The sequence below is a fragment of the Pseudomonas sp. NPDC007930 genome (genome assembly GCF_042958985.1).
In the GTDB taxonomy this organism is placed as follows: Bacteria; Pseudomonadota; Gammaproteobacteria; order Pseudomonadales; family Pseudomonadaceae; genus Aquipseudomonas.
Window position 1 is genome coordinate 1 of the sequence record NZ_JBIBKC010000010.1, and the last position, 54243, is coordinate 54243.

At 64.0% G+C, this 54243-nt stretch carries 56 protein-coding genes, 1 tRNA gene, 1 pseudogene and 1 riboswitch (1 of these 59 only partly in view); of the genes and pseudogenes, 29 read left to right on the plus strand and 29 right to left on the minus strand.

All coding sequences use genetic code 11. The annotated features are described in order from the left end of the window. A partial coding sequence (locus ACFZCE_RS19110; RefSeq protein ID WP_390941867.1) for a hypothetical protein occupies window positions 1–241 on the plus strand: 241 nt, incomplete at its 5' end. Window positions 242–259: 18 nt separating this feature from the next. Here ACFZCE_RS19110 and ACFZCE_RS19115 read toward each other — a convergent pair. The 3 genes from ACFZCE_RS19115 to ACFZCE_RS19125 all read right to left on the minus strand — a co-directional run bounded on the left by ACFZCE_RS19115 (window position 260) and on the right by ACFZCE_RS19125 (window position 3671). Beyond that, window positions 260–2200, minus strand: coding sequence for an EAL domain-containing protein (locus ACFZCE_RS19115; protein ID WP_390941869.1), 1941 nt, complete (start codon window positions 2198–2200; stop codon window positions 260–262). Window positions 2201–2221: 21 nt separating this feature from the next. Beyond that, on the minus strand, window positions 2222–2941 hold the full coding sequence (gene lapG / locus ACFZCE_RS19120) for a cysteine protease LapG (RefSeq protein ID WP_390941871.1): 720 nt from the start codon (window positions 2939–2941) through the stop codon (window positions 2222–2224). Window positions 2942–3083: 142 nt separating this feature from the next. Then, on the minus strand, window positions 3084–3671 hold the full coding sequence (locus ACFZCE_RS19125) for a UPF0149 family protein (protein WP_390941873.1): 588 nt from the start codon (window positions 3669–3671) through the stop codon (window positions 3084–3086). A 227-nt stretch (window positions 3672–3898) separates the two neighbouring features. Here ACFZCE_RS19125 and recQ point away from each other — a divergent pair, with 227 nt between their 5' ends. The 4 genes from recQ (at window position 3899) to ACFZCE_RS19145 (ending at window position 9466) form a co-directional block, all read left to right on the plus strand. After that, entirely contained in the window at window positions 3899–6034 is a 2136-nt protein-coding gene (gene recQ, locus ACFZCE_RS19130; protein WP_390941875.1) for a DNA helicase RecQ, read from the plus strand. A gap of 117 nt (window positions 6035–6151) precedes the next feature. Then, window positions 6152–6589 carry a transcriptional regulator SlyA gene (gene slyA, locus ACFZCE_RS19135; RefSeq protein WP_390941877.1) on the plus strand — a complete coding sequence of 146 codons (438 nt, stop codon included), beginning with the start codon at window positions 6152–6154 and terminating at the stop codon, window positions 6587–6589. Window positions 6590–6662: 73 nt separating this feature from the next. Further along, entirely contained in the window at window positions 6663–9185 is a 2523-nt protein-coding gene (locus ACFZCE_RS19140; RefSeq protein WP_390941879.1) for a FimV/HubP family polar landmark protein, read from the plus strand. A 2-nt stretch (window positions 9186–9187) separates the two neighbouring features. Then, window positions 9188–9466 (plus strand): SelT/SelW/SelH family protein, encoded by a 279-nt coding sequence (locus ACFZCE_RS19145; RefSeq protein WP_390941881.1) that lies wholly within the window; start codon window positions 9188–9190, stop codon window positions 9464–9466. 132 nt (window positions 9467–9598) lie between these two features. On the opposite strand, the gene ACFZCE_RS19150 is transcribed toward ACFZCE_RS19145, so the two are convergent. The 4 genes from ACFZCE_RS19150 to speB form a co-directional block, all read right to left on the minus strand. After that, window positions 9599–10984: a sodium:solute symporter gene (locus ACFZCE_RS19150; RefSeq protein ID WP_390941882.1), complete on the minus strand. Its 1386-nt coding sequence runs from the start codon at window positions 10982–10984 to the stop codon at window positions 9599–9601. A gap of 78 nt (window positions 10985–11062) precedes the next feature. After that, entirely contained in the window at window positions 11063–12559 is a 1497-nt protein-coding gene (locus tag ACFZCE_RS19155) for a cytosine permease (RefSeq protein ID WP_390941884.1), read from the minus strand. A gap of 48 nt (window positions 12560–12607) precedes the next feature. Beyond that, window positions 12608–13009, minus strand: coding sequence for a nuclear transport factor 2 family protein (locus tag ACFZCE_RS19160; RefSeq protein ID WP_390941886.1), 402 nt, complete (start codon window positions 13007–13009; stop codon window positions 12608–12610). After that, the gene (gene speB / locus ACFZCE_RS19165) at window positions 13009–13959 is read right to left on the minus strand and encodes an agmatinase (RefSeq protein WP_390941888.1); all 951 of its coding nucleotides are present in this window, start codon (window positions 13957–13959) and stop codon (window positions 13009–13011) included. Before speB ends, ACFZCE_RS19160 begins: the two co-directional genes overlap by 1 nt. A gap of 150 nt (window positions 13960–14109) precedes the next feature. On the opposite strand from speB, the gene ACFZCE_RS19170 reads away from it, so the two are divergent. The 3 genes and pseudogenes from ACFZCE_RS19170 to ACFZCE_RS19180 all read left to right on the plus strand — a co-directional run bounded on the left by ACFZCE_RS19170 (window position 14110) and on the right by ACFZCE_RS19180 (window position 16665). Beyond that, entirely contained in the window at window positions 14110–15003 is an 894-nt protein-coding gene (locus tag ACFZCE_RS19170) for a LysR substrate-binding domain-containing protein (protein WP_390941890.1), read from the plus strand. Window positions 15004–15099: 96 nt separating this feature from the next. Next, window positions 15100–15381 (plus strand): annotated as a pseudogene (locus ACFZCE_RS19175) (PAS domain-containing protein); the annotation flags it as partial. Between the two features lie 249 nt (window positions 15382–15630). Further along, a complete protein-coding gene (locus ACFZCE_RS19180) occupies window positions 15631–16665 on the plus strand; it encodes a methyl-accepting chemotaxis protein (protein ID WP_390942166.1) in 1035 nt (344 codons plus the stop codon). A 40-nt stretch (window positions 16666–16705) separates the two neighbouring features. On the opposite strand, the gene ACFZCE_RS19185 is transcribed toward ACFZCE_RS19180, so the two are convergent. Further along, window positions 16706–17167: a redoxin domain-containing protein gene (locus tag ACFZCE_RS19185; protein ID WP_390941892.1), complete on the minus strand. Its 462-nt coding sequence runs from the start codon at window positions 17165–17167 to the stop codon at window positions 16706–16708. A gap of 9 nt (window positions 17168–17176) precedes the next feature. Continuing rightward, entirely contained in the window at window positions 17177–17737 is a 561-nt protein-coding gene (locus ACFZCE_RS19190; RefSeq protein ID WP_390941894.1) for an ACT domain-containing protein, read from the minus strand. Between the two features lie 210 nt (window positions 17738–17947). Between ACFZCE_RS19190 and dapA the strand changes: the two genes are divergently transcribed. The 7 genes from dapA to ACFZCE_RS19225 all read left to right on the plus strand — a co-directional run bounded on the left by dapA (window position 17948) and on the right by ACFZCE_RS19225 (window position 22695). Continuing rightward, window positions 17948–18826 carry a 4-hydroxy-tetrahydrodipicolinate synthase gene (gene dapA / locus ACFZCE_RS19195; RefSeq protein ID WP_390941896.1) on the plus strand — a complete coding sequence of 293 codons (879 nt, stop codon included), beginning with the start codon at window positions 17948–17950 and terminating at the stop codon, window positions 18824–18826. A gap of 17 nt (window positions 18827–18843) precedes the next feature. Further along, the gene (bamC, locus tag ACFZCE_RS19200; RefSeq protein ID WP_390941898.1) at window positions 18844–19965 is read left to right on the plus strand and encodes an outer membrane protein assembly factor BamC; all 1122 of its coding nucleotides are present in this window, start codon (window positions 18844–18846) and stop codon (window positions 19963–19965) included. Then, window positions 19966–20724 carry an MBL fold metallo-hydrolase gene (locus ACFZCE_RS19205; protein WP_390941900.1) on the plus strand — a complete coding sequence of 253 codons (759 nt, stop codon included), beginning with the start codon at window positions 19966–19968 and terminating at the stop codon, window positions 20722–20724. Between the two features lie 25 nt (window positions 20725–20749). Further along, window positions 20750–21460, plus strand: coding sequence for a phosphoribosylaminoimidazolesuccinocarboxamide synthase (gene purC / locus ACFZCE_RS19210; protein ID WP_390941902.1), 711 nt, complete (start codon window positions 20750–20752; stop codon window positions 21458–21460). Between the two features lie 94 nt (window positions 21461–21554). Next, window positions 21555–21644, plus strand: a tRNA-Ser gene (locus ACFZCE_RS19215). Between the two features lie 170 nt (window positions 21645–21814). Further along, window positions 21815–22144: a hypothetical protein gene (locus ACFZCE_RS19220; protein WP_390941904.1), complete on the plus strand. Its 330-nt coding sequence runs from the start codon at window positions 21815–21817 to the stop codon at window positions 22142–22144. Between the two features lie 149 nt (window positions 22145–22293). Continuing rightward, on the plus strand, window positions 22294–22695 hold the full coding sequence (locus ACFZCE_RS19225; RefSeq protein ID WP_390941906.1) for a response regulator: 402 nt from the start codon (window positions 22294–22296) through the stop codon (window positions 22693–22695). Between the two features lie 907 nt (window positions 22696–23602). On the opposite strand, the gene ACFZCE_RS19230 is transcribed toward ACFZCE_RS19225, so the two are convergent. The 3 genes from ACFZCE_RS19230 to ACFZCE_RS19240 all read right to left on the minus strand — a co-directional run bounded on the left by ACFZCE_RS19230 (window position 23603) and on the right by ACFZCE_RS19240 (window position 25013). Continuing rightward, the gene (locus ACFZCE_RS19230) at window positions 23603–23779 is read right to left on the minus strand and encodes a recombinase family protein (RefSeq protein ID WP_390941908.1); all 177 of its coding nucleotides are present in this window, start codon (window positions 23777–23779) and stop codon (window positions 23603–23605) included. Window positions 23780–23967: 188 nt separating this feature from the next. After that, window positions 23968–24120: a hypothetical protein gene (locus ACFZCE_RS19235; protein ID WP_390941911.1), complete on the minus strand. Its 153-nt coding sequence runs from the start codon at window positions 24118–24120 to the stop codon at window positions 23968–23970. Window positions 24121–24155: 35 nt separating this feature from the next. Next, window positions 24156–25013 carry an SDR family oxidoreductase gene (locus ACFZCE_RS19240; protein WP_390941913.1) on the minus strand — a complete coding sequence of 286 codons (858 nt, stop codon included), beginning with the start codon at window positions 25011–25013 and terminating at the stop codon, window positions 24156–24158. A gap of 231 nt (window positions 25014–25244) precedes the next feature. Here ACFZCE_RS19240 and ACFZCE_RS19245 point away from each other — a divergent pair, with 231 nt between their 5' ends. After that, window positions 25245–26384 (plus strand): alcohol dehydrogenase catalytic domain-containing protein, encoded by a 1140-nt coding sequence (locus ACFZCE_RS19245; RefSeq protein ID WP_390941915.1) that lies wholly within the window; start codon window positions 25245–25247, stop codon window positions 26382–26384. Between the two features lie 403 nt (window positions 26385–26787). Further along, window positions 26788–27162, plus strand: coding sequence for a termination factor Rho (locus tag ACFZCE_RS19250; RefSeq protein WP_390941917.1), 375 nt, complete (start codon window positions 26788–26790; stop codon window positions 27160–27162). A gap of 286 nt (window positions 27163–27448) precedes the next feature. Here ACFZCE_RS19250 and ACFZCE_RS19255 read toward each other — a convergent pair whose 3' ends face one another. The 8 genes from ACFZCE_RS19255 to ACFZCE_RS19290 all read right to left on the minus strand — a co-directional run bounded on the left by ACFZCE_RS19255 (window position 27449) and on the right by ACFZCE_RS19290 (window position 35501). After that, on the minus strand, window positions 27449–27814 hold the full coding sequence (locus ACFZCE_RS19255) for a hypothetical protein (RefSeq protein ID WP_390941919.1): 366 nt from the start codon (window positions 27812–27814) through the stop codon (window positions 27449–27451). Window positions 27815–27871: 57 nt separating this feature from the next. Further along, window positions 27872–28432 (minus strand): hypothetical protein, encoded by a 561-nt coding sequence (locus ACFZCE_RS19260; protein WP_390941921.1) that lies wholly within the window; start codon window positions 28430–28432, stop codon window positions 27872–27874. Window positions 28433–28900: 468 nt separating this feature from the next. Beyond that, on the minus strand, window positions 28901–30127 hold the full coding sequence (locus ACFZCE_RS19265) for a hypothetical protein (RefSeq protein ID WP_390941923.1): 1227 nt from the start codon (window positions 30125–30127) through the stop codon (window positions 28901–28903). Between the two features lie 55 nt (window positions 30128–30182). After that, on the minus strand, window positions 30183–31058 hold the full coding sequence (locus ACFZCE_RS19270; RefSeq protein WP_390941925.1) for a WYL domain-containing protein: 876 nt from the start codon (window positions 31056–31058) through the stop codon (window positions 30183–30185). 116 nt (window positions 31059–31174) lie between these two features. After that, window positions 31175–31735 carry an AAA family ATPase gene (locus ACFZCE_RS19275; protein ID WP_390941926.1) on the minus strand — a complete coding sequence of 187 codons (561 nt, stop codon included), beginning with the start codon at window positions 31733–31735 and terminating at the stop codon, window positions 31175–31177. Window position 31736: 1 nt separating this feature from the next. Continuing rightward, a complete protein-coding gene (locus tag ACFZCE_RS19280; protein ID WP_390941928.1) occupies window positions 31737–32963 on the minus strand; it encodes a cobalamin-dependent protein in 1227 nt (408 codons plus the stop codon). Next, on the minus strand, window positions 32960–33199 hold the full coding sequence (locus ACFZCE_RS19285; protein ID WP_390941930.1) for a hypothetical protein: 240 nt from the start codon (window positions 33197–33199) through the stop codon (window positions 32960–32962). The genes ACFZCE_RS19280 and ACFZCE_RS19285 overlap by 4 nt, the downstream gene beginning before the upstream one ends. 103 nt (window positions 33200–33302) lie before the next feature. Further along, window positions 33303–35501 (minus strand): ankyrin repeat domain-containing protein, encoded by a 2199-nt coding sequence (locus tag ACFZCE_RS19290; protein WP_390941932.1) that lies wholly within the window; start codon window positions 35499–35501, stop codon window positions 33303–33305. Window positions 35502–35695: 194 nt separating this feature from the next. Between ACFZCE_RS19290 and ACFZCE_RS19295 the strand changes: the two genes are divergently transcribed. Beyond that, the gene (locus ACFZCE_RS19295; RefSeq protein WP_390941933.1) at window positions 35696–36094 is read left to right on the plus strand and encodes a hypothetical protein; all 399 of its coding nucleotides are present in this window, start codon (window positions 35696–35698) and stop codon (window positions 36092–36094) included. A gap of 10 nt (window positions 36095–36104) precedes the next feature. On the opposite strand, the gene ACFZCE_RS19300 is transcribed toward ACFZCE_RS19295, so the two are convergent. Together ACFZCE_RS19300 and ACFZCE_RS19305 are read right to left on the minus strand one after the other, a co-directional pair. Beyond that, window positions 36105–36758, minus strand: coding sequence for a hypothetical protein (locus ACFZCE_RS19300; protein WP_390941935.1), 654 nt, complete (start codon window positions 36756–36758; stop codon window positions 36105–36107). Then, entirely contained in the window at window positions 36755–37780 is a 1026-nt protein-coding gene (locus ACFZCE_RS19305) for a WYL domain-containing protein (protein ID WP_390941937.1), read from the minus strand. Before ACFZCE_RS19305 ends, ACFZCE_RS19300 begins: the two co-directional genes overlap by 4 nt. 162 nt (window positions 37781–37942) lie before the next feature. On the opposite strand from ACFZCE_RS19305, the gene ACFZCE_RS19310 reads away from it, so the two are divergent. Both ACFZCE_RS19310 and ACFZCE_RS19315 read left to right on the plus strand, forming a co-directional pair. Then, window positions 37943–38431 carry a hypothetical protein gene (locus ACFZCE_RS19310; RefSeq protein WP_390941939.1) on the plus strand — a complete coding sequence of 163 codons (489 nt, stop codon included), beginning with the start codon at window positions 37943–37945 and terminating at the stop codon, window positions 38429–38431. A gap of 532 nt (window positions 38432–38963) precedes the next feature. Beyond that, a complete protein-coding gene (locus ACFZCE_RS19315; RefSeq protein ID WP_390941940.1) occupies window positions 38964–39653 on the plus strand; it encodes an EcsC family protein in 690 nt (229 codons plus the stop codon). 273 nt (window positions 39654–39926) lie between these two features. Here the strand turns inward: ACFZCE_RS19315 and ACFZCE_RS19320 are convergent, their stop codons facing one another. After that, a complete protein-coding gene (locus ACFZCE_RS19320) occupies window positions 39927–40736 on the minus strand; it encodes a shikimate dehydrogenase family protein (protein ID WP_390941942.1) in 810 nt (269 codons plus the stop codon). A 213-nt stretch (window positions 40737–40949) separates the two neighbouring features. On the opposite strand from ACFZCE_RS19320, the gene metE reads away from it, so the two are divergent. Next, entirely contained in the window at window positions 40950–43244 is a 2295-nt protein-coding gene (gene metE / locus ACFZCE_RS19325) for a 5-methyltetrahydropteroyltriglutamate--homocysteine S-methyltransferase (RefSeq protein ID WP_390941944.1), read from the plus strand. Between the two features lie 3 nt (window positions 43245–43247). On the opposite strand, the gene ACFZCE_RS19330 is transcribed toward metE, so the two are convergent. Together ACFZCE_RS19330 and ACFZCE_RS19335 are read right to left on the minus strand one after the other, a co-directional pair. Next, window positions 43248–44000, minus strand: coding sequence for an SDR family oxidoreductase (locus ACFZCE_RS19330; protein ID WP_390941946.1), 753 nt, complete (start codon window positions 43998–44000; stop codon window positions 43248–43250). A 359-nt stretch (window positions 44001–44359) separates the two neighbouring features. Then, on the minus strand, window positions 44360–44947 hold the full coding sequence (locus ACFZCE_RS19335; protein WP_390941948.1) for a helix-turn-helix domain-containing protein: 588 nt from the start codon (window positions 44945–44947) through the stop codon (window positions 44360–44362). 212 nt (window positions 44948–45159) lie between these two features. On the opposite strand from ACFZCE_RS19335, the gene ACFZCE_RS19340 reads away from it, so the two are divergent. From ACFZCE_RS19340 to ACFZCE_RS19365, 6 genes are read left to right on the plus strand one after another with little or no spacing between them, the layout of a single operon-like run. Next, on the plus strand, window positions 45160–46113 hold the full coding sequence (locus ACFZCE_RS19340; protein WP_390941950.1) for a transporter substrate-binding domain-containing protein: 954 nt from the start codon (window positions 45160–45162) through the stop codon (window positions 46111–46113). Window positions 46114–46139: 26 nt separating this feature from the next. Further along, window positions 46140–46925, plus strand: coding sequence for an ATP-binding cassette domain-containing protein (locus tag ACFZCE_RS19345; protein WP_390941952.1), 786 nt, complete (start codon window positions 46140–46142; stop codon window positions 46923–46925). Between the two features lies 1 nt (window position 46926). Next, window positions 46927–47649, plus strand: a complete 723-nt coding sequence (locus tag ACFZCE_RS19350; protein ID WP_390941954.1) for an ABC transporter permease subunit — start codon at window positions 46927–46929, stop codon at window positions 47647–47649. A 1-nt stretch (window position 47650) separates the two neighbouring features. Continuing rightward, entirely contained in the window at window positions 47651–48301 is a 651-nt protein-coding gene (locus ACFZCE_RS19355; RefSeq protein WP_390941956.1) for an ABC transporter permease subunit, read from the plus strand. A gap of 38 nt (window positions 48302–48339) precedes the next feature. Next, window positions 48340–48714, plus strand: a complete 375-nt coding sequence (locus tag ACFZCE_RS19360) for a Rid family hydrolase (RefSeq protein WP_390941958.1) — start codon at window positions 48340–48342, stop codon at window positions 48712–48714. A gap of 4 nt (window positions 48715–48718) precedes the next feature. Next, window positions 48719–49969: a D-amino acid dehydrogenase gene (locus tag ACFZCE_RS19365; protein ID WP_390941960.1), complete on the plus strand. Its 1251-nt coding sequence runs from the start codon at window positions 48719–48721 to the stop codon at window positions 49967–49969. Between the two features lie 68 nt (window positions 49970–50037). Here the strand turns inward: ACFZCE_RS19365 and ACFZCE_RS19370 are convergent, their stop codons facing one another. Further along, window positions 50038–50547 (minus strand): GNAT family N-acetyltransferase, encoded by a 510-nt coding sequence (locus tag ACFZCE_RS19370; protein ID WP_390941962.1) that lies wholly within the window; start codon window positions 50545–50547, stop codon window positions 50038–50040. A gap of 157 nt (window positions 50548–50704) precedes the next feature. Here ACFZCE_RS19370 and ACFZCE_RS19375 point away from each other — a divergent pair, with 157 nt between their 5' ends. Both ACFZCE_RS19375 and ACFZCE_RS19380 read left to right on the plus strand, forming a co-directional pair. Further along, window positions 50705–51208 (plus strand): DUF1993 family protein, encoded by a 504-nt coding sequence (locus ACFZCE_RS19375; RefSeq protein WP_390941964.1) that lies wholly within the window; start codon window positions 50705–50707, stop codon window positions 51206–51208. Between the two features lie 95 nt (window positions 51209–51303). After that, complete coding sequence (locus ACFZCE_RS19380) at window positions 51304–52515, plus strand: DnaJ domain-containing protein (protein ID WP_390941966.1); 1212 nt, start codon at window positions 51304–51306, stop codon at window positions 52513–52515. A gap of 92 nt (window positions 52516–52607) precedes the next feature. On the opposite strand, the gene mntP is transcribed toward ACFZCE_RS19380, so the two are convergent. The 3 genes from mntP to dmeF all read right to left on the minus strand — a co-directional run. Next, entirely contained in the window at window positions 52608–53171 is a 564-nt protein-coding gene (mntP, locus tag ACFZCE_RS19385) for a manganese efflux pump MntP (protein ID WP_390941968.1), read from the minus strand. An 8-nt stretch (window positions 53172–53179) separates the two neighbouring features. Then, a riboswitch (yybP-ykoY riboswitch) is annotated at window positions 53180–53345 on the minus strand. A gap of 66 nt (window positions 53346–53411) precedes the next feature. Further along, entirely contained in the window at window positions 53412–53597 is a 186-nt protein-coding gene (locus ACFZCE_RS19390; protein ID WP_390941970.1) for a DUF1289 domain-containing protein, read from the minus strand. Between the two features lie 28 nt (window positions 53598–53625). Beyond that, window positions 53626–54243, minus strand: the 3' portion of a protein-coding gene (dmeF, locus tag ACFZCE_RS19395; protein ID WP_390941972.1) for a CDF family Co(II)/Ni(II) efflux transporter DmeF. Its footprint extends 303 nt past the window's final position; the window shows 618 of its 921 coding nt (coding positions 304–921); its start codon lies off the right edge, out of view; the stop codon is at window positions 53626–53628.

Below are 54243 nucleotides of genomic sequence, written 5' to 3' on the forward strand. Positions count from 1 at the left end.
GCTTTTAATCAGGTCGGATCACCTTGGCTCGAATGCCGTGCGCCCCCTGTTTGCTGCGCGACAGCGCGGCGCCTTGGCGGCGGGGCGACTCCCACCAGATTGTGTATTGCTGCGTAAATCAGGTAATTACACAAATCTGGTGGGAGGCCGGCTGTGCCGGGCGATAGGCCAGTCAGGCCATGCGCTCGGTAAAACCACCGGGAGAAATCAGGGCTTTTTAACCCCCAATTCAGCGCTCTGACTGCTTAAGCGAACAGCATCACGACACCGCCGGTGGCCCGATGAAGCGGCCCATCGCGCCTTGCATGCCCAGTTCATGCAGCACCTGGAATTCCCCCTCGGTCTCGACCATCTCGGCGATCAGCGGCAGGTCGATGCTGTGGGTGGCGCGCAGCATGGCTTCGATGAACAGGCGTTTGTCTTCGTGCAGGTCGATGCCGCGGATGTAGCTGCCCTCGACCTTCAACCAGGCCAGGCCCAGGCGGGTGAGGTTGCCGATCTGGCTGAACTGCCCACCAAAGTGCTGGATGGCGAAGCGAAAGCCGCGCGCGCGAATGGCCACCGACAGGCTCATCAGCTCGTTGAAATCCGGCAGCTTGCGCTCGTCGGCTTCGAGGGTCAGCCAGCGGCCCAGCGCCTCGCTGCGGGCCAGCCGCTCGAGCAGCGCGTTGCGGTCGGCCGGGTTGCTCAGGGTGTCGCCGGAGAGGCTCAGCGCCAGCGGCCGGGGGGTGCGCGCCAAGTGCTCGAGCACCCGGTCGAGCATCACCAGGTCAAAGCGTGCGCCCCAGCCCAGGCGTTCCACCCATGGCAGAAAGTGCCCGGCCACCACCGGCTGGCCGTGTTCATCCTGCAACCGCGCCAGCACCTTGTGGTGCATCAGCGCGCGGCCGGGGCCGCAGTGCACCACTGGCTGGAACAACAGGTTCAGCTCGCGCTTTTGCAACGCGCGGTCAAGCCAGCCGCGCCAGTCATGCGGGGTGGGGCCGGGCTGCTCTTCGCTGCGCAGCGCCAGTGACCAGGGCACATCCGGGTGGGCCTCGGCCTCCGCCAGCGCGTGGTCCAGGTGGGTCCACAGCGCCTGCGGGTTTTGCCCGGGGTGGTAGGGCACCGCGGCCAGGTAACCCACTGGGCGGCAATCGCTGGCGCCGGTCTGGTACAGCTGCTGCAGCAGGTCGCTGAGGTGGGTGAGCAGGTGGCGGGCGTCGGCGGCGTTCATCATCGGCGCCAGCAGGGCGAACTCACCGCCGCGGTTGCGCGCGGCCTGCCAGTTCGAGCGCAGCGGGTCGCGCAGCTCCAGGCGCAGCAGGTCGGCGCTGGCGCACAGCAAGGCGTCGGTGGCCTGGCCGCCGAGGCGTTGGTTCAGCCCGCCGAGGTCGTTCAGGCGCAGCATCAACAGGTACCCAGGGCTGTTGTGCTCCGAGAGCAGCAGCGCATTGTTCAGTTGGGTTTCCATCAGCCGGCGGTTGCCCAGCCCGGTCAGGCTGTCGCGGAACACCTCCTGCTGCAGTTGGTCGGCCCGCGCCGCCTCGGCGCCGAACAGCCCCTCGAGCTTGCCGACCATCTGGTTCAGCGCCAGCACCACCCGGCGCAGTTCCGGTGTGCGCGGGATCGGCCGCAGCACCTCGAAGTGCCGCTGGCTGATGGCGTCGGCCTGGGCCGCCATGGCGTCGAGCGGGCGCAGTTGCCGGCGCAGCAGCCAGCCGCCCAGCGCGGCGCTGACCAGCCCGCACAGCGCCAGCCAGGCCAAGCTGCCCAGCGCGCTCTTCCACAGCCGCTGCAAGGCAAACCGCGGGTGGCTGACCACCTGCACCTGGGCGGCCTGGGCCCAGCCGCGCATGATCAGCGCATCGCCCTGCTGTGCTGGCAGTGCCACCAACTGAGCGAACCAGGCCGGCACCGGGTTCTCGTCAGCGCCCTGAATGCGCTCGACGATCACCTGGTGGCTGCGCACATCGACCAGGCGGATGCTGGCGTAATAGCCGCTGTCGAAGATCGAGCTGACCATCAGCTCGATCATCGCCGGGTCGTCGATGTGCGGGGTGAGCGACACCCCCAGCGCGGTGGCGGCATCCTGGGCGTGGGAGCGCAACTGGGCGACCATCTGTTCGCGGGAGTTTTCCAGGCCGACGATGAAACTGCCACCGAACGCCAGCAGCAGAAACAGGCAGATCGCCAGGAACAACTGCTTGAGCAATGACATCGGGCTTCCTTTTCGCTGTGCCTAACCTTCGCCGACGGCAAACCCCTCGGCATTCATCTTGTGCAGTACGTCTTGCCAGCGCGACAGCCGCTTGGCATCGCCGCTGGGAACCTGGCCGCCGTCGTTGGCGGCAATGAACACGCCCTCGGCGCTGAAGGCGTACACCGGCAGCAGGTCGTCGCGCTGGCTGGCCGGGAGGATCTCCCCGCGCAGGTTGTCGAGCACCAGCGGGTCGGCGCTTGGCTCGCTGTACCAGGTCAATACCATGTGCGCCTGGTTGCGCTGCTGCAGCGCCTTCACATAGGTGATGCGCAGGTTCTGCGCCGGCACGCCGAGGCGGCGCAGGCTGAAATACTTGGCGATGGCGTAGTCTTCGCAGTCACCGGCGCCCTTGACCAGCGCCTCGACCGGGGTGGCCCAGTAGTCCTCTACGCCCCAGACTTGCTGGTCGCTGCGAAAGGATAGTTGGCGATTGAAGAACCGGTTGACCGCCTCCAGTTGCTGGCGCTCCGGCAGGCTTTGGGAGCGCTCTAGCATCGCTTCCCAGGCGCGCAGGCGTTCGTCGGCGCTGCCCAACTGGCCGTAACGGGCTTCGGCACGGCTGAGCACCGTGTTGAAATTCCAGTCCGGCACCGCCCAGCCGCCCACCGGCAAGGCCAGCAGGATGCACAGCAGCCAGCCGGTTCCGCGAACGGGGAAGGGGTGCGCCGTACAGCGATGATCGGGCAGGGGAAGGGCCATGAATGCCTATCCATCGAGGATCCAATGGGTAGACTTCAGAGCCTGCCTGGGGCGCTAAATTCCGTGGGGCGAAGGGGTTTCGGATGTACGGCGGGGGAGGGCAGCAGGCCCGCTGGGCCGGGGCGGCCAGCGGGCGGTGTGATCAGTGCGGGCGGGGCTTGAGCAGCGCGGGTTTTTCGTCCGGGGCGTGGCTGATCAGGTACAGGCCGGTGAGGATTTCCGGGATCTGCACGACCATCTCGTCGAGCAGGTCGGCGTTGCTGGCGATTTCGGCGAACTCCGGTTGCTCGTCGAACAGCCCCGAGGCGGCCATGATCGGCAACAGTAGCTCGCTCACTTCGTCTTCGGCGCTGTCGAACCAGGCCGCTTCGCGCAGGAACACGCCTTCCATGAAGCCGATGCACCAGCCGCGCAGGTCGCTGTCGTCGGGCTCATCGCCCAGGTCGAGGTCGCAGGGCAGCTCGAATTCCTCATCGCTGGCCAGTTGGCGGGCGATGTGCGCCTTCAGCGCGACCAGGGTGGTTTCGACCTCGACCTGCTGGGCTTCGCCACTGTAGTGCGGCTCTTCGGCGAACAGCGCGTCGATCCACTCGCGCTCCGGCACCGGCTCGGCGCAGATCGACAGGGCGGTCAGGTAGCCGTGGGTGGCGATGTAATCCAGTGCTTCATCGTGCAAGTCGTCGGCGTCGAGAAAAGCCTGCAGGCGGGTAAGTTGCTCGGCAAAGGACATGGGGGTGGCTACCTTGGGGGAATTAACAAGGTTGGATTCTAGGCCTTGTGAGGGGGTTCGCGCCAGCCGCCGGTCAAAACCGCTGCCTCGGCTGGCCTCGGGTTGGGGTACAATGCCGCGTTTGGCTGGGGTGGCGGGCGCCACATGCGGTAACGCATATTTGCGCCGGTTCCGCGTTTTTGGTCCAGCCTGTTGGCTGAACAGTTCAAGGTTTTGTGGGGTTACCGATGCTCGAACAGGCGCTGCGCGTACTCAAGGATGTCTTTGGCTACGACAGCTTCCGGGGCAGCCAGGGCGCGATCATCGAACGGGTGGCCAAGGGCGGCGATGCCCTGGTGCTGATGCCCACCGGTGGTGGCAAGTCGCTGTGCTACCAGGTCCCGGGGCTGCTGCGCGGCGGCCTGGCGGTGGTGGTGTCGCCACTGATCGCGCTGATGGACGACCAGGTCGCTACCCTCAACGAGCTGGGCGTGCCGGCGGCCGCGCTGAACTCCACCCTCAGTGCCGAGCAGCAACGCGACCTGGCCGTGCGCCTGCGCCAGGGCGAAGTAAAAATGCTCTACCTGGCCCCCGAGCGCCTGGTGCAACCGCGCATGCTGAGCTTCCTGCAGCAGTTGGACATCGCCCTGTTCGCCATCGACGAAGCCCACTGCGTGTCGGCCTGGGGCCATGATTTCCGCCCGGAATACCTGCAGCTCGGCCAACTGGCGGAATTGTTTCCGGATGTACCACGGATCGCCCTGACCGCCACGGCGGACAAACGCACCCGCGAAGAAATCGTCAACCGCCTGCACCTGCACGATGCCGAGCGGTTTCTGTCCAGCTTCGATCGGCCGAACATCTTCTACCGCATCGTGCCCAAGGAGCAGCCCCGCAAGCAGTTGCTGGCGTTCCTGGCGCAGCGCAAGGGTGACGCTGGCATTGTGTACTGCCTGTCGCGGAAAAAAGTCGACGATGTCGCGGCGTTTCTCTGCGAGCAGGGCTTCAGCGCGCTGCCGTATCACGCCGGGCTGCCGGCCGACCTGCGCGCCTACCACCAAACGCGGTTTTTGCGTGAAGAAGGCGTGGTAATGGTTGCGACCATTGCTTTCGGCATGGGCATCGACAAGCCCAACGTGCGTTTCGTCGCCCACCTCGACCTGCCCAAGTCGCTCGAGGCGTACTACCAGGAAACCGGCCGCGCCGGCCGTGACGGCCTGCCCGCCGATGCCTGGATGGCCTACGGCCTGCAAGACGTGCTGATGCTCAAGCAGATGATGCAGAACTCCGAAGGCGACGAGCGCCACAAGCGCGTGGAGCAGCACAAGCTCGACGCCATGCTGGCGCTGTGCGAAGAAACCCGCTGCCGCCGCCAGGCGATGCTGGCGTACTTCGACGAAGTGCTGCCCGAGCCCTGCGGCCATTGCGACAACTGCATCGACGGCGTGCAAACCTGGGACGCCACCGAGCCGGCGCGCCAGGCGCTGTCGGCCATCTACCGCACCGGCCAGCGCTACGGCGTGGGCCATCTGGTCGACGTGCTGCTGGGCAAGGACAACGACAAAACCCGCCAGGCGGGCCACCAGCAACTGGCGGTGTTCGGCGTTGGCAAGGGCCAGGCCGAGGGTGAGTGGCGTTCGCTGTACCGCCAGTTGGTGGCGCGCGGCCTGGCCGACATCGACCTCGAAGGCTACGGCGGCCTGCGCCTGACCGAAACCTGCCGGCCGCTGCTGCGCGGCGAGGCCACCCTCGAGCTGCGCCGCGATAGCAAGGCCCAGGTCGCCAGCCGCAGCAGCGGCGGCGCCAGCCCGGCCAGCCAACTGGTGCGCGGCGAAGAGCGCGAGCAGTGGGAAGCGCTGCGCGCCCTGCGCAAACGCCTGGCCGAAGAGCACGGCGTGCCACCGTATGTGATTTTCCCCGACTCCACCCTGCTGGAGATGCTGCGCAGCCAACCGGCGAACCTCAGCGACATGGCGCAGGTCAGCGGTGTGGGCGCGCGCAAGCTCGAGCGTTATGGCCAGGCCTTCCTCGAAGTGCTCGCCGGCACCGCCAGCGCGCCGGCCGCCGAGCCCAGCGACCTGCGCCATGAGCTGGCCAGCCTGGCCCGCGCCGGGATGACCCCGGCGCAAATCGCCAACCAGCTTAAATGCACCGAAAAAAACGTGTATGCCCTGCTCGCCGAGCTGATCACCGCCCAGCAGATCAGCCTGGAACAGGCGCTCGACCTGCCCGAAGACTTGATGATGGAACTGCAGGATGCCTTCCTCGACGGCGAGGGTGAGCTGCCGCCGGTCAGTGATATACAGCCGTTGTTCGCCTCACGGGTGCCCGAGGGTGTGCTGCATTGTGTGCGGGCGGCGTTGCAGGCAGAGTTCGAACTGTGAACTGGGTTCGCGCCCGCAGCGGGTTTTGGTCATAAAAAATCATTTTTATATGGCTTGATCATTGGCACGCATCATGCTTAGCTCACTAACTAATAGATCTTGCTTGTGAGCCTCACCATGCCGCATTCCGACCAACACCGTTTTGGCACCCAACTCGCGCAACTGTCGCGGGCCTGGCGCGCCGAGCTCGACCGCCGCCTCGCCGGCCTGGGTTTGTCTCAGGCGCGCTGGCTGGTGCTGTTGCACCTGGCCCGTTTCACCGACTCGCCCACCCAACGCGAGCTGGCGAAAAGCGTCGGGGTAGAGGGGCCGACCCTGGCCCGCCTGCTCGACAGCCTGGAATCCCAGGGGCTGGTCAAGCGCCAGGCCGTGGCCGAAGACCGCCGCGCCAAGAAAATCATGCTCAGCGCCCCCGCCATGCCGTTGATCGAGCAGATCGAAACCATTGCCACCGCCCTGCGTGGCGAGTTGTTCGTGGGTGTGGGCGACGAAGAGCTGCGGGTGGCCATGGCCGTGCACGCGAAGGTACTGAACAACTTGGAAAAGAAATCCTGAGCCCTGGCTTTGAGAATGTTGTGCAGCAGGCTATAACGGTGGTTTCAGTGGCAGTTTTTCCCAAGGGATGCTCATGCACAAGTGTTTCTCAGCCCCGGGCAGGCCGCGCCTGCGCCCTTTGAAGGCCCGTTGCCTGGCAGGCTTGCTGGGCCTGGGGGTGTTGTCGTGGTCGGCGATGGCCGCCGCGCTCGGGCTGGGCGAGCTGGAGCTGCACTCCGGGCTGAACCAACCGTTCAACGCCGACATCGACCTGCTCGACACCGCCGGCCTGGGGCCTGATGACCTGCGCGTGGCGCTGGCCAGCCCCGAAGCCTTCGCCAAGGCCGGGATGGACCGGCCGTTCTTCCTGTCCGACCTGCGCTTCACCCCGGTGAGCCAGGGCGGCAAGCTGTTCATTCATGTGCAATCGAACAAGGCGGTGATCGAGCCCTACCTCAGCTTGCTGGTGCAGGTCGACCGCCCCGGCGGCCAGGTGCTGCGCGGTTACACCCTGCTGATCGACCCACCGGGCAGCGTGGTGCTGGCGCCGCCGCGGGTGCCGACCCTTGGCAGCCGGCTGGCCCAGGCTGCCCCGGCCGACGCCATCGCGCCGCCCGCGGCCCAGGCACCGGCCGCCGCGCCGGCCGCCCTGCCGCCGGCCAGCGAGGGCAAGCGCTATGAGGTGCAGAAGGGCGACACGCTATGGACCATCGGTAAAAAGCTGCAGGCCGCGGGCACGCCGACGCCGCCTAACCAGTTGGTGCGCGACATTCGCGCGCTCAACCCGCAGCGCGGCCCGTTGAAGGCCGGCGACAGCCTGTTGCTGCCCGACGCCGCCGTGCTGCCGGGCGCGCCGCCCGCTGCGGCGCCCGAGGTGACCGAACAAACCGCCAGTACCACCGCCCCGGCCGAGGCGCCAGCTCCGGCCCCGGCGCCTGACATGGCCGCCAGCGTGCTCAACCAGCAACTGCAGCAAAACCTCGACGAGGTGCAGGGGCGGGTCAAGGCGCTGGAGGCCGAAGTGGCCAACAAGAACCAACAGGTGCAGGCGCTGCAGGGCCAGTTGGCCGGCCAGCCGGCGCCCGCCCCGGCGCCGGCCGCGCCGGGCGCAACCCCGGCGCCCACCGCCAGCGCACCGGCCACTGCCCCGGCCGCGCCCACGCCAGCTCCGGCGCAGGCGCCCACACCGGCTCAGGCGCCAGCCCCGGCAGCTACGCCAGCCCCGGCCCCCGCGCCGGTGGCCGCGCCCACCGCGCCAATGGTCGAAGACGACAGTTGGATGCTCCAGGCCGCCGCGCTGGCCCTGCTGGTGTTGCTCGGCGGCTTGCTGCTGTGGCGCCGCCGCCGTGCCCGCCAGCCGCAGGAAACCCTCGACACCGACGCCGACGAACCGCTGCTGGCCACCCCGGTGGCCGTGGCCCCCGCGCCGGCCGCGGTCGCCCCGGTGCCGATGCTCGATACTCCGGCCGCGCCGGCGCGCAAGGCGTCGCCGGCCACCGATGCCCTCGACGGCGCCAGCATCTACATCGCTTACGGCCGTTTCAACGAAGCGCTGGGCATTCTCCGTGAAGGCCTGCGCCGCGAGCCGCACCGTGAAGACCTGCGCCTGCGCATTCTGGAAGTGCTGGCCCAGCAAGGCGACGCCCAGGCTTACCTCACCGAGGAAACCGCCATGCGCGCCCAGGGCGTGCCGGCCCGCGAGTTGGAGAACGTGCGCGAGCGTTTCCCGAAAATCGCCCTGGCCCTGGCAGCCACTTCGGCCACCGCCGCGGCGGCCAGCAGCATGGCGGTTACCTCGGTGCCATCGCCAGCCGCCGCGCCCGAGCCCGAGCCCGAGGCTGAGCCCGAGCCGCCCGCTGAAGCCGCGGCGGCCCTGCGGGAACTCGACGAGCCTGAATTCATCGCCGACGTACCCGCTGACGAAGAAGCCGACGCCGACCTGCTTGGCCTCGACCTCTCCGAGCTGCCAGACCTCGAAGGCCTGGATGACTTCACCCTGCCCGCCGCCCCGGCGGCCGAGCCCGAGCCGCAAGCGGCCGCCGATGAGTTCCAGCTCAACCTCGACGACCTCTCGCTCGACGCCGACTGGGCCTCGGTCGACCCCTTCGACACCCCGGCCAAGGCCGTGGCCAGCACCCCCGACGTGGAACCCGAGGCCGCCCCGGTGGCGCAGGGGCTGGATGCCAACTTCACCAGCAACCTCAACGAATTCCCCGAAGTGTTCGAGTTGTCCGAAGAACACTACCTGGGTGATTTGAGCGACGCCGGCGGCAGCGCCGAGGTCGAGCGCGTCAACGAGTTCGACGCCTCGGCGCTGGACGTGGAGTTCGGCGGTGATTTCGACGCCCTCGAGCCGCTGGCCGAACCGGTCGAGCCGGGTTCCGAGCTGGCCGACCTCCCAGACCTGCCCGACCTCGCCGAGCTCGACTCACTGTCGCTGGACTTCGAGGCCATCGACAGCCAGCAACTGGCCGCCGACAAGCTGGAGCAAGCCCGTGCCCTGCTTGACCAGGGCGAGCAGGCCCAGGCCAGCCGCCTGCTTTACGAACTGCTGCGTGAAGGTGACGACGCCAGCCGCCAGGACGCCCGCGCGCTGCTGGCGCGGCTGGAGCAGTGAGCATGGCCGGCGCCGAGGTGTGCATCACCTACTGCACCCAGTGCCAATGGCTGCTGCGCGCCGCCTGGCTGGCCCAAGAGCTGCTGAGCACCTTTGCCGGCGACCTGGGCAAGGTCAGCCTGGTGCCGGGTACGGGAGGGGTATTCCTGATCACCTGCGCGGGTGTGCAGGTGTGGGAGCGCAAGGCCGATGGCGGCTTCCCTGAAGCCAAGGTGCTCAAGCAGCGGGTGCGTGATGTGATCGACCCGCAGCGAGACCTGGGGCATAGCGACCGGGGGTGATTCGAGGGCCCCTCGCCCGGCACAGCCGGAGTGCCGGACCACGGCCTCCCACGTGTTGTATATTGCCCTTTAATCAAGGGCTTACACAAATCTGGTGGGAGGCCGGCTGTGCCGGGCGATAGGCCCTTAAACCTATCCCTTCACCTCCGCGCAGCGCACAGCCGCCCGCCCTTCCCACACACTCACCCCGACAAAACTCACCAACCCCACCACCAGGCTGTAGTAGATCGGCGTATTGGCCTCCAACCCATCGCTGAGCATGAAGCCCAGCGCGGTCAGCGAGCCCAGCGCCATGCTGGCGATGGCCCCGGCGGTGGTGGCGCGCTTCCAGAAGATCGCCCCGATCAGCGGGATCAGCATGCCGGCCACCAACAGGTTGTAGGCCAGGGTCAGCGCGCTGATCACATCGTTCACCGCCAGCGCCAGGCCCAGCACCACCAGCCCGGTGACCAGCGTGCACAGGCGGTTCAGGCCCAGGCTCGAGGCTTTGCCGGCGCGCAGGCGCGGCAGCAGGTCTTCGCTGAACACCGTGGCGGCGGCCAGCAGGCCGGCGCTGGCGGTCGACATCATCGCCGCCAGCGCCGCGGCGATCACCAACCCGCGAATGCCATCGGGCAGGGCTGCTTTAACGATCGCGGCAAACGCGTTGTTGGCGTTGGGCAGCTCTGGCAGCAGCACATGGGCGGCCATGCCGATCAGCGCGCAGGCCAGGCCGTAGGCGATGCAGTACAGCCCAGCGGTGGTGCCGGCGTAGCGGGCGACCTTCTCGGTGCGGGCGGTGAACACCCGCTGCCAGATGTCCTGGCCAATCAAAATGCCGAAAAAGTAAATCAGAAAGTACGTGACGATGGTGCCCCAACCAATGCTGGTAAAGCTGAACGCCGTGGCTGGCAGCTTCTGCACCAGCGCATCCCAGCCGCCCACCCGGGCCAGGCAGATCGGCAGCAGCACGAACATCAAGCCCACGGTCTTGATCACGAACTGCACGATGTCCGTCAGGGTCAGCGACCACATGCCGCCGATGCTCGAGTACAGCACCACCACGCCACCGCCGAGCAGCACCGCGAGGGTGAACGGCAGTTCGAACAGCACCTGCAGCACGGTGCCAATCGCCAGGGTCGAGGTGACCCCGATCATCAGCGCATAGGCCAGCATGATCACCGCGCTGGCCTGGCGCGCCATGGGGTTGTAGCGCCGCTCCAGTACCTGGGTCACGGTGTACACCTTCAGTTTGAGCAAGGGCCCGGCGAGAAACAGGTTGAGCGCGACGATGCCCAGGCCCAGCGCGGCGCACAGCCAGAAGCCGGAGATCCCGTGCACATAACCCAGCCGCACGGTGCCCACGGTGGAGGCGCCGCCGAGCACCGTGGCGGCCATGGTGCCCATGTACAGGGGCGCGCCAAGGTTGCGCCCGGCCACCAGGAAGTCTTCGTTGGTTTTCGCCCGGCGCATGCCGAACCAGCCGAGCAGCAGCATGCACGCCGCGTACAGGGCGACGACGATGAAGTCCAGAAGCATGGGGAGGTCTCCGTGTTTCTTATAGTTGGGGGGTAAAAAAACCGCCGCCGGCCCGCACAGGCCAGGCGGCGGTGGAGGTCAAGCGGGGCGGGCGCTGGCAGGCAGCGGCGCGGCTTTCGGGTGGCCGGGGCCGTACACGCTGGCAGGCTCCGGGAACAGGCTCAACAGCGCCAGGTAGGCCAGCGCGGCCATGCCCAGGGTGACTGGCAGGCTGATGTCGACCCCGCCGGCCAGGTTGCCCAGCGGGCCGACGAACTGCCCGGGCAGGTTGACGAAGCACAGGCCCACCGCGGCGGAGGGCACCCAGGCGCCGAGGCCGCGCCAGTTCCAGCCGTGGTGGAACCAATAACGCCCGCCCTGTTCACCGCGGGTGAACACCTGCAGGTCGTCTGGGCAGTACCAGCCGCGGCGGTTGAGCAGGCCGATCAGCATGATCACCATCCACGGCGTGGTGCAGGTGATGATCAGCACCGCGAAGGTGCTCACGCTTTGCACCAGGTTGGCGGCAAAGCGGCCGATGAAGATAAACGCGATCGACATCACGCCGATCAGCAGCGTGGCCTTGACCCGGCTCAGCACCCGTGGGAACACGCTCGACATATCCAGCCCGGTGCCATACAGCGCGGTGGTGCCGGTGCTCATGCCGCCGATCACGGCGATCAGGCACACCGGCAGGAAGAACCACGCCGGCGACACCGCCAGCAGCCCACCCACGTAGTTGTTGGCGGCGATGTAATCCGGCGCCTGGGCGGCGACGATGGTCGCGGTGCACAGGCCGAACAGCGACGGCAACAGGGTGGCCAGCTGCGCCAGCACCACCGCGCCGAGAATACGCCGGCGTGGGGTGTTGCGCGGGATGTAGCGCGACCAGTCGCCGAGGAACGCGCCGAACGAGATCGGGTTGCTCATGGCCACCAGCGCGGCGCCGATGAACGCCGCCCAGAAGCCTTCCTGGCCGTGGCTGACGGTGCCGGCGTAGTGGCTGTCGAAGCCCGGCGCGAAGGCGGCGATGCCCAGCAGGAACAGCGCGCTGGCACTCCACACGGCGATGCGGTTGACCCACAGCATGAAGCGAAAGCCATAGATGCACACCGCCAAAACCAGCACCGCGAACAGGCCGTAGGCCAGCCCCAGGCTGAGGTCGGTTTCTGGCAGGCCGACCAGGCGCTTGGCGCCGCCGACCAAGGCATCGCCCGAGCTCCACACCGACAGCGAGAAGAACGCGATGGCCGTGAGCAGCGACAGGAACGAGCCGACGATGCGCCCGTGTACGCCGAAGTGGGCGCCCGAAGACACCGCGTTGTTGGTGCCGTTGAGCGGGCCGAACAGGCCCATCGGCGCGAGAATGATCGCCCCCACCAGCACCCCGAGCACCACGGCCAGGGCGCCGGCCTGGAACGACAGCCCGAACAGCACCGGGAAACTACCCAGCACGGCGGTGGAGAAGGTATTGGCGCCGCCGAAGATCAACCGGAACAGGTCGGTCGGGGTGGCGTCGCGGGCGTGGTCGGGGATCTGTTCGACCCCGAAGGTTTCAATCTGGCTGACAGCGGTGGCGGCGTTGTTATTGTTCATGATCTGCTCCGATCATTGCGCGCAAGCTTCTTTGTGGCTTGTCGCGGGCTATAGGGAGGGCAGGGTGCAGCAACTCAAATGTTCGTGGCAGGCCAGCCAGTGGCCGTCTTGTTGTAGGCGGAACACAATCGTCTCCCGCTCCTGGCTTGAAAGCGTCTCCCCTTGCAGGCGCAGCGTGGTGTGAACGTCATGGATGAAAATCGCCAGCTCCCCTTGCAGGCTGACCTCGCGGTTGCTCGAGGCGCAGTTGAGCACCTCGAAGCCGTCTTCGGCGCGCCACTGGTCCCACAGCGCCTGGTACGCCGCGCGCGACAGCAACGGCGCGGCAAGGTTGTGGAACACAAAGGTGGCATCGGCGCTGAACGCGCCGAAGTACGCCGCCCGGTCATTGCCGGCAAAGGCCGCCACCAGCGCATCGGCGGCGGCCAGTACCTGCTCGCGCGGGCCCATCAGCGGCGCACCACGCCGGGCAGCACGCAGAGCATTTCGTAGAGCAGGTTGGCGCCGAGCAGCGAGGTGTTGCCGGTGGTGTCGTAGGGCGGTGATACCTCGACCAGGTCGCAGCCGATCAGCTCCAGGCCGTGGCAGCCACGGATGATTTCCAGCGCCTGGATGGTGGTCAGGCCGCCCACTTCAGGGGTGCCGGTGCCTGGGGCCCAGGCTGGGTCGATGCCGTCGATGTCGAACGACAGGTACACCGGGCCGCCACCGACCTTGGCGCGCACTTCTTCCATCAGCGGCGCCAGCGATTTGTGCCAGCACTCTTCGGCCTGCACCACGCGAAAACCCTGGCGGCGGCTCCAGTTGAAGTCATCGGCGGTGTAGCCCTGGGCGCGCAGGCCGATCTGCACCACGCGGTCGCAGTCCAGCAGGCCTTCTTCCACGGCGCGGCGGAAGGTGGTGCCGTGGGCGATCTTCTCGCCGAACATGTGATCGTTCACGTCGGCGTGGGCATCGATGTGCACCAGCCCGACCTTGCCGTGCTTTTTATGGATGGCGCGCAGGATCGGCAAGGTGATGGTGTGGTCGCCACCGAGGGTGAGCGGCACTACGTTGTGCTCGAGAATGCCGTCGTAGGCCTCTTCGATGATGCGCACCGCGTCGAGCAGGTTGAAGGTGTTGATCGCCACGTCGCCGATGTCGGCCACCGACAGCGAGTCGAAAGGCGCGGCGCCAGTGGCCATGTTGTAGGGGCGGATCATCACCGATTCGGCGCGGATCTGCCGTGGGCCGAAGCGGGTGCCGGAACGCAGCGAGGTCCCGATGTCGAGCGGCACGCCGACGAACGCGGCATCCAGGCCCAGAGGGCTGGCCAGGTGCGGCAGGCGCAGCATGGTGGCGATGCCGCCGAAACGCGGCATTTCATTACCGCCCAGGGGTTGGTGCAGGGTTTTGTCCACGGCGCTGTCTCTTCTTGTTGCAGGCTTTGCCGGGCAGTCTGCGCAAGGCGGGCAGGGCATTGAATCGGTGGCGGCAAAAACTTAGTTCAGATTTTTCTGAAGTATTGGCGGTATGCTTGGCGGGCAACCCACTACCCGCGGCGCCGTGCCATGCCCTCGAGCCTTCCTGACCTGAAACTGCTGCGCATTTTCGCCAGCGTGGTGCGCCACCAGGGCTTCGCCCCCGCCCAGCAAGAACTGAACCTGTCGACTTCGGCGATCAGCACCTACATGAGCCAGCTCGAAAGCCAGCTCGGGCTGGTGCTGTGCCACCGTGGCCGTGGCGGCTTCAGCCTGACCAGCAAGGGCGAGTTGTTTCACCAGGAAACCCTGCGCCTGCTCGGCGAGCTCGAAGGCTTCGAACAGTACGCCGCCGCGCTCAAGGGCGAGCTGCGCGGCACCCTCAACCTCGGCGTGCTCGACTCCACCGTGGGCGACCGCGCGCTGCCCCTGGCCGAAGCGATCGGCGCCTACAGCCTGGAACACCCGGCGGTGCACCTGCACCTGGTGGTGATGAGCCCTTACGAGCTGCAACTGGGCGTGCAGGAAAACCGTCTGGACCTCGCCATCGGGGCGTTTTCCACGCGCATGAGCGGGCTGATGTACCAGCCGCTGTACCGCGAGCAGCACTGGCTGTATTGCAGCAACCGCCATTCTCTGTACGCCGAGCGGCGCATTCCCGAGCAGGTGATCACCCAGCAGCGCATGGTCGGCCGCGGCTACTGGAGCCAGGCCGAGCTGGCCCGCCATGGGTTCAAACACAGCGCGGCGACGGTCGAGAGTATGGAGGCGCAGTTGATCCTGGTGTTGTCGGGCGCCTATATCGGCTATTTGCCCGAGCACTTTGCCCAGCCCTGGGTGGATAAAGGCGACCTGCGCGTGTTGTCGCCGGCCACGTTTGGCTATCAGGCGCCGTTCTCGTTGATTCTGCGCCGCGGGCGCAGCCGCGAGCCGCTGATTCAAACCTTCCGCGATTTACTCAAAAGCCAATTGTTGGTGGCATAAACATCCAAGCGCAACTGGATCCATCCGCTAGACTGTGACGGTGGTATGGCACTCGGCCATTTCCTTCCATCAAGCAGTCGCAAGGATGCCTTCCCGATGCGCAACAACCTGCCTGTCACCGACCACGAGCGCACCTTCGCCCCCGAGCAGCGGCTGATTTCCACCACCGACCTCGACAGCCGCATCACCTATTGCAACGATGCGTTCGTCAGCCTGAGCGGCTTCACCTATGAAGAACTGCTCGGCCAGCCGCACAACCTGGTGCGCCACCCCGACATGCCGGCGCCGGTGTTCGCCCACATGTGGGCGACCATCAAGGAGGGCAAGCCGTGGATGGGCGTGGTAAAGAACCGCGCCAAGAACGGCGATTTCTATTGGGTCAGCGCCTACGTGACCGCCATTTACGAAAACGGCCGCATCGCCGGCTTCGAATCGGTACGCACCCTGCCCAGCCGTGATCAAGTGCGCCGCGCCGAGGCGCTGTACGCGCGCTTGCGCGCGGGCAAGGCGGCGGTGCCGATGGCGACCCGGCTGGCCTATGGGCTGGCGTTCGCCTGGCCGTACCTGGCCACCGCGGCGTTGGCGGCGGCCGGTTACGCTTGGTTGCCGCCCGCCGCCACCCTCGGGCTGACCTTGCTCGGCGTGGCGGTGAGCGCCGGCTGGAGCATCGCCCTGCAGCGGCGGGCGCTGGCGCGCACCTTGGGCGATCACCCCAAGGCCTTTACCAGCCCATTGGTGGCGCTGACCTACAGCGACCAGTTCGGCGCCCAGGCCCAGGTCGACCTGGCCATGTTCAGCGAAGAAGCCCGCCTGCAAACCGCGCTGACCCGCCTGGTCGACGCCGGGATCAGCGTGAAGGCGCGCGCGGGTGAATCGGCGCAGCTGTCGCAAAGCCAGGCCCAGGCCCTGGAGCGCCAGCGCAGCGAAACCGACCAGTCGGCCACCGCCATCGCCGAAATGGCCGCGACCATCCAGGAAGTGACCCACAATGTGCAGGCCACCGCCAGCGCCGCCACAGACGCCGACCGCCTGGCCCGCGACGGCAGCCAGTTGGCCGATGAAAGCCTCGGCGCCATGCGCCACATGGCCGAGGCGGTCAGCGCGATCGGCCAGGCGGTGAATGACCTCGCCGAGCAAACCCAGAGCATTGGCGGGGTGGCCGACGTGATCACCGGCATCGCCGAGCAAACCAATTTGCTGGCGCTCAACGCCGCCATCGAAGCGGCGCGGGCCGGCGAGCAGGGCCGCGGCTTTGCGGTGGTGGCCGACGAAGTGCGGCAACTGGCGATGCGCACCCGCACCTCCACCGAGCAGATTCACCAGATCATCGGCTCACTGCGCGCCGGCGCCGACCGCGCGGTGGCCACCGCGGGCAAGGGCGAGCAGATTTCCCGGCAAAGCGTGGAGAGCGTGGAAGCGGTCAAGGCCGCGCTGGAAGGGATCGGCGAAGCGGTCACGCGGATCAGCGGCATGAGCCAGCAGATGGCCACGGCGTCTGAAGAGCAAAGCCATGTGGCCGAAGACATCAACCAGCAGATCACCCGCATCGCCCAACTGTGCGACGACAGCGCCAACCAGGCCCGCCAGGGGGCGCAGATCAGCGAAGAGCTGGAGCGCATGGCGGAGTACCTGCATGGGTTGGCGGCGCGGTTCAATCGCTAGGGGGGCCGGCCCTTCGCCCGGCTGTGCCGGGCGATGAGCCCTACAGCGCCTGCGCCGCCGCCAGCACCGCGTCTACATGCCCAGGCACCTTCACCCCGCGCCATTCCTGGCGCAGTACGCCATTGGCGTCGATCAGGAAGGTGCTGCGGTCTACGCCCAGGTATTCCTTGCCGTAGAGCTTCTTCAGCTTGATCACGTCGAACAGCTGGCAGAGGGCTTCGTCCTTGTCGCTGATCAGCGCGAACGGGAAGCCCTGCTTGGCGATGAAGTTCTCATGGCTTTTCAGCCCGTCGCGCGACACCCCGAACACCTCGGTGCCGGCCGCCTGGAACGCCGCGTAGGCATCGCGAAAGCCCTGGCCCTCGGTGGTGCAGCCAGGGGTGCTGTCCTTGGGGTAGAAATACAGCACCACCTTGCGGCCCTTGAGCGCGGCCAGCGAGACTTCGCCACGGGTGGCCTGGGCGGTGAAATCGGCAACGGGTTGGTCGAGGGCAACGGCCATGGGAGGTCCTTATACGGGGTTTTGCGGGCGCCAGGGTTCGATCAGCGCGTCGAGGTTCATGGCGTCGGCGAAATCGAGGAACTGATCACGCAGCCAGCTGATTTGCACACCGGCCGGCAAGGTCACGGTGAAGGTGGCGTTGAGCATCAGCCCGCCGGTTTGCGGCGCCTGGTAGGTGTCGCAGGTGAGGTTCTCGAGGTCGATGTTGTGATCGATGAAGAACTGGCACAGCTCGCTGATGATGTCGGGGCGGTACACCGAGCTGACGTAGGCCACGTAGGGCAGGGCCAGCGGGCGCGCCTCGAGGTTGCCGCTACGGACCACGCTGGCGGTCATCTCATGGCGCTTGGCCAGGGCCGGCAGGCCGGCTTCGAGGCGCGCCAGCGCGTCCCAGCTACCCGACACCTGCAGCACCAGGGCGCTGAATTCGCCGTGGCGGGTGAGGCGCGAGGTGACCACCGAACAGCGGTTGTCGTGGGCCGCCCGGCTGAGCAGGCTGGCCAGCTCCATGGGGTTGCGGCCCAGGGCACTGATGACGAGGAATTGTTCGCGAACGGGTGGGGTGGACATGCAGCCTTCCTAAAGCGATGGACGGTCGGGGCGCCGCCGCCGGTAAACGGCGACGAACGGCTGGCAGGGTGGCCGCCCGAGCCTGCCGACCAAAGTATGGAAGGGTAACGAAATTCGCCGCCCGGGGGAATGCTCACGCTGCGGTTGGTCGCTTGTGCAAGGCCGACCGCGCCAGTACCATTACCGCACTTTTTGGGAAGGAGCGGTTGCATGTACACGGGCAGCATGGTGGCACTGGTCACTCCGATGAGCGCCAAAGGCGAACTCGACTGGGGCAGCCTGGAGAAACTGGTGGACTTCCACCTCAACAACGGCACCGACGCCATCGTCGCCGTTGGTACCACGGGTGAGTCGGCCACGCTCGACGTGAACGAACACATCGAGGTCATCCGCCGTGTCGTGCAGCAGGTGAACAAACGCATCCCGGTGATCGCCGGTACCGGCGCCAACTCCACCCGCGAAGCCGTCGAGCTTACCCAGAACGCCAAAAACGCCGGTGCAGACGCCTGCCTGCTGGTCACCCCGTACTACAACAAGCCCACGCAAGAGGGCCTGTACCAGCACTTCAAGCACATCGCCGAGGCGGTGGCCATCCCGCAGATCCTCTACAACGTGCCGGGCCGTACCGCCTGCGACATGCTCGCCGACACCGTCGCGCGGCTGGCGAAGGTGCCGAACATCGTCGGCATCAAAGAGGCCACCGGCGACATGGCGCGGGCCAAGCAGATCCTCGAGCGCACCGACGGCGACTTCATCCTGATGTCTGGCGATGACCTCACCGCGGTCGAACTCATCCTGCTCGGCGGCAAGGGCAATATTTCGGTCACCGCCAACGTCGCCCCGCGCGACGTGGCCGACATGTGCGCCGCCGCGATGAAAGGCGACGCCGGCACCGCCCGCGCCATCAACGAAAAACTGATGCCGCTGCACAAAAACCTGTTCATCGAAGCCAACCCGATTCCGGTGAAGTGGGCGCTGCATGAAATGGGCCTGATGCCCGAGGGCATTCGCCTGCCGCTGACCTGGCTCAGCGATGCCTGTCACGAACCGCTGCGGCAGGCCCTGCGCCAGTCCGGCGTCCTGGTTTGATCGAGGAAGTACACCGCATGAAGCGTTTGGTTGGTCTTTCCGCCCTGGCCGTCATCATTTCCGGCACCAGTGGGTGCAGTTGGCTGATGGGCGAGCACGGCTATTTCCGTGACCGTGGCAACGATTACCTGGACGCGCGCCAGACCGCGCCGATGGAAGTCCCCACCGATGTACAGAACAGCAAGCGGCTCGACCCGCTGCTGCCGATCCCGCGCAACGTGGCCGATTCCCAGGCCGACAAGCAGCGCTTCGAAGTGCCGCGCCCGCAACCCTTGCAGGTGGCCGCTGAAACCAGCGACTTCACCCTGCAGCGCAGCGCCGGTTCCAGCTGGATCCTGGCCCAGCACCCGCCGGCCGAAGCCTGGCCGCTGGCCCACCAGTTCTTCGAAGACAACGGTTTCCGTATCGTCGACGACAAAGCCACAACCGGTGAATTCAGCACCGCCTGGCAGCCGCTGGGCGAGCTTTCCGGGGCCCTGGCCGACCACCTGCGCGCCACCGCGCCGGGCAGCGACATCGAGGCCCGTGTGCACGTGCGCATCGAGCCGGGCGTGGCGCGCAACTCCAGCGAAATCTACCTGACCAGCGCCCAGCGCCCGGCCGGCAGCAGCGCTGACGTCGCCTTCCCGACCCGCCCGACCGGCAATGGCATGGACGCGACCCTGGTCGACCAGATGCTCGCCAGCCTGACCCGCGGCGCCGAAAAAGGCGGTTCGATCTCCATGCTCGCCGCCCGCGACTACGACGCCCCCAGCCGCGTCAGCCTGAGCGAAGACGGCAGCGGCAACCCGGTCCTGACGGTCGGCACCGACCTCGACCGCGCCTGGACCAGCGTCGGCCGCGCGCTCGACCACGGCCAGTGGCGCGTCGAAGACGTCAACCGCAGCCTGGGCCTGTACTACATCAACCTGGCCGAGAAGCCCGGTAACCCTGAAGACAACAAGCCTGGCTTCTTCGGCCGCATGTTCGGCCACACGCCGACTAAGGAAGAGCTCGAAGCCCGCGCCGAACGCTACCAGGTGCGCCTGAGCAAGGTGGGTGATGGGGTGGAAGTCACCGTCGAGAAAAACATCAACACCGTGGCGCCGGCCGATGTGTCGCGCCGCGTGCTCAACGTGATCCAGGATAACCTCGGCTAAGTGCGCTTCGCGGTACTCGGAAGCGGCAGCCAAGGGAATGGCACACTGGTCGCCCAGGGCAACACCCTGGTGCTGGTCGACTGCGGTTTCTCCCTGCGGGAAACCGAGCGCCGGCTGGCGTTGCTGGGTGTGCATGCCCGGCAGTTGAGCGCGGTACTGCTCACCCACGAACATGCCGACCACGTGCATGGGGTGGCGTTGCTGGCGCAGCGCTACACTGTGCCGGTGTATTTGAGCGAAGGCACCGCCAACGGCTTGCGCAAACCGGTGCCGGCCGCCCGCCATGTGCGCTGTGGCGACCGTTTCGACATCGGTGAGCTGCAGGTGAGCGTGGTCGGCGTGGAACACGACGCCCGCGAGCCCACCCAGTACGTGTTCAACAACGGCCAGCGGCGCTTTGGCCTGCTGACCGACCTGGGCTCTTACTGCCCGCGGGTGCTCAAGCATTATGAAGGCCTCGATGCGCTGATGATCGAGGCCAACCACTGTCGCGACCTGCTGGCTGCCGGGCCTTACCCGTGGTTCCTGAAGCAACGGGTAGGCGGCGACAGGGGCCATTTGAACAACCACCAGGCCGCAAACCTGGTGGCCGAGCTCGGTTGGCAGGGCCTGCAGCACTTGGTCCTGGCCCACCTGAGCAGCAAGAACAACCAGCCCCGGCTGGCCCGTGACCGGTTCGTCGATACCTTGGGGTGCGACCCGGCCTGGCTGCAGGTGGCCGACCAAGCCTCTGGGCTAGACTGGCGCGAGATCGCCTGAGCCTTTATTTTCCTTCGGAGCCATCATGGAAAAACGCGAAGAACTCTACCGCGGCAAAGCCAAGTCGGTGTACAAAACCGACGATGCCGACCGCCTGATCCTGCTGTTTCGCAACGACACCTCGGCCTTCGACGGCAAGCGTATCGAGCAGCTCGACCGCAAGGGCATGGTGAACAACAAGTTCAACGCCTTCATCATGCAAAAACTCGAAGCCGCCGGCGTGCCGACCCAGTTCGACGCCCTGCTGGGCGACAACGAATGCCTGGTGAAAAAACTCGACATGATCCCGGTCGAGTGCGTGGTGCGTAACTTCGCCGCCGGCAGCCTGGTCAAGCGCCTGGGCATCGAGGAGGGCAAGCAGCTCACCCCGTCGACCTTCGAACTGTTCCTGAAGAACGACGCCATGGGCGACCCGTTCATCAACGAATCCCACGTGGTGGCGTTCGGCTGGGGCACCGCCGAGCAACTGGCGACCATGAAGGCGCTGTCGCTGAAGGTCAACGAAGTGCTGAGCAAGCTGTTCGACGACGCAGGCCTGCTGCTGGTCGATTTCAAGCTGGAATTCGGCGTGTTCCACGGCCAGATCGTGCTGGGCGACGAATTCAGCCCCGACGGCTGCCGCCTGTGGGACAAGGAAACCCGCAAGAAGATGGACAAGGACCGCTTCCGCCAGGGCCTGGGCGGCGTGATCGAAGCCTACGAAGAAGTCGCTGCCCGCCTCGGTGTGCCGCTCTGATTCAGCCAAGGCGCGCAAATAGCTGATCCTTTTCGGTTTTTTTTCTGAAAAGGGGTTTGTGCCAGGCGAAAGTGCTGGTATGATGCGCGCCATTGGAGAGATGCCGGAGTGGTCGAACGGGACGGATTCGAAATCCGTTGTGTCAGCAATGGCACCTAGGGTTCAAATCCCTATCTCTCCGCCACTATACGTAGAGCCCCTTAAATCATTGATTTAAGGGGTTTTTTCGTTTTTGGGCTTTGCGCATTGTACGTAGAGAATTTTGCCTTACGTCGTGCGTTTGAAAATCCTAATTGCCTAAACCCCTATCGTTGCTCAATACTGTCTATGCGTACAGTATTTGAGTGATTCGCCGTGCCTGATGATCAGCCCCCTTACCTTGACGCCGATGAGCCGGATTTCAGTCTGGGCGTACCCACGATGGAACAGATGTGGCGGCACCAATGCACACTGCTCGAACATGAAGGGGAAGAGCTGGCAAGAGAGTTGGCTTCATGCCGCAGGCGCATTGCCAAGCTTCTTGCGCTGCACGATCAGGATCAAAAACGGATTCTTCGGCAGCACGCGAGAATCATCGAGCTTGAGAGTGGCTTGGCAACCTGTCGGGAACGGCTTGCAGACGCAATCAGCAAGGCCGCACTGTCCGATGTCGGGGACATTTTCGGCAATGCTTATCGTCGATAGCCGGCCGCCTGACTTTGATGCAGATGAACCACCATTGACGTAGCTTGATCCCTTATGTGGGGGATGATGGCTTTATGCAGCTAGTTTGGAACCTTCGTACATTGGCTTAGGTCAGACGCGGATCGCTCAATCTTTACAGGCCGCTCTCGTTGGAAAACGTTCTCAAAGAAACGCAGCCCGCGTTATCCACCGGCACGGTGATTGTCGTGGATGACGACGACCTCGTGAGAATGTTAACGGCCGAGGCCCTTGATGAAATAGGCTTCCATGCAATGCAATTCGGTACTGCGGATGAAGCCCTGATGCACATCATGCGGTTCCCTACCACCGTGAAGCTAGTGATTACGGACTGGAACATGTCTGGCCAACTTGATGGCAGCGAATTAGCCCAGATGCTCCATGAACGTTACCCTGCGATGCCAATTGTACTAACCACAGGAAGGGCATTGGAGATGCACGCACATCCGGGCATAACGCTCCTTCCGAAGCCATGGACGCTGGATCAGCTTCGCACCCTTGTGGTGATGCTCGTGGCCATGTCGGCGGGTTGACTCTCATCTTGGTAGGGGTCCATTCCCGATTCAAGCACTGCGCGGCTCGGTAAATTGAAACGGTGTTCCTCTACAAGTGCCCCATCGACGTTTAGGGTTCTGACTGGGGGTTGGGCCGGGTGGGCTTCGGTAGAAAGCTCAATTAACGTATTCCGGTCAAACACAGGTTCGCTGCAAGGCTCTGCGAGGTAGACCTCTGCAAAGTCACTGTTGCCCGGCGGGATGTACAGCCACATTTCACCATTCGGCACGTCAAGGGCCGCGATGAATACGGAGCTTTCGCTGAAATTTCTGTCGTGACTGCAACGAAGCTCGCGAAGCTGGCGAAGGCTTTGAAATACGGCAGGGCCATGCCCTAATGGTTTCCGGTACCAAGTCGTCATGCTGACCTTCTGATTCGCATGTACACGCCGGTTCGTCCGACCGTCCTGGGCGTGCGCTACGACGGCGGCGGAAAGATGAACCTATACCAAAATTTTCCAATTGCCACCCGTCGAATGGTAGCGTCGCCTCCGGGATGGATGCAAATGACTGCATGATTCCCGCCCAGACCACCCAAAGCAGTACTCAGTGTGCGTTGGCCGTTTTTGATCACCGAAGCATGATAGCCAATGGAATGTTAGCGTTCGGGGAATGACAATCCCAAGGTCTGCATAGCGCGTTTCACCTGCATTGGAGACCATTCACCCCCTCTACTTGTGGTTACGCCTTTTGCGTTCATACATTCTGCAACCGCCTTCAAGGTAATAGCTCCTTTACGTATGCAAAGGTCAAAGGGATCACGGATACTTTCGCCCCAGCTCGAAACCCTTGCTTGCACTGCATCTAGTGCCTTGGCCCGGTTGGCTTGGGTACGGCCCCGGGTGAGGGTAGCTGTCCGATTGGCAACCTTGGCAAGCGCCTCAGCTTAACCCTGCAATGCATCTCGCTTCAGAGCTGCCAAAGCATCTTTGGTTCGGCTAGCAATGAATTCGCGTTCCTGTTCAGCAAGGGCTGCAAAAAGGTGCAGTTGGAAATTATCTGCATGGGGCATGGTTGCAACCTTCAACGTTGCACGCTTCATCAGGTCTGCGATATGACCCACATCGCGTCCAATTCGGTCGAGCTTGGCAACTAATATAGGTGGAAGTAGTGGTTGAGTTCGATCTTCTAGACCCCAGTGATATGCGCTGGGGTTGACACCGTCCGAGAGCGTGATAGGGGCTTGTCAGAAGTGAGCGTGTGGATGTTTTGGACATGCGGCCGCCGACCATAAGAGTTGCCGAGTAGCGATCACTTCTTTTCTGTATCGCTTTGCTGCATCTGCACCGACGCCTTACTTTTGTCGGCGTTTTCATTGTTATTTTTGCTGCTGCTGTCGAAGCAACCGTGCAGTGCAACTGTGCAAACTGCGATGGCCAGGAAACGAAAAATAGGCTTTTGCATGAAGTACTCCCAATAACTGGTTCGGGTGGGACGAGTTACAGAATCGGCTTACCGCCGGTTACGCCTAGACGCGACCCAGACACGTAGCTGGACTCATCGGAGGCAAGCATCACGTATAGCGGGGCTACCTCAACTGGCTGTCCAGGGCGTTTCAAAGGGGTCTGAGAGCCGAAAGACTTAACGTCTTCGCTGCTCATGGTGGAGACGATCAGGGGAGTCCAAATAGGCCCCGGCGCCACGCTATTGACCCGAATGTTCTTCTCGCCCAGCAGTTGCGCGAGCCCAGCAGTGAAATTGGCAATGGCGGCCTTCGTTGTGCTGTACATGAGCAGCGAAGGGCTGGGCATGTCCGAGTTGACCGAGCTTGTATTGATGATTGAGCTGCCCGGCTTCATGTGAGGTTCGGCTGCCTGACAGATGCGAAACATCCCGGTCACGTTAACGTTCATGGCCCGTACCCAATCCTCATCGGCAATCTCTGACAATGAGCTATGGGTGGCTTGGAAGGCGGCGTTATTCACGAGAATGTCGATCCGGCCAAAAGCCGCAACCGTCTGCTCCACTACCGCGAGGCACTGATCGCGGTCGGCCAGGTCACCAGGTAACAATACGCAATTACGACCTGCGGCCTCGATCCAGTTGGCAGTCTCCGTGGCGTCCTCATGCTCATTCAAATAAGCGATGGCAACGTCGGCACCCTCTCGGGCAAAGGCTATCGCGACTGCTCGACCGATTCCGCTATCGGCACCCGTGATCAATGCCTTTTTTCCAGCCAGCCGGCCACTACCGACGTAGCTCTCTTCGCCACAGTCGGGAACCGGGTGCATCTTGTGCTGGCTGCCGGGTGCCGCTTGCGGTTGGTCGTCAAACGGAGGAGTCGGGTAGGTTTTCATGATCACGTTCCTCAATAGGAAATGGGGGGCATGAGGTTCCGACTGGCCTGAATTACGGGCGGTTCAAGATTTTTCGGCGAGGCTCGAATCCCCCGACTCACCGGCCCAAGCACGACAACCCACGCGGCCTTCCGTCCGCCCACATTTGATATTCCTTGAACGAAGATCAACGCGACCCGGACTGATGTTGGGTGAACACGCGAAACATTCATGCCCCGCCAGGAGAACGAAATGAAAGCAATCGTCTATAACGGCCCTCGTGACGTCAGCATTCAAAATGTCCCGGACGCGAGGATCGAAAAGCCTACTGACGCTGTCGTTCGCGTCACGACGACAAACATCTGCGGTTCGGATTTGCACATGTACGAAGGGCGCACCTCATTCGAGACTGGCCGAGTGTTTGGCCATGAGAATCTGGGAGAGGTGATCGCGGTTGGAGCTGGAGTTGATCGGGTCAAGGTAGGTGATCGGGTGTGTCTGCCCTTCAATATTGGCTGTGGTTTCTGCGAGAACTGTGAAAAAGGCCTCACTGGCTTTTGCTTGACGGCAAACCCGGGCAGCGCCGGTGCTGCCTATGGTTTTGCGGAGATGGGCCCCTATCAGGGTGGCCAAGCTGAGTTGCTACGTGTCCCCTATGCCGACTTCAACTGCCTCGTACTCCCCGAAGATGCCCAGGAAAAGGAAGATGATTACGTCATGCTCTCCGACATTTTTCCAACGGGCTGGCACGCTACTGAGTTGGCCGGGCTGCTCCCCGGCGAAAGTATTGCCATCTACGGCGCTGGCCCTGTCGGGCTGATGGCCGCTCACTCGGCCATGATCAAGGGCGCGTCTCAGGTGTTTGTGGTGGATAACCACCCGGATCGATTGGCACTTGCCGCGAAGCTCGGAGCCACTCCGATCAACTCCCTCGAGCAGGAAGCGGTTGATCAAATTCTCAACCTCACGCACGGCAAAGGTACTGACCGAGGCTGTGAATGCGTCGGTTATCAGTGCTGCGATAACCATGGCCATGAGGCAAACCACCTCACGATGAATAACCTTGTTGCTTCGACCAAGGCAACGGGTGGGATAGGGGCCGTGGGAGTCTTTGTACCGCAGGACCCTGGTGCCAAAAACGATCTCGCGAAGGAAGGCAAGATGGCATTCGACTTCGGAGCGTTCTGGTTTAAAGGGCAGCAATTGCGCACCGGCCAGGCAAACGTAAAAGCTTATAATCGCCGCCTTGCCGAGCTAATCCACCACGGGCGTGCATCCCCTTCGCAGATCATTTCTCACAGTCTGAAACTTGACCAGGGCCCTGACGCCTACAAGCATTTCGACGCACGTGATGAAGGATGGACAAAGGTCGTACTTAAACCTGCGGCGTGATTTCTTGGGAAGGATTGGCCGGGGGGGGCTTCCCTAGGCCGGGTCCTTCCACGTTTATCTGGAGCTACAGATGATCAAACTTAATATCAAAATAATGTTGCCTGCCTGCGCATCTGATGCCGTCGGCTTGGTGGCCAGGGGCGCACGAAAGCCCTCATTCTCCAACGCCAACTCGCGCACCACTGGAACCTTAGGTGTCTGACCGTTTTATCCGAGCTATCGTTCGAGCAGCTCCAAGACAGGTCTGTACGCTGGACGATGCTGGCTTGGGGGACGCGCCATCGGATGTGGGTGCCGCCATCCAGGCTGATCTCCCATCGGCTTTCAGTAAGTTCTTCGAACCATTTTCGCCGCGTACTCCCCAACGTAAGTAAGCCATTCCAAAAGCGCGGAGGTGGGTGCCATGGCCCGTGGAAGCAAAGACAAATACACCGTAGAACAGAAACGCAAAGCCGAGCGGATCAAAAAGTCATATGAGCAACGCGGCGTGCCGAAGGCGCAGGCCGAAGGACGGGCCTGGGCCACTGTGAATAAACAGTCTGGTGGAGGCGAGAAGTCCGGGGGCTCGGGGCAAAAGACGTCGGCCTCGAGAAAACACGGAGCGCTATCAGACACTGCGAAGCGTGCGGCCAAAACCCGTCAGGGACATTCCCGCGATTCTTCAGCTTCACTGGAAACTCAAACCAAAGCCAGCCTGTTGGTAGAGGCGCGTAGTAGGAATATTCCGGGCAGATCAACTATGTCCAAGACCGAACTGATCCACGCACTGCAGCAGTGAGTTGTGAGCATTGCTCCAGGGGCGGTGCTACGCCGCCCGCGTCGGGGGATTCCAATCAACCATGTGATCCAGACGAATTCGGCGACATTCAGAAGTTCTGTTAGCATTGTTAGCAGGAATTACGCCGGTTGGCGTTCCGCCTAGCCCTTGATCCTTCCAGACCCACCACAATGCATTCCAGTAACCTTATTAGTCTGGTTCCATCTAGAACCGGTAGCAGGTACCTAGTACCTCGTACCCACTAGCTCTTAATGGCGCTGTTCTTTGTGGTGGCCTAAATATTTCGTCAAATTTTACCGCAGCTGACTGCTAGACGATCTGGGTTCCAACCGGGTTCCCATCGAACAAGACCGCTGACCTCATCTGGGATTCTGAAAACTACACGAATTTTTTGTGGGATCAATGGGTTTATCGGATCGTCTGGAATGGCCAGCGGATCACCAATGATTTCTTCCGTCACACTAAATCTATATGGTTTGCTGCCGCTATTGATGATTACGCTGCCGGGCACGATGATTTGCGGATTGTTACTAAGATTTTTGATGGTTGCTTCCAAAATCAAAAATTTCGATCCGGGTTGAGCACTGACGGACAACAAACCAAAATTTGTTGTTGTCGAAGTAGTACAGCGATCTGCTCTATTGGCGAACATGCCTATTTCAGCTGCGTTCGAGGAAGGATTGTTTCGTCGGTTTTCAAGTACTCGATACTACGCTTGGAGTTCTTTCTCCCGTTTAACTTTACGTTCCTGATCTAGCTTTTCTTGTTGTTCATTCGCCAAAGTGAATTCAATTGTCTCGGCGGCATTTTTGACAGCGGTGAATGCTTGTTTGTATGCAGTCGAATTCACATCAGTGATCGTGCGCATATGACATCCCAAAGCAATTTTTAACTGATCTTCGGTAATACCCGTCCCCGACATTCCCCGTTGGTACGCTGCTTTGTAAGTAGCAGAATAGTCATTCAATATTTCATCGTAGTATGTATTGTATTCCGGCTTTGCAATTGATAACGCTGTGTCCTTTAGTGGTGATGGGATTTTCGTGCTGGTGAAAAACTGAGGTTCATATCGCAACGCATGAATGACGTAGGTTCTGACGAAAAAGAATTGCGCTGATTTCACATTGTCTTGGCCGTAGTGGAAATCCTTTTCTATTTTCTTACATTCCTTCGTATGGTCTTCATCTAACGGGTTCTCGTACTGTTGGTTAGAAAGTGCGGGGGCGCAAAGGAAAATTCCGCACAATGAAAGCAGAGTCGCGATTCTCATACCTGAAAAATTCCAAGGGGCAATACTAGGGGGCGGCCAGCTGTGCTTGCCAGCCAGCTGGGACGGGAGTACCTACCCGCGCGACTTTGATCTGCGCTTTCCACTCAGCGAGTACCGGTAGGCGCAGCTCCATCGCTTGGGCATGTGATCCGGTCATTAACGATTTTGAGAGAATTTTTTTCCGCCAAACGCTTGTTGTACGTCGCTTGGGATTGCCAGCCGCACATGGTAGGTACCGCTTTGTAGTTCTAGGTCGTTTGCCATTTTGGCCTCCATTTGATGTTCATTGTACGTATTTAGTGTACGTAAAATAAACATTGAAAGCCGAAATAGCTGTGTTTACTGGGGTTTTGCTAACTGGCGGAGAGAATCCCTATCTCTCCGCCATATCTAGAAAAGCCCCGCAGGTGAAAGCTTGCGGGGTTTTTTTGTTTTTGCGTCCTGGGTGATGGGCCCTTCAAGCCCCCGTCACGCGCAGTGCGCATACAGCGCCTGCTCGAAGGTCATGCCGCCTATACCGCTCGGCTTCGTCAGCGCCTCCAGCAACGCCTTCAAGTGCTGTTGGTAAAAACGTTCGATGTAGTCGTCCCAGTGGCCGCCACCGGCGCGCTGGCGGAGGTCGATGAGCGACAGGCGGTTGCTCAGGTGGAGGCTCAGTTCACCTTTTGGGCCGGTGACCGGCGCCCATGCCCAGCCGGCTTCGGCGCCGCCCAACGCGCTGACCAGTGCATCCAGGGCGGCGGCTTGTGCGTCGCTAGGCTGAGGGCCGGCGACCCACAGCGCGGTGCCTACACTCACTTCCGGGACCTCGGGGTTCAGCGGGTAGATGCAGCTATAAACCGGCTGGGCAAGCACACCCGCCCAGGCGAAAAACGGGCGTTCGTGCAGCGCGCCCGATGTACGCTCCGCCAGAATCGCCCCGTAAAACGCCGGCGCGGCGAACGCGCCAGGCTTGTCAGTAGGCAGCAGCACCGTGAAAGCACCTGCCTGGCCCGGCAGCGCTTGCACCGCCTGCGCCAGCGCCTTCCGGCCCAGCGCCCCCAACCCCAGCATGGCCTGCTGCAGGCGCAAATAAGCCGGCTGGGACACTATATCCGCCAGCTCCAGGTGTACCCCACTCATCTGTTGTTCCTCCAGAAAGTCATAAAGGCTTCGGGCCATGAACTGCGCGGCATTCCCTGGCCCAAGGGCCAGCGAGCGTTGCAGAAAGCCGCTGATACGCCGCCAGCTCACCACCGGGTCTTGCCAATGCTCCGGCGGCAGGGTGCTGTGGGTCACCAGCACGATGGCCTTGTGCGGCTCTGGCCGAGTATCGAGGTACTGCCGGTAGAGCCGGAGCTGGTCAACGCGCTCCACGCCGTCGGTGCCGGTGTGCTCGGTAAAGCCGGCAGCCACCTTGTTCTCGATGATCATGAAGAACCCAGGGCCGTGGCCGACCAGGTCTGGCCGCTTGTTGTGCGCCAGCGAACCCGGCAGGTAGATCACATGCTGGGTGCCCCAACGTACCTGCGCCAGGGCCGCGGCGGTGGGCAGTTGCTGTTCCGCGGTGTGGAACAGCGTGCGCAGCACCTGGCCCAGTTGGCCCGCGGCGGTGCATTCACGCAGCCACTGTGCGAGCGCTTCAGTGAGGAAGTCTTCGAGTGGGGTGCGCAGCTCCCGTGGGCGGTAGCGAAACAATTGGCCTAGAAAGCTCATGGGCGGGGCCTTGAGCGAGCCGGGCCGCGCAGCGCCCTGGGCCGGCGGTTAGCCTTCACGGGTACAGCCACGGCCGCAGCGCCTCCAGGTTGCCCACCACAATCTGCTGCGCCGCCGCCTTGGCATGCACTTTGTTGGTGTCAATCTGATACCGCTGCAACACGTATTGCACCAACGCCCCGCGGGTATCGATCAGCAACTGCCCGCCGTGCATGCCGAAGTCCGTTTCAATGATCGCTTTTTGTTCCGGCCTGAGCCGTGAGTCCGGCTCGATGATCACCTGCACGGCGGTGTTCCAGCCGGTGTCGGCCTCGCGAGTGTGCTCGGAGTGGTCATCGAGCACCTCCGGCTCGCCACGCAGGCGGCTGAGCACGAAGTCGCGATAGTCGCGGTTTTTTTCACAGTAGGCGCGCACATGCCAGCGCATCCCGGTGTACACCAGCGTGTGCGGGGCGATCAGGCGGGTTTCCGCGGCGGGGGTGGCGAACGACACATATTCACACTCCAGCCGCAGCCCTTCGCGGCAGGCGCGCAGCAGCGGGCGCAGAACCTCAGGCCTGACCGAGCGGTCCGGCACCTGCAGCACCTCGGTGTGGGCATACGCCAGGGCCAGGCCGTCGATGTGCGGTGCGCGCTCGTGGTTCTGGTTCAGCAGGTGCAGGTAGGCGCTGGCGCTGTCACCGATGAACACCGGCTTGAAGCCCTTCGCCGGTACGTAGCCTTTTACGTGCTTGTCGTACTCGAGGTTGTCCGGCGCGTAGTCGTTGATGTAGCTGTTGATGTCTTTGGAGGCTTGCTGGCGGCTGATGCCGAAGCTCTGGGTCAGGTGGTTGGTGGTCAGCCGGCCTTCCCACCAGGCGACGGTCTCGATCAGCCGGTAGCGGAGGGCGAGATCCCAGCGTACGGCGTCGATGGATTGTTTGCGTTTCATGCGCGGGGCCTGTGGGTGAGCGCTCGATTCAACATGTAAACATTCCAGATGTGTCGTTTCAAGCGACGTATTACTCCAGAGAAGGGCTTGCGCACCCGCGGGCAGCGAGCGGTTATTCAAAGGCCGCTCTCGCGGATCGCGGTAGATACCTGTGCCGTGACTTCATCCGGCGCCAAGCCGGTGATATCGATCGCCAGGCTGGCTTGGGCTTGAAGCACTTCAAGCACAGCCGCCCGAAAACCGGGGGCAAGCGTTTGGTTGTCTTCCGGCGTGGCGCCGCGCGCGCGCAGGCGCCGCTGCCGTTCGGGCTCAGCGAGCAGCAACAACACTGTGAGGTCAGGTTGTACCAAGCTAGTGCCCAGGGCTTCAAGATTTGCAGTGACACCCCGGGCCTTTGCATAAGCGAGTGTCGAGGCCCAGTAGCGATCCATGAACACCCAGCCACCAGCCTCGGCCAACTGGCGCGCGTGCCGGCCGGCGCAGGAGACGCTGGCTGCGTAGAACAACGCCTTGGCCAGTTCATCCTCGGCAAACGCGGTGAGTAAGGCCTGGCGATGATCGCCCAGAGCAGGCCCCGGGGTACTCATCGCGCGGCCGGCAAAACAGCTCGCCAATACGTTCACGGCGGTGGTCTTGCCGACCCCATCCAGCCCTTCGATGACGATAAAACCGCCCATTTCAGTGCCCCTCCAGTGCCGTGGCGAGCCGGGCCATCTCCGCGTGCTCAGCCTCGCTAAAGCTATCGCTGGCAACGACGATGGGGATGCGCGTATCAAGGCCTTCCCTGAACCCGTAACGCTCCCGCTGCGCATGCAGCGGTGTGCCACGCAGTAGCATCAATGGCCAGGCGCGCAGGCGTGGCACCTGCTGTTGCTGGCACCAATCCACGCTGGCGCGGAAGCTGCTCAAGGTTTGAAGGGGCAAGCCATAGATCAGCGACACTTCGAAGTCGATCTGGCGTGTACGCAGCTCGTTGATTTTGCCGTGCACCAGCGCCATGTCATTTGGCCGGTCAATGGCGCGGTACTCGGCTTCTATCGTCGTTTGAAGGCCGAACTCCAGGGTTACGTCGAGGCCTTCGAGCGCGTCCAGAAATGCCGCGGAGCAGGTTTCGAAGCGGCACTGCAGTGCCAGTTTGGCAGTTACGCCTGCTGCCTTGACGGCGTTCAATACGGCAATGGCTCGCGCAGGGCTGGTGTGGAAAATCGGGTCCAGCACGGAGATACGTGTTACGCCGGCACTGGCGAATAGGGCCAGTTCCCGTTCCAGGCGCTGCTCATCGAACCGCTGGTGGCTTAGGCGCTTTCCAGGCTCTCGGTGTTGGCAGAACGCACATCGGAACGGGCAGCCCCGCTGGGTTTCCCAGCGCAGGCTCGGTAGCGGTTCGAGCGTATGCAGCAAGTAGGGCGACGGCAAGGCCAATAGGTCGTGCTCCGCCTTGAGGCCCAGGTCAGGGGTACCGGCCTTGTGGATACCGCAGCCTTGGAGGGCGTCGCCGCCGGCCAGTGCCACCATGGCCAGCTCCCCCTGGCCACGCACGAAATAATCAGCCCCTGGGTAGGCGCGTTCCAGTTGCCCCGTGGGCATGTAGGAAATCTGCGGCCCGCCAAGCACGACGCTAGCGCCACGCCGTTTGGCCGCCTTCAGCAAGTATTGCACTTCAGCATCGTTCCACACGTAGGTACCGAAGCCGACCAGGCAACCTGGGCCCGCCTCGGCGATGGCCTGCAGCAGCTCGGCACGCAGGCGCTCAAGGGAGAAACTCGCGCTGTTGACCTGCGCGGCAACCACCCGCCACGGCACGTTCGCCGCCTGAAGGGCCGCGGCAATCGAGGCGATGCCCAGGCTGGTCTTTCCGTCTTGAGGGCGCCACCAGTCTATCGATACGAGCACCACGGGCTTCATGGCGCTATCCCTTGGCCGTTGCGGCGATAACGCCCAGGATTACCCTGTAGGCGTTGCCGTACATCGTGGCGGAAGTTCTGCAAGGCGCGGTGGTCGCCGGGCGTAGTGGGCACGATGACCATGCCGCAACGGTTGGGCGCGAACAGCTTGAAGTGCTTGCCTCTTGAATAGGTCCAGCCGCGCTGGAGCAGTTGCAGTACCAGTTGGTTGATGTCTTTGTTTTTACTGAAGTACATGGTGGTGTCTCTATTGCGTGGTGGTGTGCGCACGATGCAATAGAGGCGGCTGCCGGTACTCGACAGCCAGCCGAAAGAAAAACCAGAAAAATCGTGGCGGCGCTTAAGCGCGTTCGCCTAGGCGTTCCAGCAGGTACTCGGCTACTGCTTGCCGCTGATAGATCACAGCGACCCACAGCGCATTGCGTTCGTTCGCGGGCTCGCCTTCGTCGAGCAGTGCCCAGGGGTTCCCGCCTGCCTCGAGCATGGCCTTGAACACCAGCAGGTCACCTGTTTGCGCGGCGAAAAGTGTGGGTGTCCAACGGTCACGGTGGCCATTGAAATCGGCATAGCGGCGGTTTGCGTCGGCGCCCTTTGCCAGTAATGCCAGCACGACCTGGCGGCGCGCGTGGGCGCTTCGTTGGTAATAGCGTGAGACCGCTTCGAAGATCAATGTATGGCGCGGGTTGGCGAGTTTCGTTTGGGTATTCTGGCGATGGGCGGCCAGTTCGCAGTCGAGGATCGCGCCACTTTTAGCATCGAAGGCGTCTGCCGGTACCCGCCCTTGCAGGTAGGCATTCCACTGCGTGGCATCGCCAGGGAGCAGGCTGTCGTGCAGCAGTGCCATCGCATACACCAATGCACTGGGGGAGGTGTAACAGGGCTGTTCAACATCCGCCCCGCGTTCGATGAGTTGCTCTACCACCTGGGGCGCGGCCATGTTCATAGCGATATGCAGCGGGGTTTCCCCTTTAGTGGAGGCCGGGCGGTTGGCGGTTTCAGGGGTAATAGGCAGGGTTAACAGATACTGCAAAATGTCAGGATTCTGCCGGTCCCAGGCCCGGCGCAGGGCGATGATCAGCGCTGTTTCGCCAGACTCGGGAATGAACGCATTCGGGTCGCCTCCGGCCTCGGCGAGTGCTTTCACGTCAGCCAGTTCGCCCAATAACACTGCGTTCATGAACGGGGTATAGCGCACCCGCCCTTCAGCGTGTTTGCGCAGCGCGTTGGGTGCTGCCAGGTCTTCAGCGCGCAGCACAAAAGGCCCCACGATGTGACGCAGTGCTGGTGGAATACGGGCTTTCGCCTGCTGCGGTGCAAACAGCCGTTCGAACCCAAACGACACGCGGCGCAGGGTTTGTTCGCCTAGCGGGCGTTTCGGTGGGGTGTTCAAGCCCAGCCAGAAACACCTGTCCCAATAATGGTTGGCGTGTACCTGGTTGCCCACGCCAACGGCGTAGCACAGGGCCTCATGGATAAACGCATGTTGGTTGGGCCCGGCTCGCCACCAGGCGTGGTCGCAGGTCGCGGCGTACAGTTTTAGCGCTGTCGCGCTGTCTTCAAGGTTGGCGGCCAGGCGGGCGGAATACCCGAGCCAGAGGTATTCATGGGCGGCGCGGACAGCTGGCGTGCCGCGCTCGCAGAGGGTGCGAAGCCAGCCGAGGCGGTCGCGAATGGGTTGTTGATTGTGGGCAGTATCGGCAAATAAATGATGCAGTTCTTCGAGCACCGGCGCTACTCGGTCGCGCACCGCCAGGCTTTCGCGGTCAGCTGCCTCACGCTTTACGCTGGAAATGAACTGCGCCTCGGTCTTCAGGGGCTGTTGGGGGAGCGCCCGAAACGCCTTTTCTAGGCTGCTACGAAAGCCCGCCGGGCATGATTGCACGGCGGCGGCGATGATCAGCCAGCCAATCAGCCGTTCTTGATTTGCGCTGGGCAGCTTGCAATCGAACAGCAGCGCCTCAAGCGTATTTCGGTAGGGCCATAATCCGGTGCCGATAGGGCCACCCCGTTGCCAGCGGGCCAAGGTGCGTTCGTCCAGATCGGCGTGGTTGGCGAGGCGAGCTAGTAGTGTTTTTTCTTCCAGTGCGGTGTGCTGCTGTGCAGCGCTCAGCCAGGCGGCAAAGGGAGACGCCCACCAGGTACTGATCTCGAATAAAGGCAACTCTAGGGTTGCGCGTTTGAGCGCCGCCGCGATTTCTGGGATGACCAGCCATTTCATGATGGCGGAGTGCGCCGGGCCCTGTAGCAGGCCTGTGGTATCGAAGTTACGAGCCAGGGAGCGCAAGAGCCCGCTGTACCGCGTCCAGGCGGCCTCGGCCCAGTTGCTCCAGGCCGCACCGGCATCGTCGCGAATGGCGCGTAGCCATTGGGCTTGGCAGGTTTCCAGCAACTCGAAATTGCTGCCAGGCCGCGCCTCGAGGGCCAAGTGGTCCAGATCACGGTCTAGCCCTTTTCCTTCAAGGCAGGGGCGAAACCCTGTCGCGGTGATCAACGCTCGAAGCACCTTGCCGGGGGCTGGCAGGATAACGCTGTGTTTCATTTCAAGTTGCACCTGATAAGGCTGGGTGCCGCCAGCAAAAGGCGGCGTGTCACTTTAGCGATCACACGATGGGCTGGGCTACCGCAGCGGCAGCCTACCTGCGCGAAAACTTTACCTGTTCATGTAAACACTCTAGATGTGTAATTTGAAGCGACATATCGTTTCTCCAGCAAACCGAGCGTACGGAGAAACACATGAGTGCAATGGACGTCTTGGCGGCACTGGGCTGGGCCGCTGCCGCCGTGCTGGGCATCGCCCTGTGCCAAAAGGCCTGGGCAGCCCAGCGGCATGCCCGGCGCGCCTGTGAGTGCGAGCAAAGCCTGGCGCGGCAACAGGCCTTGGCCGAACAATGCGAAAGCGAGCGCCGCGAGTTGGCCTCGGCGGTGCGGGCAGAAAAGGCCCATGTAGAGCAACTGCAGCGCAAGGTTGAGGTGTTCCGCGATGAGGCCCAGGGCGTGCGCGCGGCGCTGCACCAGGTGCTAGGCCGGTTGATCGAGGCCCAGCGCGAGGGCGGGCTGAGCCACTTGCGTTACGCGCAGTTGCTCGAGGAGTACCGAGCGCTGAAGGCCAAGGGGCGGCCATTGGTGCCTTGAGCCGCTACGCTCAGGGCGCCTCGACCACCGGGTAACTCGCATCGCCCCACAGCGTGCCAGGGTTGTCGAGCATCAACAGGATGATCAACGGCACCAGTTTACCCAGCAGCCCGGTGGCATCGCGCAGTTGCGCGCGGTTGGTGGTGCCGTTGCAGGTGGCACCGCCGTGCATCACTTGGTTACGCAGGGTGTAGATGCGGTTGAACAACACCCCGAGTACTTCGGCGGTGTCGCGTTTGGCCAGCGCGTCATGGGCGCGGCGGCGGCCGTCGGCGAAGCGTTTCTCCCATTCGGCGGCGCTCAGCTTGCCGTTCTGGTGGTCCCAGAAACTTTGGAACACATAAGGGTTGTTCAGCAGTACCCGAATCGCCCCGGGGAACTCCGCCCACACCAGTTTCTCGATGCGATGCTGCTGGTCGAGCTCACAGAGTTTGCGCAGGAAGGCGCGGAAGGCCTCTTGTTCAGACAGCCGATACTTCTCATCGATGTCGGTGGCATACGCCGCGTTGAAGGCGATCCACAAGAACACGAAGCGGCCGTCGATGTCTTCAGCTTGTTCGGCGCGTTGTAACCAACTCAGTGCGCGGTGCACCCGCAAGGTCAGGTTGAGGGGGTGGCCTTCGCGCTCTTTGCGCTGGCGGGTTTTCAATGCCTGGTAGTTCATGGGCGGTCGTCCTTGGTGTGAGGGGCGTAGAGTGCCAAACCCTGTTGCAGGTGGGCGATGATTTCAGCGCGAAGTTCGCCTGGCGCGTCGATGCGGATCGAACCGGCTTGTGAAAGCAACCACCATTTCAATTCCCAACTGTCGACGACCGTGGCCACTAACGTTGCACCGCCCGGCTGTGCTTCAAGTTGCATGTCGGCGGCCAGCGGTGTTTCGCGCAGGCGCGCGGCCAGCGCGCTGTCGACCCAGCCGCGCAGCTCAATGTGCCTGGGTTGGCCGAACTGCATCGCGCCTTCATCCAGCCAGGTGTTCAGGTCAAAGCCCGCGGGGCGTTGGCAGGCGCTCTCGAGCACGGCCACCTCGGTAAAACGGTGCAGCGCGTAGCGGCGGATGTCGGTGAAGCCATCGACGGTGGCGATCAGGTAGGTCACCTGCGCCCGTTGCACCAGCGCCAGTGGGTGCAAGGTCAGCGCCTGGGTGGTGCCCTTGCTGCTGGAGTGGTAGCGGCAATGGACCTGTAAATCATCGAGCAACGCCTGCTGGATCGCCGCCAGGCATTGTTCGTTGATGTCTGGCGGCAACAGGCTGAGCGCCGGGTGCACGCTGGCGACTTTTTCCACCCAGCGCGCCGGCGCGGAGTCCTCACTGAGCGCCTCGAGTTTGCGTTGGGCCAGTTGAAAGCGCGGTTCGAGCACCTTCAGCAGTTGGCCTGGGATGATCGGCCGCAGGCTGTCTTCAAGCAGGCGCAATGACAACGCTTCGCTCAAGGTCACGCTGGGAAACTCCAGCGTGGCGCGCTGCTCCCAAAACCAGCCGCGGGGTTGCGCTTCCTGGCAATTGATCATGAACAGCCGGCTGAGCTCGACCAGGTCGCGCTCCACCGTGCGCTTGCTGGTGGCGAACCCCCCGTGCGCCAGGGCCTCGTGCAGCTCGGCGGCAGTCAGTGAGCGCGGGTAGCGCGGGATCAGGCGCATCAGCTCCCACAGGCGGACGAGTGTTTGGTGGCTGCTTTGCGTGGGCATTGGAGGGGCTTCCTGGCAGGGGGGGCGGCACGGCGCTGGCGATTGCCCGCGCTAGAGCTATCGGCATGCACCGATAACGCTTAAGAAAAATATCCGTAGCGCGCGACATTCCCTGTCGCACCCACCCGGAGGATGGCCTTGGACAACTCAAGGAGCTACACCATGGCCGATGCCCATGCCCGCCTGCACCAGCTGCTGGACAGCAGCTTGCCGCCACTCGAGGCGGTGCAGTACCTGCCCATCCCCGCCACGCGCCGCACGCCACTGGGGATCGGCCGCCCCTCGCAACGGGTGTGGCGCGATGGCCAGGCGCTGTTCGGCACCACTGTACTGGCGGCCTGCAGCAGCCTGCCGCTGCTCATGGCGGTGTACGGGCGGCTGCGCAGCCATGCGCTGCAGGGGGATGCCGATGCGTTGAACGACCTCGGCTGGCTGTGGCTGAACGGCACCCGCCTGCAGGGCGATGTGCCCCTGGCCCGGCGCCTGCTGCGCCTGGCGTTCGTGCTGGGCAGCCGCGATGCTGCGTTCAACCTGGCCGAGCAGGCCTGGCACGGCTTGGGGCGGCCGCTGGATAAGGCGGTGGCGGCGCAATATTACGAGGCGGCGCAGTGGCCGCTGGTGGGGTTAGATCGCGGCCGGCAGTGCCGGTGAGGGGAGGTGTGCGATGAAGAATGCATTGGCGGTGGTGGGGTTGGTCGTGGTGGTGCGCAAAGGGTATGCGCTTTACCGGGAGTATTGTGATTTGAAGCGGGCGCAAGAGGGGCAGCGATGATGGTCAGGCCTTGGCCGCCGATGACGTTCACGTGCCAGGCGTGTGGGTGGCGGGTGACCACCTTGGGCTCAAGCGACGCGATGCGGCTTGGTGTGGATATTTTCGATTGTTGCGCGAAGTGCATGAGTGCCGAGCTTGATAGGCGTGAGGCGACACCTTCGGAAGTGCGTCGGGAGCGCTGGCGGCGGAGTATCAAATGGCGTTGAAAGTGGAAATTGTCGCGGAGGCTCTCAAAATGAATCGCCGGCGGCGGTTAAAGATTGCCAGCGTGGCGCCGATCCAAGCGGGGTAGGCAGCGTTACATAACGAACAGATGAGGCCTCTGCGCAAGCTCTTTCGGGAGCCGGTTACGCTTTAAATTCTGTTGTTCCCAACCAGATTCGCTAAGAATTACCCGCTCAGAGGTTTGAGATGACGGACGAAACGGAAGACAACGGCTCCGCCTTGATGAAGATGGTCGAGGCTATCGCGATCACCCCTAAGGATGCACGTGAGCTTGTGACGCAATATGAAGGACAGATCCGGAAGGCAAAGCCCAAGGTAACAGATGCTCAGGTTCAGGTCTTAGTGACTGATAAAATCATCTCCCGCTACGCCAAGATGGCAGCTACCTCTGGTGGTGCTACCTCGCTGGCGGGCGTCATTCCAGGTGTTGGTACCGCGGTTGCGATGGTCGGAGGCGGCCTTGCAGATGTTTCGGTGTGCATGAAATTGCAGATCGATATGACGATGTGCCTTGGCATGGCGATCAACAAAAAAATGACCAACGAAGATGCTAAGCACATGTCGTTCGTTATTGCTTTGAGTGGTTCGCTTGAGCAAATGGCAAAGGAAGGCGCGACCAAGGTCGGTTCCAAGGCGGCTGTGAAGGTCGTCGAGAACACCCTTAAGGGCGCGACTCTGCAAACCATCAAGCAGTTGTTCAAGATGGTAGGTATCACCTTCACCAAGAAGTCTCTTGTCAAGGCGATTCCTTTTGGTGTGGGTGTTGTCATCGGCTCTACTGCCAACTACGCCCTTACTCGCTACGTGGGCAGCGTCGCCCGTGATGTGTTCCTGCTTCATGTCGAGGGAGATGAGGCTGCGGCGCAGCCCGCCTGAGTGGATTGATCAAAGCGTGGGTTTGGACCCGCCAGCGCATTGGTTAGAGGTTGGCCCTTCGCGCGGCACAGCCGGGATGCTGTTCACTTGGGCAATCAAAGCGCTAAGTGGAGGGTGAAAAACCCTGGTCTCTTCACCTGGTTTTACTGAGCGCATGACCTGACTGGCCCCTCGCCCGGCACAGCCGGCCTCCACCGGATTTGTGTAGTACCTGCTCTTCAGGGCACTACACAAATCCGGTGGGCCGCTACCCCACACCAAGCCCCACCCCACTCACACCCCCAACGGCATCACCCCCATAAAATTCCCCAGGTTGCCCATCTGCGCCCGCGCCATCTGCGGGCCGGTCTGCACCCGCGCGCCCAGTGCCTGGGCCCGCGCCAACAGCGGAGTAATCTCCGGCGAGGTCACCACGTCGGCCACCAGGCACCCGGGGCTGAGGGTAGCCAGTAACGCCTCGGGCAACGGCAACTCGCCGCCATCGCCCATGCCGATCGGCGTGGCGTTGGCGACCAGGCCAAAGCCGGCCAGTGAGGTGTAGGCATGGCTGACCCGGGTACCCGTGAAGGCCGCGCGCAGCGCCTCGCCCAAGGCCTGCGCGCGGGCGCTGTCGAGGTCGGTGATCACCAGTTCGGCGGCGCCGGCTTCGCACAGGGCACAGGCAATCGCACTGCCCACCCCGCCCGCGCCGAGCACCAGCGCGCGCTGGCCTTGGGCGCTGAACCCGTGCGCGCGCGCGGCGCCGAGAAAGCCTTCGCCATCGACGTTATCGCCGAGCAGGGTGCCATCGGCTTCACGGCGGATCACATTGACCGAGCCCAGCAGCTTGGCGCGGGCGCTGAGGTGGTCCAGATGGGGGGCGATCAATTGCTTGTAGGGCACGGTGACCACGCAACCGTCGAGGTTGTGCCAGCCGCGCAGGCAAGCGATGAAGGCGGGAATGGCGCCGGCGTGCAAGTCAATAGGGAGCATCACCTGATCTTGGCCGTTGGCCTGGAACCAGGCGTTGAAATTGTGCGGGGATTTTACCTGGGCGATGGGCGAACCCACGATCGCCACCAGCCGCGTTGCGCCACCTACCATGTGCTGCCTCCAAGCCTATTGACGTTGTTGTGGTGAAAGCCTGAGCGTATGCGCGCTAAATGGCAAAGGGCTTGGTGCGCAAACCGTGCGATCAGCGCGGTGCGCGCGCCAACATGAAAAAACCTAACGGCCAACCCAAATAATATGAAATTGCTTCACGGGGTGGCGCCCCGGACAATCCCTCCATCGCATTGAACGCATGGAGACCCCCACATGGCACTCGCCCACACCCTCGGCTTCCCCCGTATCGGCGGCGACCGCGAGCTGAAAAAAGCCCAGGAAGCCTACTGGAAGGGCACCCTCGACGAAGCCGGCCTGCGCGCCGTCGGCCGCGAGCTGCGCGCCGCCCATTGGCAACTGCAAAAAGCCGCCGGCATCGACCTGCTGCCAGTGGGCGATTTCGCCTGGTACGACCAGGTGCTCACCCATTCGCTGACCTTCGGCGTGATCCCCGAGCGCTTCCGCCCGCAGGGCGATGCCAAGCCCGGCCTGGATACGCTGTTCGCCATGGCCCGTGGTGCCACCGGCAACGGCGGCTGCTGCGCCGGCGCCCACGCCCAGGAAATGACCAAGTGGTTCGACACCAATTACCACTACCTGGTCCCGGAATTCACCGAGCACCAGCCCTTCACCCTGAGCTGGGAGCAACTGTTCGAAGAGGTCGAAGAGGCCAAGGCCTTGGGCCACAACGTCAAGCCGGTGCTGCTGGGCCCGCTCACTTACCTGTGGCTGGGCAAGGCCAAGGGCGCCGCGTTCGACAAACTCGAGCTGGTCGACCGCCTGCTGCCGTTGTATGCCGAGATCTTCCAGCGCCTCGCGGCGCAAGGCGTGGAGTGGGTGCAGATCGACGAACCAATCCTGGTGCTGGACCTGCCGCAAGCCTGGAAAAACGCCTACGAGCGCGTGTACAACGTGCTCCAGCGCTCACCGCTGAAAAAACTCGTGGCCACCTATTTCGGCGGCCTGGAAGACAACCTCGGCCTGGCCGCCAACCTGCCAGTCGATGGCCTGCACATTGACCTGGTGCGCGCGCCGGAGCAGTACCCGACCATTCTTGACCGCCTGCCGGCCTATAAGGTGTTGTCGCTGGGCCTGGTGAACGGGCGCAACGTGTGGCGCTGCGACCTGGAAAAAGCCCTCGGCGTGCTGCGCCATGCCGCCGAAGGCCTGGGTGACCGGCTGTGGGTGGCGCCGAGTTGTTCGCTGCTGCACAGCCCGGTAGACCTGGCCCGGGAAGACCAACTGGACGCCGAGCTCAAGGGCTGGCTGGCCTTTGCCGTACAGAAGTGTGAGGAAGTCGCGTTGCTGGCCAAGGCGGTGAACACCCCCGCCGCGCCGGAGGTGGCCCACGCGCTGGCCCACAGCCGTGCGGTGCAGGCCAACCGCGCCGCCTCGCCGCGCATTCACAAGCCCGCCGTGCAGGCGCGCCTGGCCGCCGTGCGGCCCAGCGACAGCCAGCGCCCGTCGGGGTTTGCCCAGCGTATCGCGGTGCAACGCGCCGGGCTCAACTTGCCTGCCTACCCCACCACCACCATTGGCTCGTTCCCGCAAACCTCGGCGATCCGCGTGGCGCGCCAGGCGTTCAAGCAGGGCAAGCTGCTGGCGGCGGATTACATCGAGGCCATGCACAGCGAGATCCGCCACGCGGTGCAGGTGCAGGAAAACCTCGGCCTGGACGTGCTGGTGCACGGCGAAGCCGAGCGCAACGACATGGTCGAATACTTCGCCGAGCAGCTCGACGGCTATGCCTTCACCCGCTTTGGCTGGGTGCAAAGCTACGGCTCGCGCTGCGTGAAGCCGGCGCTGATCTACGGTGACCTGAGCCGCCCCAAGGCGATGACCGTGGAGTGGAGCACCTACGCGCAAAGCCTGACCCGCAAGGTGATGAAGGGCATGCTCACCGGCCCGGTGACCATGCTGATGTGGTCGTTCCCGCGGGAAGACCTGAGCCGCGAAGCGCAGGCGCGGCAGTTGGCCCTGGCGATTCGTGACGAGGTGGTTGACCTGGAAGCGGCCGGGATCAAGATTGTGCAGATCGACGAAGCGGCCTTCCGCGAAGGCTTGCCGCTGCGCCAGGCGGCTTGGGCGGGTTACCTCGCCTGGGCGACCGAAGCGTTCCGCCTGTGCGCCTCGGGCGTGCGCGATGAAACCCAGATCCACACGCACATGTGCTACAGCGAGTTCAACGACGTGATCGAGGCCATCGCGGCGATGGACGCCGACGTGATCACGATTGAAACCTCGCGTTCGGACATGGAGCTGCTGCAGGCCTTCGAGCAGTTCGCCTACCCCAACGAGATCGGCCCTGGCGTGTACGACATCCACTCACCGCGGGTGCCGAGCACCGAGGAAATGGCCAACCTGCTGCGCAAGGCGGCCCGGCGCATCCCCGCCGAGCGGCTGTGGGTCAACCCGGACTGCGGGCTGAAAACCCGGGGCTGGGCGGAAACCGAAGCGGCCTTGGTGAACATGGTGGCGGCCGCTCGGGTGTTGCGCGCCGAGGGGTAGCGCTCAGATTTGCGCCTGGCCGCCGTCAACGAACAGTTCGATGCCGTTGACGAAACTCGCGTCGCTCGACGCGAGGAACAGCGCGGCGCTGGCGATTTCGTCGGCTTCACCCACGCGGCCCATCGGGATCAACGACGCCAGGTAGTCGAGCAGGCCCTGCTGCTGCGCGGCATCCGGGCCGGCGAGGTCGACCAGGCCTGGGGTGCGGGTGGCACCGGGGCTGAGGGTGTTGATCCGCACCTGGCGCTCCTTGAGGTCAAGAATCCAGTTGCGAGCGAAGGCACGCACCGCGGCCTTGGAGGCGGCGTACACGCTGAACGCCGCGGTGCCGGAGCTGGCGGCGGTGGAGCCGGTGAGGATCACCGAGGCTTTTTGCGCCAGCAGCGGCAGGGCCTTTTGCACGGTGAACAGCACGCCTTTGACGTTGCGGTCGAAGGTGTCGATGTAGTGCTGTTCGGTGATCTCGCCCAGCGGCAGCATCGAGCCACCGCCGGCGTTGGCGAACAGCACGTCGATGCGGCCGTGGTTGGCGCCGATTTGCGCATACAGGGCGTCGAGCTGGTCGAGCTGGGTGGAGTCGACGCGCACGCCGGTGGCGTTGCCGACGGCGGCCACGGCGGCGTCGAGCTCAGCCTGGCGGCGGCCGGTGATGTATACGTGGGCGCCTTCGGCGGCGAAGCGCTTGGCGGTGGCCAGGCCGATGCCAGTGGTGCCGCCGGTGACCAGTGCGATTTTGCCTTCCAGTTTGTTAGCCATGGTGTTTCTCCCGAGTTGCGATTGAGTGAGTTGCGGTGTGGGAGAAGCATATCGACGGGGGGCGTGTTTCAAAATAGAAGTGTGGAAAAGCTACCGTTTCATAAATGAAATGATAGTGGCAAGGGTTTGAGGGCCCTTCGCCCGGCACAGCCGGAGTGCCGGACCACGGCCTCCCACGGGTTCTGTGTTGCCTAGTAAATCAAGTACTTACGCATATCTGGTGGGAGGCCGGCTGCGCCGGGCGAAGGGCCATTCAGCCCATGCACCCAGTAAAACCACCTGAAAAAAACCAGGGTTTTTCACCCTCGATTTAGCGCTCTGCCCGCCGTGCGAGCTGCCGGGTAGGTTGTGGAGTGGCCTCAGCCACCCTGGCGGTTGCGCGCCACGATCGAGAGAAACTGCGCGGGCTCGGTCACGCCATAGTAGGCGTGAGGCATCGAGGCATCGAAGTACACGCTGTCGCCCTTGTCGAGCCGCAACGGGGCGTAGTCGCGCATCAGGAACATGATGCTGCCCTCGAGCACCAGCACGAACTCTTCGCCGTCATGGCCTTCGAGCACGCGGTTTTCGCCTTCCGGGATGGCGTCGACGATCGTCGGCTCCATGGTCTTGACCGCCAACTCCGAGCCCAGCCACTCATACAGGCCCCGCGCGGTGGAGTGGCTGGGGCCTGTGCCGGCGCGGTTCACCGCGCGGCAGCCGGGGGCGAAGCGCTGTTCGTGGCCGCCCATCAGGTCGGCCCAACCGATGCCCAGGGCCTCGGCCAGGCGCGAGAGCACCGCATAGGTGGGCGAAATCAGGCCGTTCTCGATACGCGAAATCGTTGAAATCGACACCTTCGACTGCTCGGCCACCTTGGCCAGCGACCATTTCAGCTCTTTGCGCCGCGCCGCCAGCAGGGGCCCGGGGGCGAGGCTGCTGGTGGGCTGGCTGAGCGCTTCGTTCATGTACATTGTCCGGCAATACCAAAACCGCGATTCTGCAATTTTTTGCATGCCTGCACAATGCCTGCAAAAAATTTGCACTTATGCAAAATATCTCGTAGATTCGATCCCGCAACCACAACAACGAGCTTCACGCTTCGCCCCTTTCTTAGAGCCTGCCTTCGATGCGTGCCGCCGCGGTACGCGCCCTTTTCGTTTGGTACGACAGGTGACCCATGGCTCTGGACACACTCGCAGTAACCCGCCGTAAATTCCTGCGCTACAGCGCACTGGCCGGCACCGCCTGCGCCGCTTCCGGGCTGTTGGGCCCGCTGGCCCCGGCGATGGCCGCGCAACCGATCAAAACCATCCGCCCCGGTTACCTGACCGCCGCCATCCTCGGTGACATGCCGCTGGCGGCGGTCAAGGATGGCCAGCCGGTGGGTACCGACCTGGACATGCTCAAGCTCATCGCCGACCGCCTCGAACTGAAGCTCGACATCGTCCCGATGGGCTTCCCGGCGGTGATCGAAGCGGTGCGCAGCGGCCGCGCCGACTGGTTCGGCGGCAACTTCGCGTGGAACCCGATGCGCTCGAAAATCCTCTTGCTGACCGACGCGGTGTTCTACACCGGCGCTTACATCATCATGCGCGACGGCGAGGCGTTCGATGGCGCGCTGAGCGTCGCCGACCTCAAGGGCCGCACCCTGGGCAGCATTACCGGTTACTCGATCGTGCCTGACATGAAAAAAGTACCCGGGGTGAAGGAGGTGAAGCTCTACGACAGCAGTGACGCCTGCGTACGCGATGTTTCCGCCGGGCGCCTGGATTTCGCCGCGCTGGACGCGCCGACCATTGACTACATGATCCTGCAGAACCCCGCGCTCAAGCTCAAGCAGATCCCCATCACCTATGACCCGGCCTTCCCCAGCCTGACCGGCAAGTTCGAAGCGATCTGGGGGGTGTACCCGCAAAACCAGGACCTGTTCGACGCCATCAACCAAGGGGTGCGCTGGCTCAAGGCAACCGGCCAGGTCGCGCCGATCCTCACCCGCTACGGCATCGCCAACCCAGACTACCTGCAACCGATGCCCAGCGACCCGCGCCTGGGCGTGGACCGCGACGGCAACGGCGCATTGCTGGGGCCGTTCGCCCACCCGCCGCGTGACTTCAGCACCGCCTTCAGCTAAGCCCGCCCGCCGTTCAGGAGCACGTTATGACCGCCACCCCAGCTGCCGCGGCGTTGGTCAGCATCGCCGGTTTACACAAGGCCTATGGCCAGCTCGAAGTGCTCAAGGGCATCGACCTTGATGTGCTGGCCGGGCAAAAGGTGTCGTTGATCGGCCCCAGCGGGTCGGGCAAGACCACCTTGCTGCGCTGCATCAATTACCTGGAGGTGCCGAGTGCCGGCACGGTGCACCTCGCCGGGCAATTGATCGGCCAGCGCCGCCAGGGTAACCGCCTGGTACCGATGGGCGACCAGGCCCTGGCACGCATGCGCAGCGAAGTGGGCATGGTGTTCCAGCGCTTCAACCTGTTTGCCCACCTGGATGTGTTGCAGAACATCATGCTCGGGCCGCTGAAGGTGCAGGGCTGCGACCGCGCCGAAGCCGAGCAGCGGGCGATGGCGTTGCTCGGCAAGGTGGGCCTGGCGCACAAGGCCCGGGCGTACCCGCAGCAGTTGTCCGGTGGCCAGCAGCAACGGGTGGCGATTGCCCGCGCGCTGGCGATGCAGCCCAAGGTGATGCTGTTCGACGAAGCCACCTCCGCGCTGGACCCAGAGCTGGTCGGTGAGGTGCTCAAGGTCATGCAGCAGTTGGCCGAGGAGGGCATGACGATGATCCTGGTCACCCATGAGATGCGTTTCGCTGAGCAGGTGTCTGACCACGTGGTGTTCATGGCCGACGGGCGCATCGTTGAGCAGGGCCCGCCGCGGCAGTTGTTTCACCATAGCGAGGTGCCGCGCACGCGTGCGTTTCTCCAGGCCGTGCAGGAGCGCTGAGATGAACGACGCCTTGCAACACACGCTGGGGCTGTTGCCGTACTTCGGCAAGGTGCTGGGGCTGGGGGCACTGGCCACCTTGGGGCTGACCCTGGCGGCCTTTGCCCTGGCCCTGGTGCTCGGCCTGCTGCTGGCGCTGATGCGCTTGTCGCCCCGCTTTGGCCTGCGCGCCCTGGCCAGTGCTTACCTCGAGCTGTTTCGCAATGTGCCGATCCTTACCCAGTTGTTCATCTTGTACTTTGGCTTGACCCATCTGGGCATCACCCTGCCAGCGGCGGTGGCGGCCATCCTGGGGTTTGGCCTGAACGGCGCCGCCATGCTCTGCGAGGTGTTCCGCTCGGCGATCCTCACGGTGGACCGAGGCCAGGGCGAGGCAGCCCAGGCGATCGGCCTGCCGCGGGCCAAGGTGCTGCGCTTGATCGTGTTGCCGCAAGCACTGCGGGTGGCCTTGCCGGGCATGGGCAGCTTTGCCATCGGCCTGCTCAAAGACACCTCTTTGGCCAGCGCCGCGGCGGTGCCGGAGCTGGCCTTTCGCGCGCGCATGCTGGTCAGCGAAACCTACCAGACCAACCTGATCTACCTGCTGGTGGCGGTGATCTACCTGCTGTTGAGCCTGGCGTTGTCACGCGCCGCCGCCCGCGCCGAACGCCGCCTTGACCCGGCCCGCGCCCAGCCTGCGCCCGCGCCCAGCGGCGTGCCCGATAACCTCATGGAGGGCCGTTGAGATGGACCTGACGCAACTGTGGGAAGCCGCCCGGGGCGAGCTGTTCGACGCGGCCCTGGCCACCTTGCAATTGGCGGCGGGCGCGCTGGCGATCGGCCTGGTTGCCGGGCTGTTGGTCGCCCTGGCGCGGCGCGCGCCGCAACGTTGGCTGCGCCGGGCAGCGCTGGCGTATATCGAGTTGTTCCGCGGCACGCCGGCGTTGGTGCAGTTGTTCATTCTGTACTTCGGGCTGACCGCGGTCGGGGTTGAGTTCAGTTCGTTCCAGGCAGCGACGATCGGCCTCGGCCTGAACGCTGCCGCCTACCTGGCCGAGGTGTACCGCGCTGGCATCGAGGCGGTGCCCAGTGGCCAGGCCGAAGCAGCGCGGGCGGTGGGCATGAGCACGCCGCAGGTGTTCCGCTGGGTGGTGCTGCCCCAGGCGTTGCGGATCGTGCTGGCGCCGGTCGGCAACGTGGCGATCGCCTTGCTCAAGGACACCTCGGTCGCCTCGCTGATCGCCACCCCCGACCTGATGCTGCGCGCCCAAGACCTCAGCTCGGTGTACTTCATGCCGCTGGAAACCTACCTGATCGTCGGGGCGTTGTACTTCGCCCTGTGTTTTCCGCTGTCCATGGCCGTGCGCTGGCTGGAACACCGCACGGCTGTTCGCTGATCGTTCCGATCCCAACCCTGTAGTCACGAGGAGTCACCATGCGCAAGATCATCAAGACCGGCCTGCCCGAAGGGTCCGCCCCGGTAGAGTGGGCCACCGTAGGCGGCCGCACCCTGTACACCGCGAGCATCCCGATCTACGAAGACGGCAGCCTGGAAACCGGCAGCATCGAAGAGCAAACCCGGCTGACCCTGGCCAACCTGCAGAAGATCGTCGAAGCCGCTGGCGGCACCCTCGACGACGTCACCCAGGTGCAGGTGATCCTCACCGAGAAACGCTACTTCGAGGGCATGAACGAGGTGTACCGGGAATTTTTCAAGGCGCCGTTCCCCAACCGGGCGACCATCGTCGCCGACCTGATGGTCCCCGGCGCGAAGATTGAAATCATCGCCAACGCCTGGCTGGAAGGCTAAGACCATGGCCGCCACGCTCGTGATCGGCGCCGGGGTGATCGGTGCCACCACTGCCTACTACCTGGCCCAGGCCGGGGAAACCGTCACCGTGCTCGATGCCCAGCCTGAAGCTGGGCTGGACACCAGCTTCGCCAACGGCGGGTTGCTGGCGGCCAACAGTGCCTTGCCGTGGTCTTCGCCGGGCACGCCCAGGCAGTTGTTCAAATGGATGGGCAACGAGCAGGCGCCGCTGTTGCTGCGCCCCGCGGCCATCCCCTCATTGAGTGGTTGGGGGCTGAAGTTTCTGGCCAACTGCCGCGCGCCCAAGTACCTCGCCACCGCCGCCGACCTGACCGGTTTTGCCCAGCGCAGCCTGGCGTTGATGGACGTACTCTTGGCCCGCCAGCCGTTGGCGTTCGACGCTGGCAGCGGCGGGTTTCTGGAAATCTTCAAGGGCCCAGGTGCCATGCAGGCCGCCGAGGGCTTCGCGCACATGCTGCGCGGCATGGGCGCATCGGTCAGGGCCCTGAGCGCCGCCCATTGCGTGGAGCTGGAGCCCACCCTCGCGCCCATCGAAGCGCAGATCGCCACCGGCCTGTGGCTGGAGAACGACCGCTGGGGCGATGCCCGGCTGTTCACCCAGGCAATCGCTCAGGCTGCGCAGCGGCTAGGGGCGCGCTTCAGGTTCAATACCCCGGTGCAGCGCCTGCAGGTGCAGGGCGGCAAGGTCCAAGGGGTGTGGGCCGGGGGCGAGTTGATCGAGGCCGCGCGGGTGGTGGTGTGCGCCGGCGCGCTGTCGCAGCGCTTGCTTGCCCAGGCCGGCGTGGCGTTGCCGGTGGCGCCGGTGAAGGGGTATTCGCTGACCTTGGCGGTGGCCGATGTGGGCTTCGCCCCGCAACGGCCGATCGTCGATGATCACGAGCACATCTGCGTGACCCCACTGGGTGACCGCCTGCGAGTGGCCGGCACGGTCGAGTTCGCCGGGTTCGACCGCAGCCTGCGCCCAGGGCGGGTGGCTAACCTCAAGCAGGCGCTGAGCAACCTCTACCCACAACTGCGCATGCCTGAGCGGATCGACGCCTGGTGTGGGCTCAGGCCGATGAGCGCCGACGGCAAGCCGTTCATCGACCGCACGCCGGTGCAGGGGCTGGTGGTGAACACCGGCCACGGCGCGCTGGGCTGGACCCTGGCCTGCGCCAGCGCCGAGGCCACCTGCGCGGTGCTGCGTGGCGAGGCCGGGCCGCCGGCGTTCAGGCTTGGGCGCAGGATATGGTGACGCTGTGCAGCCTGCACGACGCATCCATAGCCGCTTTTTGTAAAACCACAGGCAGCCCATACGCCGGCTCAGCGAGGCATGGCGCCAGCGTCGAGCCGCTTGGCCATTTCCGAGGTCCCGGCCCAGCCCGCTTGCGCATAAACAGGCTGCCCCGCGGCGGTGGCATGCAACACCGCGAACTGCAGCCCGCGCCGGGTGAATTCCGCCTCGGCCAGTTGCACCAGCCCCGCGGCCAGGCCGCGGCGGCGGTGGCTGGGGTTCACGTAAACATTCAGCACATAGCCACGCTCGCCCATCGTGGGGTGCGAAGGGTGCGGTGGCCATTCGAGGTTCATCAGGCCGATCCCCGCCACCGGCTCGGCGCCGGCCAGCGCGATGAAACCGTAGTAGCGGCCATCGCGCAGCCGCGGCGCCAGCCACGGGCGAAAATGCTCGGTCATCAGCCGCAAGGCCTGGGCATCCTTGCCCGCTTCGAGAAACATCGCCTCGCGCTGCTGGCAAATCAGTTCCAGGTCGCTGGCGCTTACAGGCCGGCAGGCAAGCCCGGCGGCGGTCAAGGCAATGGCGGGTTCAATCATGGCGATGGCTCTGGCAATGGGTACCCGAGCGTAGCGAGCGCCGGGCGTGCCCGGTAGCTACAGATTCGCCCGCCGCGGGCCATACAGCTGCCCGGCAAAATGGGTTACAGTCCGCACCGGCGGGGGCCAAAGCTGTTTGTTCTTCGATGGAGTTTCCATGCAAATCGCACTGTACGACGCATCCATTGCCGCCTTTTTGCGTGGCCTGAACAACCTCGATGCCTTCTTGGCGCAGGCCCAGGCCTACGCCGAGAAGAAGCAGTTCGACGCCGGCAACCTGCTGGTGGCGCGCCTGGCACCGGACATGCTGCCGTTCACCAAGCAGGTGCAGATCGCCTGCGACAGCGCGCGGTTTTCCGCGGGCCGCCTGAGCGGGGCCGAGGTGCCGAGCCACCCGGACGACGAAACCACGCTCGAGCAATTGCGTGAGCGCATCGGTAAAACCGTGGCCTTCCTCGAAGGGCTGGACAAAACCCTGTTCGACGGCCCGGAAAAAACCATCGAGATGAAGTTCAAGGGCCAGACCGCGACCTTCACCAGCCAGGACTACCTGTTGCAGTTCGCCTTACCGAATTTCTATTTCCACGTCACCACGGCCTACGCCATCCTGCGCCACAACGGCGTGGCGCTGGGCAAGATGCAGTACCTGGGTTTCGCCTGAGGCCGCGGCCACGGCCTCCCGCCGTGGCCTTCATTAAGCTACTATCGGCGCTCCTTCTAGCTGTCCCGCTTCGCGCGGAGTGACCCGGACGTTCCATGAGCCCACGCGACCCCTTGGGGTACTACGCGATCCTGGCCGTACCCCTGGATGCCAGCGACGAGCAGCTCAAGGCTGCTTACCGCCGGCGCGCCATGGCGCTGCACCCAGACCGCAACCCCGGGCACGACACCACCGAGCAATTCCAGTTGCTCAACGACGCCTTCAAGGTGCTCTCGGACCCTCGTACCCGTGCCACCTATGGCGCGGCCCCGCGCCAGGCGGCCCGGCCGGAGCCCACCCCGGAGCCTATCCGCTGTTCGGTGTGCGGCAAGGTGTCGGCGCAGCCGCGGGTGGCGGTGTTTCGCTCGGTCAGAAGCTTTGTGCTGGTCACCCTGCGCAAGCCGGTGGCTGGGGTGTTCTGCAGTGAGTGCGCGCAAAAAGCCGCGCTCAAGGCCTCGGCCATCACCTGGCTGCTGGGCTGGTGGGGCATCCCCTGGGGGCCGCTGCATTCGCTGCAGGCGTTGCTTGAAAACCTCTCCGGCGGCAGCCACCCGGCGTTGGAAAACGCCCGGATGCTGGCCTGGCAAGCGTACTGCTTCGAGCGCGCGGGCAAGCCGGATGTGGCCCATGCAGTGGCCCGCGATGCGCTGAAGTTTTGCGCCAAGGTGCGCCCCACTTCACGCCAGCCGGCGCGGGTAAAAGAACGCGATGAGCTGGCCCAGCGCCTGCAGGCGTTCATTGCCAGCCGCCCGGCGGGTGCGGCGCCAGCGCGGCTGAAGAACGCCTGGCGGCCGCTGAATCGATGGTTCCCGCTGCACCTGGCGGCACTGCTGCTGGCCGGCGCGCTGATCACCTGGGCGGTGATGAGCTGGCCGTTCGGCGGCGCCGAGGCGCCCCCGGCGCTGGCACCGAACGGCCAACCCTGGCCGTCGGCCGCGGGCTACCTGGCCGGCACCGCGCAAACTCGCCAGGGTGGGCATTGCCAGATCGTGCTCGACAACCAGCAGAACAGCGCGGCCGTGTACGTGCAACTGGTGCCGCTGGGGCAGGCTGGAGAGCCCCCGGCCCGCCAGGTGTTCGTGCCGGCCGGTGGCCTGTTCACGGTGGGCAGCGTGCAGGCCGGCCGCTATGAGCTGCGTTACCAGGAACTGGCCCGCGGCGGGCGGGCACGCAACCAGCCGATTACCCTGAGCGAAACCCAGAACGGCAAGCGCATCGACTACAGCGTGCTGACCCTCACCTTGCAGGGGGCCAAAGGGGCGCCCTAGGCCCAGGGTTCAATGGCCCTTCGTACGGCACCACCGGGATGCCGCGCCACGCTTTGCCACGAGGGCAATACCGCAAAACCCGGAAACCCCGCTCACGCCGACAGGTGCTCGTAGAGAATGGTCGCGCCCACCAGCATCAGCACGATGCCGCCGGCGATCTCAGCGCGCTTGCCTACCACTACGCCGAGCACCCGGCCGAGCATCACGCCAACGGTGACCATCACCGTGGTGGCCAGGCCGATGGCGCAGGCGGCCACCAGGATGTTCACGTCGACGAAGGCCAAACCCACGCCCACCGCCAGTGCGTCGATACTGGTGGCGAAGGCGGTCACGGCGAGGATGAAGAACGAGTGCTGGTTGGGTTTTTGTTCTTCTTCGGCGTCGTGCTTCACGCCGTTGTAGATCATGTGCAGGCCCAGCGCCAACAGCAGGATGAAGGCGATCCAATGGTCCCAGCTTTCGACAAAGCGCGTGGCGACCTGGCCGATGCCCCAGCCGACGAGGGGGGTAAGGGCTTCGATCACGCCGAAAATCAGGCCGGTGCGCAGGGCTTCGATGAAACGCGGCTTGTGCAGGCTCGAGCCTTTGCCGATCGCCGCGGCGAAGGCATCGGTGGACATGGCCATGGCCAGGAAGAAGAGGGAAATCGGGTTCACGGTGGTTGTTCCAGCCGGGCTATGAGTCAACGACGCCACCACGCGCCCGGCTTTAGGCATGGTGTGCATCGTTGGTCTCGCCAACCGGAAGGTGTTCGCGCCACGGCATAGGGCCGAGACTGATGACGCGAACGCTCTGGCACGAGGGCTAGAGCAGGCTACTCCCCAACAAGGGCCGCCACTATAGCGGGGCGGTTGTTAAAAAAACATTAATTTGTGGAGGGCGGAGCGAGGTTGGCGCTATGGCCGGGCCTTTTGCTTCAAACCCTTGAGCCGCACTTCGGCGCGCTTGGCCGCGGCCATTTTTTCCGGGCGCTTCATGCGCTTCCAGCCGCGGATGTCGGCCTTGGTCCGGCCGCAGCTCACGCACAGCTCGCCGCTCAGTTGGCAGAGGCTGATGCAGGGGTTTTCGATTTCTTTGGCCATGGCCGTTGCACCTAAATGGCTGCGGCGCTCAGGCCGGGTGAAATTCGACCGTCAGGTGGCTGACCTCATGCACCGGCCGCAAGCGCTCGCGGATGCGCTCGGCGCTGGCGCTGGGCTGGCCGACCACGCTGACGATCGCCGCGTGGGCTTGCGGGCCGACGCGCCATACGTGCAGGTCGGCGATGGTAGCATCGCCCGGTTGCTCGACCAATTGGCGAATTTCCTCGGCCACGTGGCTGTCGGTTTGGTCGAGCAGCACCGCGGCGCTGCTGCCCATCAGGCTCCAGGCCCAGCGGGCGATCACCAGCGCGCCGACGATGCCCATCAGCGGGTCGAGCCAGACCCAGCCCAGGTAGCGCCCAGCGAGCAGCGCGGCGATCGCCAGCACCGAGGTGAGGGCATCGGCCAGCACGTGCACGTAGGCGGCCTTAAGGTTGTTGTCGTGGCCATGGGCGTGGTGGTGGTCGTGCCCGTGTTCATGGCCATGCTCATGGCCATGGCCCAGCAGCAACGCGCTGGCGATGTTCACCGCCAGGCCGACCACGGCGATCAAGGTGGCGGTGCCGAACTGTACCGGTGCCGGTTGCAGCAGGCGCAGCAGGGATTCCGCGCCGATGCCCAGCGATACCAGGCCGAGGATCAGTGC

What these genes read in the sequence shown, in the direction of transcription:
- ACFZCE_RS19245 (WP_390941915.1), top strand. Translation starts at nt 25,245, where the DNA reads ATGAAAGCAATCGTCTATAACGGCCCTCGTGACGTCAGCATTCAAAAT.
- ACFZCE_RS19185 (WP_390941892.1), bottom strand. Translation starts at nt 17,167, where the DNA reads ATGGCCGTTGCCCTCGACCAACCCGTTGCCGATTTCACCGCCCAGGCC.
- ACFZCE_RS19280 (WP_390941928.1), bottom strand. Translation starts at nt 32,963, where the DNA reads ATGAAGCCCGTGGTGCTCGTATCGATAGACTGGTGGCGCCCTCAAGAC.
- lapG (WP_390941871.1), bottom strand. Translation starts at nt 2,941, where the DNA reads ATGGCCCTTCCCCTGCCCGATCATCGCTGTACGGCGCACCCCTTCCCC.
- ACFZCE_RS19170 (WP_390941890.1), top strand. Translation starts at nt 14,110, where the DNA reads ATGCCCTCGAGCCTTCCTGACCTGAAACTGCTGCGCATTTTCGCCAGC.
- ACFZCE_RS19310 (WP_390941939.1), top strand. Translation starts at nt 37,943, where the DNA reads ATGGCCGATGCCCATGCCCGCCTGCACCAGCTGCTGGACAGCAGCTTG.
- ACFZCE_RS19150 (WP_390941882.1), bottom strand. Translation starts at nt 10,984, where the DNA reads ATGCTTCTGGACTTCATCGTCGTCGCCCTGTACGCGGCGTGCATGCTG.
- ACFZCE_RS19290 (WP_390941932.1), bottom strand. Translation starts at nt 35,501, where the DNA reads ATGAAACACAGCGTTATCCTGCCAGCCCCCGGCAAGGTGCTTCGAGCG.
- ACFZCE_RS19335 (WP_390941948.1), bottom strand. Translation starts at nt 44,947, where the DNA reads ATGAACGAAGCGCTCAGCCAGCCCACCAGCAGCCTCGCCCCCGGGCCC.
- ACFZCE_RS19380 (WP_390941966.1), top strand. Translation starts at nt 51,304, where the DNA reads ATGAGCCCACGCGACCCCTTGGGGTACTACGCGATCCTGGCCGTACCC.
- ACFZCE_RS19255 (WP_390941919.1), bottom strand. Translation starts at nt 27,814, where the DNA reads ATGTTCGCCAATAGAGCAGATCGCTGTACTACTTCGACAACAACAAAT.
- ACFZCE_RS19295 (WP_390941933.1), top strand. Translation starts at nt 35,696, where the DNA reads ATGAGTGCAATGGACGTCTTGGCGGCACTGGGCTGGGCCGCTGCCGCC.
- bamC (WP_390941898.1), top strand. Translation starts at nt 18,844, where the DNA reads ATGAAGCGTTTGGTTGGTCTTTCCGCCCTGGCCGTCATCATTTCCGGC.
- ACFZCE_RS19305 (WP_390941937.1), bottom strand. Translation starts at nt 37,780, where the DNA reads ATGCCCACGCAAAGCAGCCACCAAACACTCGTCCGCCTGTGGGAGCTG.
- ACFZCE_RS19155 (WP_390941884.1), bottom strand. Translation starts at nt 12,559, where the DNA reads ATGAACAATAACAACGCCGCCACCGCTGTCAGCCAGATTGAAACCTTC.
- ACFZCE_RS19250 (WP_390941917.1), top strand. Translation starts at nt 26,788, where the DNA reads ATGGCCCGTGGAAGCAAAGACAAATACACCGTAGAACAGAAACGCAAA.
- ACFZCE_RS19315 (WP_390941940.1), top strand. Translation starts at nt 38,964, where the DNA reads ATGACGGACGAAACGGAAGACAACGGCTCCGCCTTGATGAAGATGGTC.
- ACFZCE_RS19300 (WP_390941935.1), bottom strand. Translation starts at nt 36,758, where the DNA reads ATGAACTACCAGGCATTGAAAACCCGCCAGCGCAAAGAGCGCGAAGGC.
- ACFZCE_RS19275 (WP_390941926.1), bottom strand. Translation starts at nt 31,735, where the DNA reads ATGGGCGGTTTTATCGTCATCGAAGGGCTGGATGGGGTCGGCAAGACC.
- ACFZCE_RS19375 (WP_390941964.1), top strand. Translation starts at nt 50,705, where the DNA reads ATGCAAATCGCACTGTACGACGCATCCATTGCCGCCTTTTTGCGTGGC.
- ACFZCE_RS19265 (WP_390941923.1), bottom strand. Translation starts at nt 30,127, where the DNA reads ATGAGCTTTCTAGGCCAATTGTTTCGCTACCGCCCACGGGAGCTGCGC.
- ACFZCE_RS19260 (WP_390941921.1), bottom strand. Translation starts at nt 28,432, where the DNA reads ATGAGAATCGCGACTCTGCTTTCATTGTGCGGAATTTTCCTTTGCGCC.
- metE (WP_390941944.1), top strand. Translation starts at nt 40,950, where the DNA reads ATGGCACTCGCCCACACCCTCGGCTTCCCCCGTATCGGCGGCGACCGC.
- ACFZCE_RS19125 (WP_390941873.1), bottom strand. Translation starts at nt 3,671, where the DNA reads ATGTCCTTTGCCGAGCAACTTACCCGCCTGCAGGCTTTTCTCGACGCC.
- ACFZCE_RS19160 (WP_390941886.1), bottom strand. Translation starts at nt 13,009, where the DNA reads ATGGGCCCGCGCGAGCAGGTACTGGCCGCCGCCGATGCGCTGGTGGCG.
- slyA (WP_390941877.1), top strand. Translation starts at nt 6,152, where the DNA reads ATGCCGCATTCCGACCAACACCGTTTTGGCACCCAACTCGCGCAACTG.
- ACFZCE_RS19270 (WP_390941925.1), bottom strand. Translation starts at nt 31,058, where the DNA reads ATGAAACGCAAACAATCCATCGACGCCGTACGCTGGGATCTCGCCCTC.
- dapA (WP_390941896.1), top strand. Translation starts at nt 17,948, where the DNA reads ATGTACACGGGCAGCATGGTGGCACTGGTCACTCCGATGAGCGCCAAA.
- ACFZCE_RS19240 (WP_390941913.1), bottom strand. Translation starts at nt 25,013, where the DNA reads ATGAAAACCTACCCGACTCCTCCGTTTGACGACCAACCGCAAGCGGCA.
- ACFZCE_RS19355 (WP_390941956.1), top strand. Translation starts at nt 47,651, where the DNA reads ATGGACCTGACGCAACTGTGGGAAGCCGCCCGGGGCGAGCTGTTCGAC.
- ACFZCE_RS19235 (WP_390941911.1), bottom strand. Translation starts at nt 24,120, where the DNA reads ATGCAAAAGCCTATTTTTCGTTTCCTGGCCATCGCAGTTTGCACAGTT.
- ACFZCE_RS19115 (WP_390941869.1), bottom strand. Translation starts at nt 2,200, where the DNA reads ATGTCATTGCTCAAGCAGTTGTTCCTGGCGATCTGCCTGTTTCTGCTG.
- ACFZCE_RS19390 (WP_390941970.1), bottom strand. Translation starts at nt 53,597, where the DNA reads ATGGCCAAAGAAATCGAAAACCCCTGCATCAGCCTCTGCCAACTGAGC.
- ACFZCE_RS19345 (WP_390941952.1), top strand. Translation starts at nt 46,140, where the DNA reads ATGACCGCCACCCCAGCTGCCGCGGCGTTGGTCAGCATCGCCGGTTTA.
- ACFZCE_RS19360 (WP_390941958.1), top strand. Translation starts at nt 48,340, where the DNA reads ATGCGCAAGATCATCAAGACCGGCCTGCCCGAAGGGTCCGCCCCGGTA.
- ACFZCE_RS19330 (WP_390941946.1), bottom strand. Translation starts at nt 44,000, where the DNA reads ATGGCTAACAAACTGGAAGGCAAAATCGCACTGGTCACCGGCGGCACC.
- recQ (WP_390941875.1), top strand. Translation starts at nt 3,899, where the DNA reads ATGCTCGAACAGGCGCTGCGCGTACTCAAGGATGTCTTTGGCTACGAC.
- ACFZCE_RS19370 (WP_390941962.1), bottom strand. Translation starts at nt 50,547, where the DNA reads ATGATTGAACCCGCCATTGCCTTGACCGCCGCCGGGCTTGCCTGCCGG.
- ACFZCE_RS19365 (WP_390941960.1), top strand. Translation starts at nt 48,719, where the DNA reads ATGGCCGCCACGCTCGTGATCGGCGCCGGGGTGATCGGTGCCACCACT.
- ACFZCE_RS19285 (WP_390941930.1), bottom strand. Translation starts at nt 33,199, where the DNA reads ATGTACTTCAGTAAAAACAAAGACATCAACCAACTGGTACTGCAACTG.
- ACFZCE_RS19140 (WP_390941879.1), top strand. Translation starts at nt 6,663, where the DNA reads ATGCACAAGTGTTTCTCAGCCCCGGGCAGGCCGCGCCTGCGCCCTTTG.
- purC (WP_390941902.1), top strand. Translation starts at nt 20,750, where the DNA reads ATGGAAAAACGCGAAGAACTCTACCGCGGCAAAGCCAAGTCGGTGTAC.
- ACFZCE_RS19340 (WP_390941950.1), top strand. Translation starts at nt 45,160, where the DNA reads ATGGCTCTGGACACACTCGCAGTAACCCGCCGTAAATTCCTGCGCTAC.
- ACFZCE_RS19145 (WP_390941881.1), top strand. Translation starts at nt 9,188, where the DNA reads ATGGCCGGCGCCGAGGTGTGCATCACCTACTGCACCCAGTGCCAATGG.
- ACFZCE_RS19320 (WP_390941942.1), bottom strand. Translation starts at nt 40,736, where the DNA reads ATGGTAGGTGGCGCAACGCGGCTGGTGGCGATCGTGGGTTCGCCCATC.
- ACFZCE_RS19350 (WP_390941954.1), top strand. Translation starts at nt 46,927, where the DNA reads ATGAACGACGCCTTGCAACACACGCTGGGGCTGTTGCCGTACTTCGGC.
- ACFZCE_RS19190 (WP_390941894.1), bottom strand. Translation starts at nt 17,737, where the DNA reads ATGTCCACCCCACCCGTTCGCGAACAATTCCTCGTCATCAGTGCCCTG.